Raw genomic sequence first — 57,531 nt, forward strand, 5'->3', positions numbered from 1 at the left:
AGATGGTCGTCACAGGCGACGTGACCCAGATCGACTTGCCGCGTGGCAAGCAATCCGGGTTGAACCACGCGCTTCGCGTGTTGCAAAATGTTGAGGACATCTCGCTGATCTTCCTCACCGAGCAAGACGTGGTCCGTCACCACCTCGTCCAGAAAATCATCCAGGCGTATGACTTGAACGCCGAAGCGTAACTACAGCCCTGAGTTTCAGGGGAGAGGCTGACTGTAAGGAGACGAACTAGTTATGAGGAGCAATCTGCTGAAACATATCCGCCAGATCACACTGAGTCCGGAACTGCGGCAGAGCCGTTCGCTCCGGCTCTCGATCTACGTCGTCCTCTCGGCCTTGCTCTATTTTCTCTTCCTCGGCAACGTGTTGCCTGAGCGTTTTAATTACGACGTCGGCTCTGTGGCGGAGAAAACGATCAAGGCCCCGACCGATGCGCTCGACACGCAGGTGACGAAACGGTTGCGCGATGAGGCCCGCAAGGAAGTGGGGCCTCAGTTCAACAAGGACTTCGAAGTCGAGGAAAAGGTCTACCAGAGCATCAACATCTTCCTCGACTACGTGAAAAAAGTCGCGGCCGATCCTGCGGCAAGCGACAAGTTGGCGGCATTTAAAGCGCTGCATCCACCGATCACCGTCTCTGATGAGACGTTGATCAAACTGCTGGAGCAAAGCCCCGACACGATCTCCTCCTACAAAAAAGAAGCGGCCCGCGTCACGCAGAAGCTCTACTCGGAGAACATCACCGATGACAACCTGCCGAACACCGGCTCCAAGCTCGACGCGCAATTGGCTTACTCAGATCTCGATCGCGAAGGCCGGCTGATCGTCAAGGAGTTCGTGCAACCGATCATCCGCCCGAACATGATCTACGACCAAGAAGCGACCTCCAAAAAGCGGGAGGATGCGGCGCAGAGCACGATGCCGGTGCAGATCAACAAAGGTGAGATCATCGTCAAGCAAGGCGAGCGCATCGACGAAGAGAAACTCTCCAAGCTAGAAGACTTGAAGCTGCTCTCGAAGCGTCCGAACTACCGGATGTACTTCGGGTTCGCTGGTTGCATCCTGCTCTGGATGCTCTGCTTCGCATCCTACCTGGAGATGACCCGTCACAAGTTGGCGCGCAACAACCTGTTGCTACTCTGTGGGAGCATCATCGTGTTGCTGACCGCCTTAGGTATCAAGACGATCACGCTGTTCCTCCCCTTGGGATTCCCGAACATCGGGTATCTGACTCCGATTGCGATGGGCACGATGTTAATAACGATTCTGTTCGACATGCAATTGGGCATCATGCTGTCGTTCCTGTTTGCGCTCTTGACGGGCGTGGCGTTTGACTTGGCGTTTCAGTATGTGTTTGCGTCGTTCATCGGCGGTTTGGTCGGGGCCTTTGCCGTATCGCGAGTCAAGCATCGTCTCGTGATCATGCGGGCGGGCTTCCTGATCGCCGGAATCAACCTCGTGACGATCTCCGCGATGCAGGCGCTAACCTCCTCGACGGGCAGTGAGTTGACGCAGTATCTGCAATCGTTGTTGTACGGGATCATCAACGGTGTCTTCTCCGCGGTCGTTACGATCGGCGTATTGCCGTTCCTCGAGAGCACATTTGGCATCCTCACTCCGATCTCGTTGCTGGAGCTGTCCAACCCGAACCACCCGCTGTTGAAAAAGCTGCTTATGGAGGCACCGGGCACGTACCATCACTCGCTTATCGTCGGCAACTTGGCGGAAGCAGCGGCGGAGCGGGTCGGAGCAGACGCCTTGATCTGCCGTGTCGGGGCCTACTTCCACGACGTTGGCAAGATGAAGCGTCCGCTGTTCTTCATCGAGAACCAGATGTCGAAGGACAACCCGCATGACAAGATCGCACCGACACTTTCACACCTGATCATCACTTCGCACGTGCGCGACGGGTTGGAGATGCAGGAGGAAGCCCGCTTGCCGAAGCCGATTCGCGACATCTGCGAACAGCATCACGGGACGACGATCCTCTGGTATTTCTACAACAAAGCGCTGGAGCAGGACAAAAGCGGCTCGATCTCGCCGGATGACTTCCGCTATCCAGGCCCGAAGCCGCAGTCGAAGGAAGCGGCGATCGTCATGCTCTGTGACGCGGTCGAAGCGGCGGTGCGCGCCATGAACCGCCCGACACCGAACCGCATCGAATCGGTGATCCACAAGATCGTCAAGGACCGTCTCAACGACGGGCAACTTGATGAGTGCAACTTGACGCTCAAGGACCTCGACAAAGTCAGCGATGCATTCCTGCGTACGCTCAACGGAGTCTATCACGCGCGTATCGAGTACCCGGAACTTCCGAAATCGAACTAACCTACCTTGAAGGAGACGACCCCATGTCCGAAGAGAACATCGAGAGAATCATCGTCGAAGTCGTCGACGAGCACGGCGAAGAGTTCGCTTTTCACGTGGAAGAACTGCTGACCCAAGCGATTCGCGCCGCAGCCCGCTACGAAGAAATTGCCGCTGGGGAAGTGGTGGTATCGCTGGTCGATGACGAAGCGATCCAGGAATTGAACAAAACGTACCGGGGCAAGGACGCTCCGACAGATGTCTTGTCATTTGCGATGCAAGAGGGCGAGGACGACGAGATGGAGATCCATTTCGACGAAGCGGATGAAGTCGAGGAAGACACCACGCTCGGCGATATCATCATCTCGATTCCGACTTGTAAGCGCCAAGCAGAGGAGTACGGGCACAGCTTCGAGCGCGAATTGGCGTTTCTCGCCGTGCACGGCTTCTTGCATCTGATCGGTTATGACCACATGACACCAGAGGATGAGAAGGAGATGTTCAGCCGCCAAGAGGCGATCCTCGAGACGGCAGGCTTCACGCGGGGGTGACCCAATTGTCTGGCATCCAGAAATTGCTGAAGAGCTTCTCCTACGCGATCGAAGGCATGATGCATACGCTGAACACCCAGCGCAACATGCGCATCCACTTCGGGGTAGCATTTCTCGCGATGATCTTGGCGCTGTTCCTCGATCTGTCCAAGACGGAGATCATCCTGTTGTTTTTCTCAATCGTACTCGTGGTGGCTGCCGAGTTGTTCAACACAGCGATCGAGGCTGTGGTCGACTTGGTCACCCGCGACTATCACCCGCTTGCCAAGACTGCCAAAGACGTGGCGGCGGCCGCCGTCCTCCTGACGGCAGGTCATGCGGTGATAGTCGGTTTTTTTGTCTTCGCAGACAAAATTGTTCCGCTACATCTACGGCATTGGGATGCGACAGGGGGGATGGCGGTCTACGTCGCTTTTATCCCGCTGGGGTTGCTGGTGTTGCTTCTGATCTCCTGGCGGGCCTACCTGCGCTTCAAGCGCAACCATACATAATGAGGTGAACCACATGGAACGACATCAATTGATCGACCGCGCACGCTCTGCTCGAGAGAACGCCTATGTTCCGTACTCGAAGTTCCCGGTCGGAGCGGCGTTGCTCCTCGACGACGGGCGCGTCATCAGCGGCTGCAACATCGAAAACGCTTCCTATGGCCTCTCCAACTGTGCAGAGCGCACCGCGATATTTAAAGCGGTCTCAGAAGGGAAGCCTACCATTAAGCACATCGCGGTCATCGCCGACACCGATGGCCCTGTCTCACCGTGCGGCATGTGCCGCCAAGTGATGGCGGAGTTCTGCTCACCAGAAACCCCGGTCACGTTGACCAATCTCAAAAACGATGTACTTGAAACCACTGTGGGCGAATTGCTGCCCTTTGCTTTTCTAAAGGAGGATCTCGATGAGTCAGTCAACAAAGCAAACGGATAATACCACCAGCCAACAAACACACTCAGGATTTGTCGCCATCATCGGCCGTCCGAACGTCGGTAAATCGACCCTGATGAACTTCATGATCGGCCAGAAAGTCGCGATCATGTCTGACAAGCCGCAGACCACCCGCAACCGGATTCATGGCGTGCTGACCCGCGAAGAGGGCCAGATCATCTTCATGGACACCCCTGGCATTCACAAGCCGAAGCACAAACTCGGTGAGCAGATGGTCAGAACGGCGATCGACACGCTCAATGGCGTCGAGGCGGTGCTGTTCATCGTCGACGCGACGATGCCCAAGGGCGCAGGTGATGAGTACATCATCGAAATCCTGAAAAAAGTCAAAGACACCCCGGTCTATCTGTTGATCAACAAGGTCGACATCGTGGAAAAAAACACCCTGCTCGGCATCATCTCGTCGTACAAAGACGACTACCCGTTTGCCGAAATCATTCCGATCTCGGCGAAGACGGGCGACAACGTCGACCGCCTCGTCGACAACCTGATGGACCGCTTGCCGGAAGGTCCATATTACTACCCGCCGGATATGGTCACCGACCATCCGGAGCGTTTTATCATCGCAGAATTGATCCGTGAGAAGTGCCTGCACCACACGCGTGAAGAAGTGCCGCACTCGATCGCTGTCGAGATCGAGCGCATGCAATTCCGCGAAGAGAAGGACATGCTGGTCGTCTATGCTGCCATCTACACGGAGCGCGAGACGCAGAAGGCGATCATCATCGGCAAGCAAGGGGCGCTGCTCAAGAAAATTGGACAACTCGCTCGCCATGACATCGAGCGTCTGATGGGCTCCAAGGTGTACCTTGAACTGTGGGTAAAAGTCAAGGAAGACTGGCGTAACCGCGAGCACATGTTGCGCAACTTTGGCTTCTCCGAAGAGTAAGCCACTGGCACGCATTCGGCGCAGAACTCCAAGCAATTCCATAGTATAGGGTAGGGACGGATTGCGAACTCTAGGGTTACACTGTTTGGCACCCTCACTTTGGAACGAAAGGGATGAGCTGCATGCGTGATTTCTCGTGGCGATATTTCGAAAGTACAGGTGAGATTGATGCCTACTTACTCTATAAAGAGCATCAAACGATTTGCAACTCCTGCAGCAGCTCCGAAGATGCAGAGCCGGTCCTCAACCATTCGGAAGGGGAACCGGTGGCGGAGTAAGGAGCGAACGGTGGCAACTCCATGAAAAAAGTAGATGCCCTCGTCTTGCGGACGATCGACTATGGAGAGAGCCACAAGATCCTAACGCTCCTCACTCCAACGTATGGGAAGATCGCCGTGATGGCACGCGGTGCCAAAAAGCCGTCCAGCCAACTTGGTTCGATCTCCCAGCCTTTTACATACGGCACCTACCTGCTCATGATCAGTGAGCGGGGGATGGGAACCGTGGCACAAGCTGATCTGATCGATTCCTTTCGCAAGATTCGCGAGGACTTGTTCAAGACCGCCTACGCATCGTATATGATGGAACTCATCGATCGATTTACAGAAGAACGCGAACCGTCGGCGGGGATCTTCCTGCTTGCGCTGACGTTGCTATCATACCTCGCGGACGACAAGGACCCGGAAGTCCTGATGCGGTTGACCGAAGTGAAGATGCTCGATTTTGCAGGAATTCGTCCCGACCTGTTCCATTGTGCGAACTGTGGACAACCTGTGGAGACGACGATTCGCTTTAGCATCATCAAGGGCGGCCCCTTGTGTAGCGATTGTCAAGCATCTGATGAGCGTGCGATCTGGATCAAGCCTGCGACGTTGCGGCTTTTGCAAACGTTTCAAGCGATGGACGTGCGCCGCTTAGGTGAGATCAATGTCGGAGAGGACGTCCGGCGTCAGATGAACAAAGTCTTGCGTCAGTACTACGACGAATACAGCGGCGTTCAATTGCGCACGCGAGCCTTTTTGGATCAGCTTCACAAATACGAACTCGATTTCTAGCCTTGTGAGGAGTGGTGAACAAAATGGCACAGCCGACGCTTGAGAAGATCGATATCCTGCGCCAGCGTTGCGACATCAGCTATGCGGCAGCCTGCGCTGTGCTGGAGCGCAACAACGGCAACGTGGTACAGGCGCTGATTGAGATGGAGAGCACCGATGGCAAGCCGGATCTGATGGAACAGGTCGAGGAGCGGATGACGGTGATGGGCCACGACTTGTGGGACAAGATCCAAGACCTTGTCCGCAGTGGACAGACCACCAAGATACGTGTGATGAAGGGGGGTCGCACGGTGTTGACGATCCCGACCGCAGTAGGCGCAGTCACCGCGATGTTGTTCCCCTACGTGACGTTAGCCGCCACGGTCGCAGCGATGGCTGGCAAGTACGTCCTCGTCTGGGACAAGCGCCAGCCGAGCAGCACCGGACGGGAAGTCAACACTGGCCACGCGCCCGGCGTGATGAACGTCCACCACGAAGAAGTGGTCGCGACCCCTTGCGAACTCCAGACGGTGCAGCACTAAGCACGAGGAAAAAGGAGCCACCCGCGATCTGCGGATGGCTCCTTTTTTTGCGTAGATGCTGCTTTAGACTGGGTTGGGTGTGGCTTTTTCCTCCGGCGGTTCACTTGATTGTACCGGACGAATGCGGAAGTACAGCATGAGCACCAGCGCGAGTGCGATGACGACGAACGAGGTCCACTGGGCGGCGGTGAGGCCGGCAAAGCGGTCGGTATCGCCGCGCAGGAATTCAAGCATCAAGCGGCCGAACGAATAGAGGATGTTGTAGAACAGGAACAAGTAGCCGGTCGGGAACTTGCGCATCTTGAGGATGAACAGCAAGGCAAGCACGACGAGGTCCCACTGGCCTTCCCAGACTTCGGCGGGCCAGAGCGGTTGGCTGCCGTACACGTCGTAGGCATACGTGCCGGGCGGATAGACCAGACCGAACCCGCTGTCGGTCGGAGAACCGAAGGCATCGCCGTTCATCAAGCAAGCGATCCGCCCGACAGCCTGTCCGAGGATGACGCCAGGGGCTGCGAGGTCAGCGAACTCCCAGAAGTTGATTTTGTTAAAGTAGGTATACAGCCCGCCGCCGACGAAGCCGCCGACTAAGCCGCCCTGAATCGACATGCCGCCGTTCCAGATCGCGAACATCTCGCTGAGATGTTGGGAGTAGTAGTGCCATTCGAAAAAGAGCACTTGCCAGAGTCGTGCGCCGATGATCGAACCAAGGATCGCCCAGACGACGAGGCTGAGCACGTGGTCTTCGTACTTGCCCGCTTGCTTGGCCATGTACATCGTCAGGCCCGCCGCGAGCAAGATTGCAAATGCTACGATCGTGCCGTATGAACGCACTTCAAAGCTGCCGATTTGAAACAAAATCTGATGCAATGTGATACCTCCCTGAGTCTAAGGTGATTGCTACCATTGTAGCGAACCTTGGACGAGAAGGAAAGGTGTCTCAGGCGCGCGCGATCAGGATCGACCCCGCAACGATCAACACACAACCTGCGACGATGCCGAAACTGATCTTTTCCTTTAAGAAGAGCGCGGCGAGGATCAGCGTGAACACCACGCTCAGGCGGTCGATCGGTGCGACTTTGGAAGCAGGTGCCAGTCGCAACGCGCCGAAGTAAAACATCCACGACGCCGCCCCGGCGAGCCCAGAGAAGAGAATGAACAGCAAGGCCTTGAAATCGACCGTCTTGATCTGGCCGAGCGACCCGGTGAACGCGACAAAAATCACCGATGCCCCTGCCATCACCACGGCGCGGATCGCCGTCGCCAAGTTGCTGTCCACCTCGCTCATGCCGATTTTGCCGAGGATGGCGACCAGCGAGGCGAAGGCAGCAGACAACAGGGCCATGACCAACCAACTCATGAGAAATCCCTCCCATTGCGATGTTTATTTCTTGGTATGCCCAAGCAAGCGCGGGGAAATGAATTTTTTTGTGAAAATGGCAGGGGTAGGCATGGCAGGATTGAGTGAACTGCGATATAGTATATACTATATAGCTCATTCGAACTTATCAGTATGTCACAATAAGTAGTAGGCAAAGGTGGTGTGCACCATCGAACTATCAAAACGACAACAGCAGATCTTGGCTATCGTCCGTGAGGAAGGCCCGATCACCGGGGAACACATCGCCGATCAACTCGGCCTGACGCGGGCGACGTTGCGCCCGGACCTCGCGATCCTCACGATGGCGGGCTTTCTCGAAGCACGACCGCGTGTAGGCTATTTTTACGCAGGGAAAAAGACGGGCCAGATCTTTGGCGACCAGTTCCGCAAGATGCTGGTGCGCGAATACAAGGCCGTGCCGATCGTCGTCACGGAGAACACGTCGGTGTACGACGCGATTGTGATGATGTTTATGGAAGACGTCGGCAGTATTTTCGTCGTGCGTGACAAAGGTCTGCTGACCGGCGTCGTCTCGCGCAAGGATTTGCTGAAAGTAGCGATTGGCAACCAAGACACCCGCGAAGTGCCCGTGTCGCTTGCGATGACCCGGATGCCGAACATCGTGACGGTGACCGGTGACGACAGCGTGTATGACGCCGCCAAGAAGCTGATCGATTTCCAGATCGACTCCTGTCCGGTGGTGCGTCCGCTTGATGAGACGGGGCGCAATTTTGAAGTGATCGGCCGCTTTACCAAGACGACCATCGCCAAAGTCTTTGTAGAACTTGGCGACAACCGAGAAGTGTAGGAGGAGGCGACAACCCATGACCGCACCGCTCCCGATTGTGTATGTAGTATCTGATTCCGTTGGTGAAACCGCCGAATTTGTTGTCCGAGCCGCAGCTAGTCAGTTCAACGGTGGACGCGTCGAGATTCGCCGGATCTCCTATGTCGATGACATCGAGCCGATTCGCGAAGTGATTCAAGCGGCCAAGGAAGCCAACGCACTCGTCGGCTTCACGCTGGTGTTGCCGGAGATGCGCGAGGCGTTGTTGCGCGAAGCTACGGAACAAGGCGTGATCGCCGTCGACATCCTCGGTCCGATGATCCAAGCGTTCTCCAAGATCAACAACCAGAGTCCGAAAAATCTGCCGGGCCTCGTCCACCAGTTGGACGACGAGTACTTCCGCCGCGTCGAAGCGATTGAATTCGCCGTCAAGTATGACGATGGCAAGGACCCGCGCGGTCTGCTGCGTGCGGATGTCGTGTTGATCGGGGTCTCGCGAACCTCGAAGACACCGCTCTCGATGTTCCTCGCCCACAAGCGATTGAAGGCAGCCAACGTCCCGCTCGTACCTGAAGTGACACCGCCGGAGGAGCTTTTTGAAGTCAACCCGCGCAAAGTGATCGGGCTGACGATCTCGCCGGACGAACTGAACCTGATCCGCACCGAACGCTTGAAAGCGCTTGGGTTGCGCTCACAAGCCAACTATGCGGCACATGAACGCATCCTCTCCGAACTTGAGTACGCCGAAAAGATCATGAAGAAAATCGGTTGCCCAGTGATAAACGTCTCGAATAAAGCGGTCGAAGAAACGGCCAGCATCATTATGGACATCATCAAACGGGGAGGTCGCGGGTAACGATGAGCAAATTTGTCTACCTTTTTGACGAAGGAAATGCAGGGATGAAGGAACTGTTAGGCGGCAAGGGTGCCAATCTCGCGGAGATGACGCGCGCAGGACTGCCGGTGCCGGAGGGCTTCACGATCTCCACAGAAGCTTGCAACCAGTACCACGTGAACGGCCGTGAACTGTCAGCCGACATGCTTGCTGAGATCGCCTCCGCGCTGACCGACCTGGAACAGCGCACGCAGAAAAAGTTTGGCGACCCGGCCAATCCTTTGCTGGTCTCGGTACGCTCTGGTTCCGTATTCTCGATGCCGGGCATGATGGACACCGTCCTCAACCTGGGCTTGAACGACCAGACGGTGGAAGGCTTGGCTGTTTTGACGGGCAACGCCCGTTTCGCCTACGACTGCTACCGCCGCTTCCTGCAGATGTTTGGGGATGTCGTACTGGGGATCGACCACTACTACTTCGAACAGATCCTCGAGGACGTCAAGCATGACCGTGGCGTCGAACACGATCCTGACCTGACCGCCGATGATTGGAAAGCGATCATCGAGCGCTACAAGAAACTCGTCATCAAGGAGACACGCTCTGAATTCCCGCAAGACCCGCAGGAGCAACTGCGACTCTCGATCCAAGCGGTATTCGCCTCTTGGAACAACCAGCGCGCCATCGTCTACCGCCGCATCAACAAGATCCCTGACCACCTCGGCACGGCTGTCAACGTGCAGTCGATGGTGTTTGGCAACTTGGGCGAGGATTCCGGCACTGGGGTTGCGTTCACGCGCAATCCGTCGACTGGTGAACGCGTACTTTACGGCGAGTTTCTGATCAACGCGCAAGGGGAGGATGTCGTGGCTGGCATTCGTACTCCACAGCCGATCAGCGCCTTGCAGAACGTCCTGCCAGAAGTTTATGGAGAGTTCGAGGCGATCTGCGAACGTCTGGAGCAGCACTATCAAGACTTGCAGGACATCGAATTCACGGTCGAGCGCGGCAAACTCTACATCCTGCAGACCCGCAATGGCAAGCGCACTGCACACGCCGCTGTCAAAGTGGCCGTCGATCTCTGTAGCGAGGGCGTCATCTCGCAACAGGAGGCCTTGATGCGCGTCGACCCGGAAGCGCTTGACCAACTGTTGCACCGTCGCATCGACGCCACGGCCAAGCTCAACGTCATCGCGACCGGTCTGCCGGCCTCGCCAGGGGCGGCGAGCGGTGTGATCGTATTTGACGCGGACCTTGCCGACAAGTGGGCGGGGGATGGGCGTCAGGTCATCCTCGTGCGCCCGGAGACCACCCCAGACGACATCCACGGCATCGTGGCGGCACAGGGCATCCTGACCACGCGTGGTGGGATGACTTCGCATGCGGCTGTCGTTGCACGGGGGATGGGCAAACCTTGCATCTGCGGCTGTGAAGATTTGCGCATCGACCTTGAGGGGAAAAAAGTCACCGTCCGCGACGTTACACTTCGCGAAGGTGACTTGCTCTCCATCGACGGCGGAACCGGTCGAGTGATCCTCGGCGATGTGCCGTTGATCGACCCGGAACTGTCGCCGGAATTCCAACAGTTGCTCGGGTGGGCGGATGAGGTGCGCCGTCTCGATGTGCGCGCCAACGCCGACAACCCAGAGGATGCTGCCAAAGCGCGTGAATTCGGTGCCCAAGGCGTCGGTCTCTGCCGCACGGAGCACATGTTCATGGCGGCGGAGCGCGTGCCGATCGTTCAGGAGATGATCCTCGCCGAGACGTTTGAGGAACGGATGGAAGCGCTTGACAAACTGTTGCCGATGCAACAGCAGGACTTCGAAGGCATCCTGCGCAGCATGGAAGGCCTGCCGGTGACGATTCGCCTGCTCGACCCGCCGCTGCATGAGTTTTTGCCGAATCTGGAAGACTTGGTCGTGGAACTGACCAAACTGCGCCTGCAAGAGGACGTCGAACGCCGCACGATCCGTGCCAAGGAATCGCTGATCCGCAAAGTCCGTGCCTTGCACGAGTTCAACCCGATGCTCGGACATCGCGGTTGCCGTCTCGGCATCACGTTCCCGGAGATCTACGCGATGCAGGTGCGGGCGATCTTCCAAGCGACCGCCCAGTTGAAGGCGGAAGGTGTCGATGCGATCCCGGAAGTGATGATTCCGCTGGTCGGTCACGTCAACGAGTTGAAGGAGATGCGCCACTTGGTGCTCCAGACCGCTGAGATGGTCATGGAAGAGACCGGGCACAAGTTTGAGTTCCTCGTCGGCACGATGATCGAGATTCCGCGTGCTGCGTTGACCGCCGATGAGATTGCACAGGAGGCGGACTTCTTCTCCTTTGGTACAAATGACTTGACGCAGACGACGTTTGGTTTCTCGCGCGACGATGCGGAAGGCAAGTTCCTGCAACACTACCTGCAAAGCAAACTGCTCGCCGACAATCCGTTCCAAGTCCTCGATCAGGACGGTGTCGGGCAGCTGGTGAAGCTGGCGACCGAGAAAGGCCGCACCGTGAAGCCCGGCCTGAAACTGGGCATCTGCGGCGAGCACGGCGGGGAGAAACACTCGATCGATTTCTGCTACCGTACAGGCTTGGACTATGTGTCCTGCTCACCGTTCCGCGTGCCGATCGCCCGATTGGCGGCCGCACAATCTACGATTCGACATGCCCACTAGGCATCTAGAAATCAGAAAAACCCCTGCGTTGCAAGCAGGGGTTTTTCCTAATTTGTGAACGTTATGTGCAAAGAAGGATTTTTTCCAAACAGGAGCGTACATATAAGGGAACACGGGTAAACGATCTTGACAAACAGAACCAAATGCGCTAGAGAACGGAATATTTGTGGACCCGAGGGTCTATACTAGGGACGTATTTGACACAGGAACGCAAATGCTATTTGTCGAATTATGTCCTAGTGTAAAATTTGTAGAAGGAATTCGGTAAGGATCGTAGAATATGTACGATGCTTGATCTGACGGGTGTATTGCCCTGCAAAAATGTGTCGCGGTTGCAGAAGGATATTGTAGAACGTTGGCGAATATCTACCGTACTCGGTTTGTGACCGATCTCGTTTAAAGGGTGATGACCAGTTGAGAAGGCGGATTCCGGATGAGATTGTGGAACGAGTACGCCAACACTTCGACATTGTGGACGTCATCGGGGAATATGTTGGACTGAAGAAATCGGGCCGGGGATCGTATGCAGGACTCTGTCCGTTTCACAACGAAAAGTCCCCGTCGTTTCATGTAACTCAAGACAAGCAACTGTACCATTGCTTCGGTTGCTCAGCGAGCGGCAACCTCTTCACTTTTCTGATTGAAAAGGAAGGGATCACGTTCCAAGAGGCAGTTGAGCGGTTGGCCCAACGGGCGAACATCGCGCTGCCAGCCGAAGAGATGGAGGATGTCGAATCTCCCGAGTACAAGCGGCGCAAGGAGATGCTACGCGCCCATGAACTTGCAGCTAAGTATTACAACCACATCCTGATGAACACCGAGCACGGCAAACTTGGGCTTCGCTATCTGGAAGAACGTGGGATCTCCCGCATCACCATCGAGGCGTTCCAACTTGGGTATGCGCCTGATGCTTGGGATGTGTTGCGCAAATTTCTGCTCAAGCGGGGATTTGCGGAAGAGTTATTGTTCGAAGCAGGGTTATTGTCAGAAGCGCAGAATGGTAAGGGGAGATACTTCGATAAATTTCGTCACCGTGTGATGTATCCCATCCACGACGCCCAGGGTCATGTGATCGGCTTTGGCGGACGGGTGCTCTCGAAGGACTCTGGACCGAAGTATCTGAACTCGCCGGAGACGCCGCTGTTCCACAAAGGTCGGCATCTTTACAACCTACACCGCGCGCGCTCCACGATGCGCTCCGAGGGTCGAGTCCTCGTCCTCGAAGGTTACATGGATGTGATCGCCGCGTACCAGGCGGGTGTGCAGAACGTGGTCGCCGTGCTCGGAACGGCGCTGACGAACGATCATGTGCGGCTCTTGCAACGCAACGTGCAGGAGATCGTGATGATGTTCGACGGTGACGCAGCGGGTCAGAAGGCCGCACTTCGCTCCGCAGAGGTGGTCAAGGACGCCGATGTGAAGACGCGGGTCGCCACACTGCCGGAAGGGCTCGACCCGGACGACTTTCTGAAAAAATATGGCAAGGACGCATTCGTCCGTGCGATACAAGACAATGCTTCTTCGATGACAACCTTCCGCATACTCTCGATGCGCAAGGATTACAACCTCTCCACCGATGTCGGACGGGAGGATTACCTCAAAGCGGTGATCCAAACGGTTCTCACAGATGTCTCCTCACCGATGGAGCTGGAAAAGCAACTCAAGGAGCTCTCCGATGAGTTTGGCGTGTCGGTTGACGCGCTCGATCAGGAGGTCAGGCTAGCGAAGAAAAGCGCCCCCGCTGGGGATAAACCTGACAGGAAGTGGAATACTAATAGAAATAATGCGGATGGAATGAGCGTTGCCAGATCTGGCAACAGAGCCTCTACACCATTGCCTGCAAACATCGTAGCTGAACGCATACTCCTTACTCATATGTTAATCGATGAAGGGGTAGCAAGACAAGTTCAAGACGAGCTTGCTGACGAATTTTCTGTGGATGAACACATGGTGCTCGCCGCCCACCTGTACGCGTTCTACGCGGAACATGAGCGAGCCCAACCTCAACTGTTCATTTCAGGACTCGAAGACCGCGAGCTGGTGAAGTTGACGACAACGCTCCTGCTCAAGGCTGACGAGCTGGACAGACGTCCTGAATTTGTTGAAGAATATATTCAGCGCATCCGGGTATTTCAGCTGGAGCGCGAGTTGAAGCGTTTCGAACACCAGTATATCGAATGTGGGAATCGAATGGACTGGGAAGGAATGAGGGTAGCAAGTGACGAAGTGAAACGTATACAGGCCCTCATCTCAGCCCTGAAGAACGCAACAACCCAATGAACAATAGCAGTCATTACTCCTTAGGGGAAGGAGGGGTCGGGATGGTGAAAAACGTGAAAGACGGAGAAGCACAAACTCTTACGCTTGAGGAAGTCAAGCAATCACTCGTGGAAGTTGGCAAAAAACGCGGCGTGATCACATACAGTGAGATCATGGACAAACTTTCGCCGTTCGATCAAGACTCCGATCAGATCGACGAATTCTTCGACCATGTGTCTGAACAGGGGATTGAAGTCATCAATGAAGCGGATGAAGATCCGTCGTTCCAAGAAGATGATGAAGAGGATGAAGAAGGTGGACCGAAGGGCCGTCTCGAGGAGGAAGAATTCGACCTCAGCGATTTGACCGTACCACCGGGCATCAAAATCAACGACCCTGTACGGATGTACTTGAAGGAAATTGGCCGTGTTCCGCTGCTTTCTGCTGAAGAAGAGATCAAGCTTGCGCAGCGCATCGAGGAGGGCGACGAGGAAGCGAAACGCCGTCTGGCGGAAGCGAACCTGCGTCTGGTCGTCTCGATTGCCAAGCGTTATGTCGGTCGTGGCATGTTGTTCCTCGACTTGATCCAAGAGGGCAACATGGGTCTGATCAAAGCAGTCGAAAAGTTCGACTACAACAAAGGCTACAAGTTCTCGACGTATGCGACTTGGTGGATTCGCCAAGCGATCACCCGTGCGATCGCTGACCAAGCCCGCACGATCCGAATTCCGGTGCACATGGTAGAAACGATCAACAAACTGATCCGTATCTCGCGCCAACTCCTGCAAGAACTTGGCCGTGAACCGGCTGCCGAGGAAATTGCAGCTGAGATGGACATGAGCCCAGATAAAGTCCGTGAGATTCTCAAGATCGCCCAAGAACCGGTCTCCCTCGAGACGCCGATCGGCGAAGAGGACGACTCGCACCTCGGCGACTTCATCGAGGACCAGGACGCACTGGCTCCAGCAGATGCTGCGGCTTACGAACTCCTGAAGGAACAGCTCGAAGACGTGCTGGATACGTTGACGGAGCGTGAGGAGAACGTGTTGCGCCTGCGCTTCGGCCTTGATGATGGACGTACTCGTACACTTGAGGAAGTCGGCAAAGTATTCGGCGTCACCCGCGAACGGATTCGCCAGATCGAAGCGAAAGCGCTCCGCAAGTTGCGCCATCCGAGCCGTAGTAAACGTCTCAAGGATTTCCTTGAATAAATTTTATCGGCACTCACTTTCGCAGTGAGTGCTTTTGTTTTACAATCAAGTAGAGAGGAGGGAAACTCCCAGTATGAATCCAGAGCAAAAGCGAGTCATTCTGCAAGAGATCCGACATTGGCGAGATAGTAAGCTGCTTCCGGCAGAATATTGCGACTTTTTGATGAACCTCTACGCGGAAGGTGAATCTTTTTCCGCTGAACAGAGCTATCCTGAGCGGGGGAGCGGCAATCGGATCAAGGGTTCTGTGAACCGTATCCTGCCTGGTCTCGGGGTGTTGTTGGTGTGCTTGGTTGTTGTCTTTAATTTTACATGGTTTCCAATGCCAATGCAAATCGCCATTCTAACAATCGCTTCGATCGTGCCCTATTTTTTGGCAAAGCGACAGGGCCGCACGCAACCATTCGCCCGCGTGGGCTGGCTGGCTGTCGGTGCATTGCTGTTGGTAGGGGATGGATATTATTCCCTATGGGTCAATGGAGTCGCCGAAGATACCCAAGCGTTGTTGGGTGTGATGACGGTGGTGTTTTTCCTGTGGGTCTTGATCGGGGGAATCGGTCGCTCGAGATTGATTGGCAGCGGAGGCTTGGCTGGCCTGTTGTTGATCTACGCCAAGCTCTTGGAGCTGTCTGCGATGACCAGCACAGCCACGTACAATCTCCTGCACTTATTCTGGATCTTGCCGGCTGCGTTGTTTGTGTTCGTCTCGTTTCTGCTAGGGAGGAATCGCGTCTATCTGGCACCGGTGTTTCTCCTCTTCGGGGTGGTCGCGATCTTCGGCCCAGAAGTGTGGATGCTCGTCAATAGCACACCGATGGACTTGTTTGTCCAAGGCATCATCTTCCTCAAATTGGCCCTGCTGATCTCGTTGCTGATCGTCTTCCGGCTCGACCTGCGATACTGGATGTCGCAACTGTCCGCCTAATTTGAAATGTCTTGCCACAACACAAGTTCTCTGTATATAATGAAAGTAGAAATAATGAATGCGTACTCATTCAGTCCCGTTCGTAAGTGAATGCGCTTACAGAACGGGCTTCATCATGTGCTAGCCCTACCAAATGGTTGGTACAGTTTGAACGATAAGGGAGGAATTACGATGAACTTTGACTTGACCCAAGATCAGATGATGATTAAAAATATGGTTCGCGATTTCGCGGAAGCAGAAATTTTGCCGGAAGCGGAACATGTGGACAAAACTGGCGAGTTCCCGCTGGATACCTTTAAGAAAATGGGCGAACTCGGCTTCCTCGGACTGCCGATCTCCGAAGAATACGGCGGTGCAGGTGGCGACACGATCTCCTATGCACTTGCAGTCGAAGAAGTGGGCCGGGCATCCGGTTCGCATGGTCTGTCCTACGCAGCAGCCGTCTCGCTCGGTTGCTCCCCGTTCTACTACTTCGGTACGGAAGAACAGAAGCAACAATGGCTGAAACCGCTGGCTGAAGGGAAAATCCTCGGCGCGTTCGGTCTGACCGAATCGAATGCGGGTTCTGACGCAGGCGGCACGCAAACCACCGCTGTCCTCGATGGCAACGAGTGGGTGATCAACGGTTCCAAGTGCTTCATCACCAACGTTACTTACGCAGGTGTGTGCGTCGTCACCGCTGTTACCGATAAATCCAAGGGCACGAAGGGCATCACCTCCTTTATCATCCCGACTGACACGCCTGGATTCCGCACGGCAACACCGTATGACAAACTGGGACTCAAAGGCTCCAACACCGCAGAGATCATCATGGAAGACGTGCGCGTTCCGAAGGAAAATATCCTCGGCTCGCTCGACAATGGCTTCAAGCAATTCATGATCACCCTCGACGGTGGCCGGATCTCGATCGGCGCTCTGTCTGTCGGGATCGCCCAAGCCGCATACGAAGCAGCACTCAAGTACTCCCAAGAGCGCATGCAGTTCGGTCAGTCGATCTCCAAGTTCCAAGCGATTCAGTTCAAGCTCGCTGATATGGCGATGAACATCGAACTGGCGCGCACCGCTGTTCACAAAGCAGCATGGCTAAAAGACCAAGGCCGCCCGTTCACCAAGGAAGGCGCGATCGCGAAATTGTTCGCATCGGAAATTTGCATGCGCGCTTGTGACCAAGCGGTGCAGATCCACGGCGGCTATGGCTATATGAAGGAATACCCGGTTGAACGATTCTTCCGCGACGCGAAACTGATGGAAATCGGGGAAGGTACCTCCGAGATCCAACGGATCGTCATCGCTCGACAAATTGGTTGCTAAGATTCGCCATCTTGTGTATAATTTATAGTGGCGAATAAACATTATCCATTTGTTCGGATAGGACGTTTAGCAAGCATCACCAACACACAACCTTTAGCCCCTGGCATTTTGCCTGGGGCGCTTTTTTTTGTTCCTATTTCTGCAAAAGGAATTGTCCTCTCTCGAAACGAATACACCAGTATCGAATATTCTGGATTCGTAGAGGCGAAGGAGAGATTACGCATGGCGGAACTCATGAACACCACCATCGGCAACTTGCTCGACGGAATCACAGCACAATACCCGGACAACGAAGCTCTCGTTTACCACGATCGCGGCTTGCGATACAGCTACCGCGAGTTTCACTCCGTGGTTTCCCAAGCAGCCAAAGGGCTGATGAAACTGGGCCTGCAACGTGGAGAGCACATCGCGATCTGGGCGACCAACTACCCGGAGTGGGTTGTGGCTCAATTTGCAACCGCCAAGATCGGCTCCGTGCTCGTCACCGTCAATACCAGTTACCGAGCACACGAACTGGAGTACTTGTTGCGCCAGTCCGAATCGACCACGCTGATCCTGATGGAAGAGTTCAAAGGGGCCAGCTATCTGGAGATGCTATACGACATCGCACCCGAACTTCGGGAGTGTGCACCTGGGCAGTTGCAGAGTGCACGCCTACCCTTTTTGAAAAACGTGATCTTCCTCGGTGCTGAAAAACACCCGGGTCTGTTCAACTGGTCTGACATCATGGAACTCGGCCGCGATGTCGCGGACGATGACTTGCTGGCACGCCAAGCGACCACGGAGCCAGACGATGTGATCAACATGCAGTACACCTCCGGGACGACCGGTTTCCCCAAAGGTGTCATGCTCACACATAACAACCTGATCAACAACTCGCGCAACGTCGTCTCGTGCTTGAACCTGACATCTGTTGACCGTGTGTGCATCCCGGTGCCATTTTTCCATTGCTTCGGCTGTTCGATGGGGACATTGGGCGCTGTGACGGTCGGGGCTACGATGGTGCCGTTGGTGGCATACAACCCGCTGGAAGTGCTGGAGACCGTGCAGGCGGAACGTTGTACCGCGCTGTATGGCGTGCCGACGATGTTCATCGGCGAGTTGAACCACCCGGACTTCAACAAGTTCGACCTCACCTCCTTGCGCACCGGGATCATGGCAGGATCGCCGTGCCCGATCGAAGTGATGAAAGCGGTCGTCGACAAAATGGGCATGGCAGAAGTCACGATCGCATACGGGCAGACCGAATCCTCGCCAGTCATCACCCAGACCCGCAGCGACAGTACAATTGAGCAACGCGTCTCCACCGTCGGATACGCACTGCCGAACGTCGAAGTCCGGATCGTCCTGCCCGGCACGTCGGAGGAAGTTCCACGCGGTGTACAGGGGGAACTGTGTACGCGTGGCTACCACGTGATGAAGGGCTATTACAAGAACCCGGGCGCGACAGCAGCTACGATTGACGAGGAAGGCTGGTTGCACACCGGCGACCTCGCCACGATGGACGAGGTTGGCTACGTCAAAGTCACCGGGCGGCTCAAGGACATGATCATCCGCGGCGGCGAGAACATCTACCCGCGTGAAGTCGAGGAATTCCTCTACACACATCCGGCGGTGCTCGACGTGCAAGTTGTCGGCGTGCCTGATGAGCGCCTTGGCGAGGAAGCTGCAGCCTTTGTGATCCTCAAGGAAGGGTCCACTCTGACCCCTGAGGAACTCCGCGCCTTCTGCGACGGCCAGATCTCCCGCTTCAAGATTCCGCGCTACATCGAGTTCGTCGACGCCTACCCGATGACCGCATCGGGCAAGATCCAAAAGTTCAAGCTGCGGGAACAAGCGATTGAAAAGCTAGAACAGAAACAAGCGTAACCGCTTTTGCAAAAAGAGACCTGACCTTTTTGAGGTCAGGTCTCTTTTTGGTCTATAATAGGAAAGCAACCATTCCATACATAAGGTGATAACAGTTGATCAATCTCTCAGAACGCTTGCAACGCATCGCCTCCAATGTCCCGCCGAACGTCAAGGTGGCCGACATCGGGAGCGACCATGCGTACCTACCTATTTATTTAGTCCAAAAAGGCGTCGCCACCGCTGCCGTCGCCGGTGAAGTCAACGAAGGCCCCTTCCGAGGTGCCGACCGCCATGTCCGCGAAAACGGCCTCGCAGACGTCATCTCCGTTCGCAAAGGCGATGGCCTCGCCGTGATCGCACCCGGTGAGGTCGATGTGATCACGATCGCCGGCATGGGCGGCTACAACATCCGCGAAATCCTCGAAGCGGGCAAGGACAAACTGCCCGGCGTCTCCCGCCTCGTGCTCTCCCCGCAGGGGGATAGCGACCGCGTCCGCAAGTGGTTGCAACTGCACGGCTGGATGATCATCGACGAGGATATCCTGACCGAGGATGAGCGGATCTATGAAATCATCGTCGCTGAGCGTGGCGAGATGAACATCACAGATGAGATGGAGCTGGAATTTGGCCCGTTCAATCTCGCCCGCAAGCACCCGAAAGTGGTTGATCGCGTCGAGTATGAACAAGGCAAGATCCGCCGTGCGCTCGCTGCGATTGAAAAGACGCCGACCGAGAACGGCCTCGCCCGCAAGCAAGAACTGCTCGCACGGCGCGCACAACTGGAGGAGGTTCGTAACCATGTCCAAACCAACGCCTAACCTCGCCACCGTCCGCCAAGTGACGGCAGCACTTGAAGAGATGGCTCCGCTGAGCCTCGCGGAATCGTGGGACAAAGTCGGCCTGCAAGTTGGCGACCCGACGCGCCCGGTCCGCAAAGTCCTGCTGTCGCTGGATTCCAACGTCGAGGGCGTTATCGACGAAGCGATTGCCCAAGGGGTTGATCTGATCATCGCTCACCATGCGATGATCTTCAAAGCGGTGCAAACCCTGCGCACCGACACGCCGTATGGTCGCAAACTGCAGAAATTGCTCGCCAACGGCATCGGCGTCTACGTGGCGCACACCAACCTCGACATCGCGGAGGGTGGCATCAACGACATCCTCGCCTCCCGCCTGCACTTGGAGAACGTCGACATCCTGACCCGCGTCCACAACACGCGTTTGAAAAAACTCGTGGTCTTCGTCCCCGAGACGCATCATGAACAAGTCCGCCAAGCGGTCAGTGCGGCTGGGGCGGGTTGGATCGGCAACTACAGCAATGTCAGCTTCAACACGCCGGGCGTGGGGATGTTTGTCCCCGAGCAAGGCACCAACCCCTACGTGGGTGAACAGGGGAAACTGGAGCGCGTCAACGAGATTCGCCTCGAAACGGTCGTCCCCGAACACATCCAAGATCGCGTGATCGCGGCGATGATCGCGGCCCACCCTTACGAGGAAGTCGCGTACGATCTCTACCCGTTGGAGATCATGGGCAAGGTCTTCGGCGTAGGGCGCGTCGGCGATCTGGTCGAGGAGATGACGCTTGCGCAGTTCGCGGAATTCGTGAAGCAGCAGTTTGAGGTGGAGCATGCCCGCGTTGTCGGTCCGCTCGATCGGAAAATCCGCCGCGTCGCCGTGCTGGGTGGCTCCGGCGAGGAGTACTTCCCGGACGCGCTGAAACAAGGCGCGGACGTTTTTGTCACCGGTGACATCCGCTACCACTATGCACAGGACGCAGAAGCAGAAGGACTGTGCATGGTCGATCCTGGACACAATACGGAGAAGGTTTGCCTGCCGTCGTTGCGCGCTTACTTGGAAGCCAAGATGCACGAATACGGCTTCGAGACGGAGATTCTCGTTTCACAGACCAACACGGAGCCGTTCCGTTTCGTGTAAGACATGTTTTACAGGACATCCCCATATGTATTGGATGTGGGGGTGAAGAAGCATGGCTTCAATTCTGGTAAGTGCCATTGCGATACTCGGAGCTTTCTTGGTCTTTATATACGCGTATTCGTTTCTCCAATTCATGCTGACCATCACCAAATGTCCTGACTGTGGCCGGATCATGCAGCGTGTGATCTACACGGAGTTGGCGGATGAAAAAAAGAAACAAGTTGTCACCGAGTGCCGCTTCTGCACGGCGAAGCGCATCCGCAAAGTCAGCGAAATTCCGTTGCGCCGCAAGGACACGCTGTATCCCTAAGCCATGAAATGGGACTTGCATGGCAACGTGCAGGGGTGATATAGTATCTTCTTGTGACGGATAGACACGTCTTCAACCGAAAAGTAGGCTAGGCAATCGCCGGTGGATGTTCGCAAGACGCCACGGGAGGAAAGTCCGAGCTTCATAGGGCAGGGTGCCGGCTAACGGCCGGTGGGAGCGATCCTAAGGAAAGTGCCACAGAAAGAAACCGCCAGCGGCCTCGTGCAAGCGGGGTGCGGGCAAGGATGCAACGGTGCGGTAAGAGCGCACCAGCAGTCTGGAGACAGGCTGGCTAGGTAAACCCCACCCGAAGCAAGACCGGATAGGAGTCCACATGCGTTTGCCCGACGCGGACTCGGGTTGGTCGCTTGAGCGTGTTGGCAACAGCACGCCTAGATAGATGGTTGCTGCTCCAGGTGCGAGGTTGACGACCGTTTGCAGCACCGGAGAACAAAACTCGGCTTATCGGCCCACTTTTCGGAGTCTCCTACAAAAATCAAGGCATTCGTACTGTGACGCAGGTTGCAGTATGGATGCCTTTTTTTGGTATACTAAAAAGGGTAAGCAAAGGAGGGCGTTACATAATGGCAATTCAACATCTGACCGATACGACCACCCTGAACAACGGAGTCAAAATGCCTTGGTTTGGCCTCGGCGTCTGGCGCGTCGAAGAAGGTGCGCAAGTCGAGGATGCAGTGAAAAGCGCACTGGCAACCGGCTACCGCAGCCTCGACACCGCCGCGATCTACGGCAATGAAGAAGGTGTCGGTCGCGCGATCAAGGAAAGCGGCGTGCCGCGTGAAGAGATCTTCATCACCACCAAAGTTTGGAATGCGAACCAAGGCTACGAGTCCACGCTTGCCGCTTTTGAAGAAAGCATGCAGAAGCTCGGCCTCGAATACCTCGACCTCTACCTGATCCACTGGCCAAAAGGGGAGAAGTCCAAAGACACCTGGCGTGCCATGGAGCAGCTCTACAAGGACGGCCGCGTCCGTGCGATCGGCGTCTCTAACTTCCATGTTCACCACCTGCAAGACTTGCTGGCAGATGCGACCGTCGTGCCGGCTGTGAACCAAGTCGAGTACCACCCGCTGCTGAACCAGACCGAACTGCGTGCCTTCTGCCGCGAGCACAAGATCCAGCTCGAAGCGTGGAGCCCGCTGATGCAAGGCAACCTCGACCTGCCGATCCTCACCGAACTGGCGCAGAAGTACGGCAAGTCGGCGGCGCAGATCGTCCTGCGTTGGGACCTGCAAAACGAAGTGGTCACGATCCCGAAATCGATCACCCCGTCCCGCATCGCGGAGAACGCGCAAGTGTTCGACTTCGAACTGTCTGCGGACGACATGGCGGCGCTGAGCGAACTGAACGAAAACCGTCGCTTCGGCCCGGACCCGGACAACTTCGACTTCTAAATCATTGTGAAAAAGGGAACCAGCCCGCTCCCAGCGGACAGGTTCCTTTTTTGCCAGAGGAGCCTGCAGATGCAGATCACGAAACAACAGGTTGTTCGATTGAATCTATGGAAGCAAGGCTTGTATCACCCACCGACTTCGAACACGCCAGCAGAGGCGTTGGAGATCTTGCGTAATCTCGGCTGTGTGCAACTCGACACGATGAGCGTGGTCACGCGCAGCCAACACTTGGTGTTCAGGTCGCGGATGCAGGAGTTTCGCGAGGAGTGGTTGTTGGAGTGGTATGAGCGAGGCGAGATCTTTGAGCATTACCTCCATGCGCTGTCGATCCTGCCGATGGAGGAGCACAAGTACTTCCAAGCCAAGCTGGACGCCCATCGTGCCGCGCTGGAACAGACCGATTTGCACGAGGTGATCCTGCAAACGTTGGACGAGCAAGGCACAGTACACGGCAAGCATGTGACCGAACAAGTCGGTGGCTCTGGTCGCAAGCTCGGGACGTGGGAGATGAGCCCGGTGCGCCGGGCCTTTGACCAACTGTGGCGCGCTGGACAGGTGGGGGTCACGCGCAACGACAAGTTTCACAAGCTCTACCGCCGACTCGACCTCCATGTTCCGCCTCATCTAGTAGGAGAGTCTGTGCCGCTAGAGGAGACCTATCGACGCTACACGCAACTCGCCCTGCACGCGATGGGTGCGGCGACGGTGAAGGACATCGCCGATTACTTCCGCTTCAAGGCTCGCACGGTGGAAGCGCATCTATCAGATGTAGGGGCTAGACCGGTCGAGGTGGAGGGGGCGACGTATTACGTGCTGGAGGAGGACTTGGAGCTTCTGCAGGGCTCTCAACTACAGGAGCCTCCGACACACAGCACGTTGCTCTCTCCGTTTGACAATCTGATCTGGTACCGACCGAGGGTGAAAGCCCTGTTCGGACTCGACTTCCGGTTGGAGAGCTACTTCCCGGAGGAGCAGCGCCAGTTCGGATACTTCGCGCTCCCGATCTTGCTCTGCGGGGAGATCGTCGGCACGGTCGATCTGAAGGCGGACCGCAAGCAGAAAACCTTGCAACTTCAACGCCTCGTCTGGCTGGGAGCATCGCATCAGGCGGAACTCGACGAACTCTTGCACCGCCTCCACAGCTACCTTTTTGTGTAAAAAAGAACCTGGCCGTCTGCGGCACAGGTTCTCTTTTTCATGTATGGGCATGTTAGATTGACAAGGGTTGTGGAGAGCTGGTATAGTTGCGTTATGGTAAGTAACTTACAAAAAGTAAGTTCATATAGACGAGAGGAGTTGTGGCAGCATGGCATTGCAACTGTACCCGCCGCATCTGCAAGCGGTCGGAATGTTTGATGGCGGCAAGATCGTGGAGCAAAAACCGATTGGTTTCCCCGGCGAAGGTTCAGCGGTGAAACGGGTCGGGCCGTTGTTCTACTGGGCTTGGTTTGAAGGCAAGGAGGATGGGTTCATCCCGTTTCATCCGCACAAGGGATTTGAGATCATCACCTACTTCCTCGCGGGCAAAGGCGGGCACAAGGACTCGCTGGGCACGGAGAGCACCGTCGAGGCGGGCGGCGCACAAGTGATGCAGACCGGGAGCGGCGCGTATCACGCGGAGACGATGTACAAGGGATCGTCTGGTTTTCAGATCTGGTTTGAACCGTACATGGGCGATGCGGTGCAACGCCAGCCGACCTATGTTCAGCATGAGCACGAGGAATTTCCGGCCGTTGTGGAGGCGGGTGTGACGGTGAAGACCGTCCTCGGTTCCACATCGCCGATCGAATTGGTAGCAGATGCGCAACTGTGGGATGTGACGCTGGAAGCGGGCGCCACTTTCACAACGCAAGTGCCCGCAGGTTACTCCCTAGCTGGCCTCGTGGTCGAAGGCGATACCGAGTGGAACGCCGCGGGCGCTTTGGAATCAACACGAGTGGAGCATCGCGTTTTCGCGGTATACCGTGCAGAGACGGCGACCGAAGTATCCGTGCAAGCGCCAGATGGCCAGTCGGCGCGTGTGATCTTCATCCAGACTCCGTCTGAACTGCCGTACCTCCCGTACAACCGTGTTCGTGAATTCTACACGAATTCCTGAAAAAACCCCTAATTTCGGCTGTTGTTTTCGGGCATCCTATCCCTTACACTTTACGTAACTAAACGTGTTGAGGGAGGTTGATTCCGTGAAGTTTGTGCAAGTGAAAGAACCGGTAAACGCATGGTCCCATCTGCTGACCTGCGCAGCGGCGGTCATCGGGTTGATCTATCTGGTGGTGACGTATTCGGAACAGACAGCGGGCAAGTTGTCCTCGCTGATCATCTACGGGGCGAGTATGATCGTCCTCTTCCTCGCGAGCGGCTTGTATCACGCGATCCGCACGACCCCGAAAAAGGAGCTGTGGCTCCGCAAGTTCGACCATGTCTCGATTTTTCTGCTGATCGCCGGGACGTACACGCCGATGTTTGCCTATGGTCTGCACGGGGCGTGGCAAGTGACGATGCTGTCGGTTGTCTGGGGTCTTGCTGGGATCGGGATGCTGCTTAAATTGTTCTTTATGGGCGTTCCGCGTTGGATCTCCACGCTCCTGTACCTCGGGCTCGGCTGGCTGGCGATCGTACCGCTGTACAAACTGTCGCAAGGCCTCCCGTCCGGCGCAATCCTGTTCATGTTCCTCGGTGGCATGGCGTACACGATCGGTGCTGTCATCTACGGAACCAAAAAACTCGACTTAATTCCCGGGAAATTTGGCTTCCACGAGGTCTGGCATATGTTCGTCTCGGCGGGCAGCGCACTGCATTTCGTGATGATCGCGTTTTTCGTGGCGACCGTGTAACTCATAGGTAGGAAAAAGCCCTCTGTGCGCTGGCACAGAGGGCTTTTTTAGACGATCCGCACCTTGTACTTCCGCATCCATGTGTCGACCTGCGCCAGATACGCGAACAGTTGCGGGCCAGCCATCAGTTGGCCGAACCACGGCTTCACGAAGTTCGGGTCGTTGGCTTTGGCGATCTCGCGGATCGTGTTGGCGTCGATGATCTGGAGCAGCGGCGAGGACTTGTCGTCCAGCACTTCCAACACCATGTCGCGCACGGCGGCGAAGTAGTTCGGGTTGTGCGTCTTCGGGTAGGGGCTTTTCTTGCGGTAGAGGATGTCGTCGGGGAGCACGCCTTCGAGGGCTTTGCGCAGCAAGCCTTTTTCACGTTGCTCGTAAAACTTCATCTCCCACGGCACATTCCACATGTACTCGACGATGCGGTGGTCGCAAAACGGCACGCGCACTTCCAAGGAAGCGGCCATCGTCATCCGGTCCTTGCGATCCAGCAGGGTCGGCATCCAGCGGAACAGGTTCAGATATGCCATCTCGCGCGCCCGGCGCTCGCCTGCTGTCTCACCGTCGAGGTGCGGAACTTCGGCCAGCGCTTGGTGGTAGCGATCTTGCACATACTCCTCGATGTTGAGGCGCTGGCTCCAGTCCTTGTTCAACCACGTTGCGCGGTCGGCTTTGTTGCGCGACCACGGAAATGTACCTGCATTGACCATCTCTTCACGGTAAAACCACGGGTAGCCGCCAAAAATTTCATCGGCACACTCGCCGGAGAGACCGACCGTCGCTTCCTGCTTGATCTCTTGTGAGAACAGCAGCAGCGAGGAATCGACGTCCGCCATGCCAGGCAGGTCGCGAGCGTACATCGCGTCGCGCAACGACTCCACCAACTGCGGGGTGTCGATCTGGATGTAGTGGTGCTCGGAGCCGAGGAATTCCTGCATCCGTTTGACAAATGGCGCATCGGGGTTCGGCTGGAAGTCGCTCGCTTGGAAATGCTGGTCATTGCCTACGTAGTCGATGGAGAAGGTGTGGAGTTTGCCGAGGTTGTCGCGTTCAAACTTTTGGGCGGCAAATGCGGAGATCATGCTGGAGTCGAGTCCGCCGGAGAGGAACGTGCAGATCGGGACATCGGAGACCAGTTGGCGTTCGACCGCGTCTTGGAGCAGGGCGCGGACGTTTGCTACGGTGGTGTTGAAATCGTCCTCGTGCTTGTAGCTGTCGAGTTTCCAATACTGCGTGATCTTCAACCCGTTGCGGCTAAATTGTAGGAAGTGACCGGGTTTCAGCTCGTGAACGCCGCGAAAAACGCCGTGGCCCGGAGTTTTGGCCGGTCCGATGGCGAATACTTCTGCGAGGCCTTCTGCGTCGACTTCCGGCTCGACAGATGGGTGGGCGAGCAAGGCTTTCAGTTCGGAGGCGAAAAGCAACCCGGCCCCGCGCTCTGTGTAAAACAGCGGTTTGACGCCGAGGCGGTCGCGAGCGATGAACAGAGTTTGTTGCTGGGGGTCCCAGATCGCGAAGGCAAAAATTCCGTTAAAACGCTCGACACAGGCGGGACCCCATTCGAGGTAGGAGGTCAGCAGGACTTCGGTGTCGGAGTGACCTTGAAACGTGTAGCCGCGTGCCAAGAGGTCGCGGCGGATGTCTTCGGTATTGTAGAGCTCGCCGTTGTAGACCATCGTGTACGTGTGATCCCCGCGTTGGCGGCTCATCGGTTGTTGACCGTTGTTCGGGTCGACGACGACCAGTCGTCGGTGGGCAAAGCCAGTATGTTGGGACAAAAAAATACCACCAGCATCCGGCCCCCGGTTGTACAGCGTTTCCGCCATATCCTCGAGGACGGCACTCTGTTGGGTGAGGTCCAGTTTCCAATCGGTCCAACCCGCAATTCCGCACATGGTATTCGTTCCCCTCCCTATGGATTCTCGTCGAGACTGTTCCATCGGTGTAGGGAACAGACACTCGCCTAGCATGAGATAACCTATGCGCAGAGGGTTGGCCATGTTGCAAAAAAAGCCACGATCGAGTGACGTGGCTTACGTTTCGCTGCCGTGGAATTGATTGGTAAACATTCTGTGACAAGGCAAGCAATCCGTTATCCACTATGGTACGATACAGGTATACCTTAGATTGGAAAGGATGTTACATACTATGTTCGTCTCCATGAACCGTCTGACCGTTCCGGCCGAATACCGCGAGCACCTCGAAGGCCGCTTCGCCACCGCTGGCGAGCGCATGAGCCAAGTTGCAGGCTGCCTCGAATACCAATTCCTCGTTCCGACCGAAGGCGACGAGCTCGTCGTCTACACCAAGTGGGAGGATGAGGCTGCGTACAAGGCGTGGGTTGAGTCCGACTCCTTCACGAAGGCGCATGCCAATGCGAACCCGAATTCCCCGGTAAAAGGCGATCTGCGTTTGTACAACGTGAAGTTTTCGTCGTAATCCTAAAAACATTCGCCTATGGGTGGTATTGACTGCTGGAAAAGTCCTCATGTGATTCGAACATGAGGGCTTTTTGTTTGCCATAAATTCGGCCAAGCGCAAAGGCGGCGAGTGGGATGGAAAAGGGCTGGGCTTTCGAATGTTCATATCATGATTATTGATTTTATTAGAAAAACTTGATAGAAATGGAAGTTATATGATATACTGTTTTTAGAATTAAAATATTATCGAAAAGGAGCAATACTCTGTGAATAAAATCGCAAAAATGACTGGTTCTATGTTACTTGCACTATCCATGCTTCAACTCCCCGCTGTTTCTTCGGCCTTTGCAGCGGACTATCTCACACCTGGCCAAACACTTTCTCATGACGGAATGATTACATCCGCTGATGGTCGATTTGCTTTCGACATGCAATGGGATGGGAATCTGGTGCTTTATAATCAAGGTACTAGTCTCTGGGGGTCAGGCACTAGAGGCGATCATGTCGACATTTATGATCCGTTCATCGGGATAACTTACCACAGATACGCCGAGGTATTAAGGCTCGACACCATCGGACGTCTTCGTGTAACAGATACGGCAGATCAATTTACGTTTTGGCAGGCGGATACCAATTCATGGATGAATTCCCATTACCAACCGCCAATGATTAAGCCAACAGGCCTCGTTGGTGACAGACTGGTCGTTCAAAGTGATGGGAATTGTGTTCTTTATGACACAACTGGAAACAGTGGCGGCAGCTGGCTACCTGTCTGGGCTACAAATACAGGCGGACGATAAGAACGAACCACGGTTGCTAGGCGGCCAAAAGATGACTTCTGAATTCATTCAGGAGTCATCTTTTTTACTGACCATTGATCAGTTAGGAAGGAAAAAGGGCAAGGCTTCCGAGTACTGAACATGACGAGATCAATTTGAGAATATCTTTTCTGAAGTAAAGAGCCACACATCCCAATACCTGAAACAATTTGATGGTGTAGATCATCAACCGAAGGCGACGATCTGGTCGTCTACACCAAGTGGGAGGATGAGGCTGCGTACAAGGAGTGGGTTGAATCCGACTCCTTCACAAAAGCGCATGCCAATGCGAACCCGAACTCGCCGGTGAAGGGCGAAATAATTGATAGTTAAATACATTTAGACTCTATTGAAACTCTCGTTCACCTGCGAATTCTTCGGTCATGGCCGACCTGAGTTTGTACAACGTGTAAGTGATCTCCGTCAGATAAGAAGTAAGAAAACTGCACTGTTTCAGACTGTGAGGTTTTTACTTTTTACCTGACTTTGAGAAAATCTATTGATAATACCTGCTTAATAGAAGACAATAGAGGCAAACACATGGACGGATGAAATAGAATAGGAGCGAAGCACATGTACAAAATCTTTGATGTGACACAATGGCAGCGTACGGAAGAAAGTGCTTCAGGCTCCAAGGACAAGGAATGGCGAATTTGTCCAGAAAGCCTTCGTTATGGTCTGATTAAAAAGCCTGTTTCTTGCCTTGAAGAAGATCGAGACCCAATAAAACCACATACGGGCGAGGCGTGGTCAGAGAAAATTGCATCCGAGATTGGTAAGAGTATTGGGATTCGAACGCACGATGTAGAAATTGCATATGTAGATGAAGTTTACTGCTCCCTATGCTGGAGATTTCTCGACCCACAAGTCGAAATTTTGGAAGAAGGAGCAGATTTAATTGACCCTTTTGACCGAACGTATGATCGTAAGAAGTTACGTGGTGAAGAAGTCAACTACAATATGAATCTTCTGTACCGTGTTTTTACGGAACTAGGCATGTTACACCATCTCTTTGATATGATAGTGTTCGATGCCTTGGTAGGCAATACGGACCGACATCAAGATAATTTCGGTATCATCACCCACCTTGAAACAGCGCAGATTGTTTTTGCGCCCTTATACGATAATGCGTCATGTTTAGGTAGAGAATTACTGATACCAGATGTTCAAGAGAAAATGACGAACCCCACCAGTTTTGAAGCCTATATTAGTCGCAGTCCGTCTCTCATACGAACGGGGACTGCTAAACGTGGTACAAAACATTTCAACTTGCTTGAGAGTATCTTGGAAGGGTCCTTTTCAAAAGAGATGCGTATCGCGATGGATAAAGTAGAGTTCCTAGCGAGCCGTGAGATCGAGCAGATTGTGCATTCTGTCCCGTCTGAAGTGATGCATGATGAATACAAAAGATTTGTCATCCGATTGTTAACAACACGTAGAGACCGCCTATTACAAATGAGGTGAATGGATAATGAGTACTTTAACAGATAGGTTAATTCTGATGTGGAGTAATCCAGTTACAAAGGCGAATTGTAAGATTGGTTTGCTAAGCAAGAAGCAGACTGGTTATCAATTCAGATACCTCAAGGATGAAGTCCGGAGCGCATACGACGATGGGTTTACCAATTTAGCCGGATTCCCTGACTTGGAAGCAATGTATCAATCGCCTAAATTGTTTTCAGTTTTTGAACGTCGAATTCCAAGCTCTAGCCGAAAAGAATTCAAAGAAGTTATCAATCGCTTTCAACTTACCGAATTTGATGATCTCGATTGGGAGTATCTGCGCGTATCCAAAGGGAAATTGGCAACTGATCGTCTGTTTTTTTTGGAACCGATCAAGATTCAAAAAAACGTTATTCATTTGGAGTTCGAAGCAGCAGGTTGGAAGCCTTTGAATCAAGAGCAAAATTTGATCGATAAAGTAACGCGTGGTCAACAGCTAGACTTACTGGTAGAGCCTGACAATCCGGTAGATCCGAAAGCTATTCAATTGATGACACGAGGTAATCCGCCATTACGAATCGGTTATGTGCCAAAACCTTATAATGAGGCCATTCATTTCTGGATTCAGATGAACATTGCATTTCATGTGGAAATTCGAGCCCTTCTAGATGAAAAACAATGTTTTAGACCCGTGGTTTCCTTAACAGGAACCCTCCCTACTGACCGTAATTTGAAAAACTTTCTGCCGCCTGTTGATGAGTTTATTCAAGAGTCGAACTAAAATTAGAATCAGCATCAACGTTAAAGTGAGCAAACCACTCGTTCAGGACGGGTGGTTTTTTACCCATCATTGTACGGATTGAATTTCACTTCAAGCACAACGCGATTGCCCTCCGACTTCCACAGATGTAAAATATAGAAATCGACAGGTGGAGGAGACAAATTTCAGCAGGTAATTCCTGTGCTCCTCTAAAAAACTCAACCAGCCTGTGGTCGATTGGTACTGACAAGTCCAAGTTCGTTGTACTATACTCCTCTAGTACGTATGTTGATTTTCTGATGTTCGTCAATCTAATAACAAAGGACTGTGAATGATGTCAGAACGACTTACATCGCTTCGGCTATTCGGGGTTTCCATGCTCTGGGGGATCAATTTCGTCGTCAGTTCGTACTTGTTGCACAGCTTTTCCCCGATTTTTCTGTCCTTTGTACGCATCTGTCTGACGTCTGTTTTCTTGATCATCGTCGGGGTCATGGGTGGCCAACTGCGCCGTCCGTCCAAAAAGGAATGGGGCCTGCTCGCCGGGGCCGGGATTTTCGGGACGCTGCTCAATCAGACGTTTTATTTCACCGGACTTCATCATTCGACAGCTGGGAACGCCGCACTGATCATCGCCTTGTCTCCGATCGCCACGTTGATCTTGGCACGGATCTTCCTGAAGGAACGCTTTACCGCATTTAAAATCATTGGGGCAATCGTTGGATTGGTCGGTGTGGTCACGATCGTCACCGTCGGTGGCGATGGGTCGTTCGGGATCACGATCGGTGATGTCTACCTGTTGTTTGCGATGTTGACCTTGTCGATCTCGCTGTTGTTCATCCGCAGGCTGACGGAAAGCATGTCCTCCTATATGATCACGATCTATTCCACCGTGGCCGGCAGTGTGTTGATGACATTGCCCGCAGGTGCGGAAGCGTTGCAAGGCGGGACGGTGGTCAGCCACAGCTTGTGGATGTGGCTGTTGATGATCTCCGCCGGAATTGTGGCCCAAGGCCTCGGCGGGTTCTGGTGGAACAAAGGGGTCGCGGAGATCGGGGCGAGCAAGGCCTCGATGTTCATGAACATCCCGCCGTTTATCGCGTTGATCGTGGCGCACTTTGTCTTGGGCGATCCGATTCACATGGCGCAAGTCATCGGTGGCATTCTCGTCCTGAGCGGGGTTGCGATCACCAACAAGAGATCGATCAGCAGCACGAAACCTACCGTTTCGATCTAAAAAAAGAGGAGTTGGCCGCATGGGCCAACTCCTCTTTTTGCTTACGAGATTGCTACTTGGTGATCTTGATCGTCGCGGTGCTGCGGTCTGCCGCTTCGGAGAGCACTTGGATTTTCAAGCCGTAGCTCGGGAGCTTGAGGCCGGAATCGGAGCTCGACGGGGACCAGTACGCGGTTTTGTCGTCAAAGATCGGGTTCGGGTTCTTCGCTGCATTGTAGAGGTGGAATCCTTTGTCATAGTAGACGTCAAGGTCCGAACCTTTTTTCAGCGAGAACGCTGCGTCGAAGATTTGGTAACGCGTGCCAGCGATTGCGCCGCTCGCGTCGTTGCCGCCCCAGTGGTGGACGTTTTGGTGCGAGTCAACCACGCCGAGGAAGCCTTTGCCTGGATGTGCAGCCGTCCAGTTGTCGTCATACGCTTCATTGACATACCAGATCAGCATGCCCGGATCGTAGCTCATCAAGGACGTGCCACGGCGGATGTGTGCCAGACCTTGGTCAACACCTTGATGGTTGCGCCATTCGACGAGGTAGTGGTGCTTGGTCGCATACTTGCCTTCGTGCTTGCTGAAGCCGTTGAGCGTGAACAGCGAAGTGCCTTCTGCGCCATCGCTGAGCAGGGTGGAGCCGTTTTTCGTCACCTTGACGTTATCCACAAAGAACCCGTCGAGGTTGGTGCCCCAGTCGGTCATGGAGCGGAATTGCAGCTGGATTTTCTGACCTGCATACGCACTCAGGTCGATCGTCTCATGCAACCAACCGCCAGAATCACCGGTGTAGCCCGGCAGATTCGGGATGATGGTCGGGTAACCGTCTGCTACGATGTCGGTCGTGGTGTGCGGAGTTGCGAGCGATTTCCAAGTCGTACCGTTGTCGGTCGAGACTTGGACCATCGAGTAATCCCAGCCCTGTTCCATTTTGTACCAGGTGTCATAGTCGAGCGAAGCAGAAGTTGCACCGGTCAGGTCGACCGTGGTGCTCATCTTGTTGTCCATCTCGTCTTTTCGGCCACCGTAGTATTCATAGGAACCGGTCGCCGGGGTGTTGATGGACGTGACGTTGTCCGGGAGGTCGATCCGCACGACGTCATCATTCGTGCCGTGGGTGGATGCTTGGTCCAGCGTGTAGGTCAGGCCAGCCGCCGGGATGTCCGAGACGCCGATGCGCTTACCTTGTTGCCAGTTGCCGCCGATGGTCTGTTGGTAGAACTCTTTGGCATACGGGGAGAAACCAGTCGGTTCGGAGCCCGGTACGTCGCCCGCCCAAGAACCAGCAGACATGATCGAGTAGTACTCGACCGGTTCGCCGTTGCCCGAGTAGATCGTGTCGTACTCATCCGGCAGGCCGAGATCGTGGCCGTACTCATGCGAGAACACGCCCGTTGCGCCGTCTTCCGGTTCGACGGTGTAGTCGAATGCGCCCATCGCGCCGCCCCAGTACGGAACGGTTGCTTTGGTGCCCGGGATCGCATACGGGGAACCGAGATCCCAACGGTGTGACCAGATCGCCGCATCGCCGAGCGATCCGCCGCCTGCTTCTTCACCAACACCTGCGTGGATGACCATCAGGTGGTCGACGAGGCCGTCCGGCTCACGGGTGTTGCCGTCGCCATCGAGGTCGTAGATATCCTCTTGGTCATAGGAGGACAGCGGGACGCCGTTTGCTGATGCTGCTGCCAGCGCATCGCGGATCAGACCGCGCGGGTTGTTGTCACTGTCATCGACGTTGCCGCCGTAAGCCGAAAAGCCTTTCGGAGCTTTCAGCCAGCCGTACACGTCTCCGTCCACGGTGTAAGAACCGCCGGATTGTTGCAGGTAGTATTGAACCATCGAGATCTTGTTCTTGCCATCCGGGCCGGTGTAGCCAGTTGGGGAGAACAGCATCTGACGGTAGTGTTCGGTGGAGTAGTCAGAGAAGTAGTTATCCGTTTCCGAAGAACTGATGTTGTTGTGTGCGTAGTCGTTGTACTCGACGAGCAGCACGAGGATTTTGTCCTTGCGCAGACTGCCGTTCCATGCTTGCGGTACCGCCGCAGACGGAGCGGTTGCCGAGACGGTTCCCGCTTTTGCGGTGGTGCGCATCGCGGCACGCTTGTCAGAGGAATTGTTTTTTTCGGTGCGCGTTTGGGCGGTGTTGACGCGGGTTTGCAAGTATTGGTTCATCGCTTGTGTCTGTTGTTCTGGAGTCAGGCCTTGCGGGATGACGCCGCGTTCGATCAACGACTGGATCATGCGGTCCTGATTGACGATGCCGAGATCGAGCGGTGCTGCATCGTGACCGATGCTGGTGTCAGGCGCTTGAGCCGCCGCTGGCAGCGTTGCGGGGGTGACGGTGAAGACCGTCCCTGCAACGAGAGCGGAGGTCAGGCCCAACGTGAACAATTTGCGGTTCATGAAAAGTCCCTCCCTTTTTATATATAGAAATTAACTAATACGCTATCCTTATTCAACATAAGACAGAAAACTCCTGTTCGACACCACAGAAATTTTTATATTTTCTGAAAGAAGAATTGAAAGGTGTCCACACTTGGCGGAATTCGGGGCTGTGGTACAATAGATAAGATTGAATGTATGCGATAGGAGAGAAGACATAGATGCATCGTAACCTACGAAGTTTTATCAATACATTGCGCCAAGAGCGGGACATTGTGGAGATCACAGCAGAGGTCGATCCGAACTTAGAACTCGCAGAAATTCACCGTCGCGTCATTGCAGAGGGCGGTCCGGCGTTGCTGTTCACCAACGTCAAAGGAAGCAGCTACCCGGTGTTCTCCAATATGTTCGGCACGATTCGCCGCGTGGATCTCGCGTTTGGACCCCGCCCGGAACAGTTGATGAAGGAGATCATCTCCCTGACTCATAAATTGGTGCCGCCGACGCTCGGCAAGTTGTGGGGAGAACGCAATCTCTTCCTTGAACTGGCGAAGGTCGGAACCAAAAACGTCGGGCGTGACAAAGCCCCGATCCTCGACTTGGTCGATTCACCTGCCAAGCTGTCCGAACTGCCCGTCTTGACCTCGTGGCATGAAGACGGCGGCCCCTTTGTCACGTTGCCGCTCGTCTACACCGAACACCCGGACCCGAACAAAAAAGACCACAATCTCGGCATGTACCGGGTTCAGGTCTATGATGACAACACGACGGGGATGCACTGGCAGATTCAAAAGGGTGGCGGCTTCCACCACTGGGAAGCGGAACAGCGCGGAGAAGACCTCGCCACCACCGTCTTCCTCGGCGGCCCGCCCGCTTTGATCGCATCGGCGATCGCTCCGGTCCCGGAGATGTTGCCTGAACTGCTGCTCACTTCTCTGATCCTCGGAGAAAAACTGCCGGTGATCGCCGATCCGGCAGGTGGACGCAACCCGTTGATCGCGGAAGCCGAGTTTGCTATCGTCGGGAAAGTCCCGCCGCACCAACGCCGTCTCGAAGGGCCGTTTGGCGACCATTTCGGCTATTACTCGCTGGCGCATGAGTTCCCGGTGTTCAACGTCGACCGCGTGTACCACCGTCGCGATGCGATCTATCCGGCGACCGTCGTCGGCAAGCCGGTACAGGAGGATTATTATCTTGGCGACTTCCTGCAACGCCTGCTGTCGCCGGCGTTTCCGTTGGCGATGCCAGGTGTGCGGGAACTGTGGACCTATGCAGAGACCGGCTTCCATGCGTTGGCAGCGGCAGTCGTGCGCGAGAGCTACAAGCGTGAGACGATTGCGCATGCCTTCCGCATCTTGGGCGAAGGCCAGTTGAGTCTGACCAAGTTCCTGATCCTGGCTGACAAGATGGTCGACCTGACCAACTTTGCCGCGACATTTGAACAAGTTCTGGAGCGTTTCGATCCAGCGACCGATCTCTTCGTGATCGGCAACACCTCGAACGACACGCTGGATTACACGGGCCGTCAGTTCAACAAAGGCTCGAAGGGCATCCTGCTCGGTACGGGCGATCCGATCCGCACGTTGCCCGGCCAGTACCAAGGCCCGGACCTAGCGCTCGTCAACCAGATCGAGCCGTATTGCAAAGGCTGCCTCTGCATCTCGGGTGCGTCGTATGAGCAAGACCCAGAGCTCGGTGCGCGCATCGTGCAGCAGCATGCCGATGCCTTGCGCGAGTGGCCGGTGGTGTTCCTCGTCGACGATGCCAAAGTCGCGAAGGCGCAGAGTTCGTTCCTGTGGACGACCTTCACGCGCTTCGACCCGTCGCATGATATCTATGCGGAAGCGGACTTGGTGCGTCACCATGTCGCGTACAAACTCCCGATCGTGATCGATGCACGGATGAAGCCGTGGTACCCGGATGAAGTGGAAACTCGCCCGGACATCGACCAGAAAGTATCTGCGCGATGGACGGAGTACTTCGGCAAGCAACAATTCTAGTACTTGGACACAAAAAATACCCCGGCGGGTGAAGGCCGCGGGGTATTTTTTCTGCTTAGAAGGGTTCCTTCCACTCCGACAACACGTCGATGCCTTGGGCTTGGACGGTTTTGCGCAGTTGGTTCAAGTTGGTGACATCATCCTCGAACTCCACTGCGATGCGGTTGGTGCTCATATCGACCACTGCGCGCTCCACGCCAGACAGTGCGTTCAACGCGGTCGAGACCTTGCGAACTTCATCTGGTGCGGCTTTGCGGATCAAGATGTTTGCGATGGACATGAAAAGCCACCCCCCTCGTGTAACAGTATGAGACAGCGAGGGGGATGCTATGCACCGGATTATCGAGTATCCTAAAAGGGACTCACTTGGAAAGGTCGTGCCCTCTTGTTTACGAAAGTTTTACATATGGTCGATGATCTCACCGATCGCTTGCTCACAGGACGGACTCTGGTGGCGCTAGGGATGGTGTTTTTTGCGTATCGTGATGTGGTGTCGGGGACGGTTGGGCAAGTGGTGATGAGCGCCGTCTTGCTCGTGCTGTACGGGTCGGTGTTTTGGTTTGCCGAGCGGTTGCAGAAACCGCGTGACTTGCTGTTCGTCACGTTCGTCCTCTCGGTCGTCACCGATTTAAATGTGTTCGTGTTCGATGCTGGTTGGTGGAGCGTCATGCTGTTCCTGTTTCTGATCGGGTTCTTCGCCCGCCGCGTGCCGGGGAATTTCGCCGCGGTCCTCTCGGTGATCATCGGTCTGCAAGTGCTGGCGTTGCAGGTGCGTTTTGGCGCGACGGTGCAGGACCGCTTGGGGCTGATCGTCGGGATCGCCTCGGTGTACATGGGGATGCGCGGCTATCGCTTGCGTTTTGAAGCAGGCGAAGTCAGCCGCAAACATCTGGAAGCGTTGCAAAAAGCCCACACCGATCTCCAAGACGCTACCGTCAAATCGATGCACCATGCTGTACTCGAGGAGCGCACCCGCATCGCGCGCGACATTCACGACTCGCTCGGGCACAGCCTGACGTCGCTGATCGTCCAGTTGCAAGCCCTCCAGTATCTCACCACCGACAGCAAGCCAGAAGTCAAAGAGATGGTATCCAACATGCTGCACGTCGCCCGCAGTTCACTGGGCGAGATCCGCACCTCCGTACACGCGCTCGCCGATGACAAGACGGTGGTCGGCGTGACCTCCCTGCGCGCTTTTGTGTCACAAGTCGAAGCGCATACGCACTTGACGTGCCGCTTTCTCGCAACAGATGACATTGATTTGACCCCGGAGACGACGGTGACCCTCTATCGGATTTTGCAGGAGGCCATCACCAACACCGTCCGCCACGCAGAAGCGACCCAGGTGACGGTGGAGATCCTTGAACCCGCACCGGATGTTGTGCAGATGTGCGTTCGGGATGACGGACGTTGGAAACCGGGCGACCCGGTCGTGCCCGGTTTTGGCATGAAGGGGATGCTGGAACGCGTGGCTGCAGCGGGCGGGACGCTGACTTTCACGCCTGTTTCCCCGCACGGCTTGGACGTCTGCTGCACCGTGCCGATGTTTACACAGCAAGGGAGTGACTGATGATGGAGAAAATTCGCGTCGTGCTCGTCGACGATCAAAAGATGATCCGCCAAGGCTTTGGCTATGTGATCAACGTACAACCGGACATGCAAGTCGTCGGGGAAGCGGAAAATGGGGAAGAGGCGGTGCGCGTCGTGCTGGAACAGCGCCCCGACGTGGTGCTGATGGATGTGCAGATGCCGAAAAAAACAGGCATCGAAGCCACCCGCGAGATCGTAGCCGAACTGCCACAGACCAAAGTGGTGATCCTGACGACGTTCGATGTCCACGAGTACGTATTTGAAGGCATCCGCGCAGGGGCGGTCGGGTATCTATTGAAGGATTCTGATGCACAGGAGATGCTCGATGTCGTCCGAGCGGCCAATCGTGGAGAAGCGATCTACCGCACGGCTACCGCTGCCCAAGCGCTCGGGCAGATGCTGGCGGCACAACCCGCCCAATCAGCACCAGCCGAACCTAGCGCCGGGTCGCCAACTGTCAATCCGCACCGGCTCGCTACCACAGACTTTCAACTGCTTGAACCGCTCACCGAGCGCGAGCGCGATGTGCTGCAACAGATGGCTTACGGATTGCGCAATGACGCGATCGCGCAGAAGCTCTCGATCTCCGAAGGCACCGTCAAAACCCACGTCCACCGCATCCTCCAGAAGTTCGCCGTCGAGGACCGCACCCAAGCGGTCGTGCAAGCGTTGCGCAATGGCATCGTCCAGTAGGAACAGCCGTACAGCGAGAGGGATAGAGAGATAGGTAGAGCGAACGGTAGAGCGCATGTACAAAAAAGGGTCGGCTCTATCTGTAGATAGACCGTCCCTTTTTGGATAAATCATCCGTGCGATAGATTCGGCACCCCCTCGTGCTCGCGTACAATAAAACCAAGAGATCAACCAACAACAAGGGGTGCTACCAAATGGATATGCAAAACGTTGTCATCGGCCTCGCCATTTTCATCATCGTCATCCGTGCGCAGCTGCGTTCTCGTCAACTCAGCAGCCGTCAATTTTTCCTCCCGCTACTCGTCCTGCTGTTCGGCATGTATTCGGCCGCCAGCATTTCTGGAATCGCCGTCGGTGACTGGATCGTGCTGTTCACAGCCACACTGCTCGGGGTCGCCGCTGGTTTGGTGCAAGGCAAGTACGTCCGCGTCTATCAAGAAGGCAACACATGGTTCGTCGCTGGATCGCTCGCTTCCATCGGGCTCTGGCTGCTGTCGATTCCGATTCGTTATGGTGTCAAATACGGCATGTCCGCGCTGATTGCCACACCGGAGCTGTTCTCTGGCGACCACTTCATGATTCCCTTCCTGTTCTCGATCGCCGGTCTCATGCTCGGTCGCATCGCGATGGTCTGCATCCGTTACCCGAAACAAGCGATGGGCTGGATCAACGGGTAAGGTATAGGACATGAACCTCCCGTTCTCCCCATATGCTTGTGGTGTGACAGGAAAAAGCCGACACGGCTAAGGGAGGCATGGCTGTGCAAACTAGAACCAGGGGTGTTCGAGCAATGACCAGAGGTGAGAAGAAACGTCTGGATTGGCTGACTGAGAAGTCTCGAGCAGGTCGATTGACCAAGCAAGAACAACTTGAGTTAGGCGAAGCACACCTGGAACCGATTCGGCACACGACCACCAAGCCTCACAAATAGGTATGGGAAAAATGATCTCTTTCTCCTCTGGAGGAAGGGATCTTTTCCATTCGAAACGAACAGGTGTAGCATGAAGAGGTGTTGTGCAGATGAAGAAGGTAGTTTGGGATGCAATGGAAATCAATGGCATCACCTACCACGTAGCGAAATCGTCCAAAGGGCTGGTGGCGATGTCGCTAGGTGGAGAGGACGAGGCGACTTTTGCCAAAAGCGTTCGCAAGCGCGTCCCGGACGCGGAGCTGGTGCATGATCCAGCTGCGCTGGCGGTGGAGTTCCAGCAAGTGCGCGAATACTTTGCTGGCGAGCGCCATACGTTTGACGTGGCGTTAGACGTGCGCGGTACGGCATTTCAAGAAGCGGTGTGGGCGGCGATGTGCGACATCCCATATGGGGAGACGCGCTCCTACCTCGACATCGCCCGCACGATCGGCAATGAAAAGTCGGTTCGCGCCGTCGGAGGAGCTTGTGGGGCGAACTCGATCCCGCTGATCATCCCTTGCCACCGCGTCGTCGGCAAGTCGGGCGCGATGACCGGTTTTTCCGCAGCCGGAGGGATTCAGACCAAGGAACATCTCCTGCGCTTCGAGGCGGAGCGCAGCCAAAAAGGGCTATTTTCGACCCAGTAAAACGTGAACGACGATCTGAGAGGAGCCATTCCTGATGAACACATCCCGTGAACAGTACGTCCGTGAGGTCTTCGTTCGCGAAGACGAAACGTTGCTGGCGGTTCGGCAGTCAATACGCGACGCCGACATGCCTTCGATCTCCGTAGCCTCTGAAGTCGGCAAACTTCTAAGTCTCGTCGTGCAAATGACCGGCGCCAAGCGCGCACTGGAAATTGGAGCCCTCGGCGGGTATAGCGGTATTGTACTCGCGCGTGCCTTGCCAGCAGACGGCGAACTGGTCTCGCTGGAACTGTTGCCGGAGTATGCAACGTTTGCACATGAGAACCTCAAAAAGGCCGGACTTGGCGACAAAGTCCAGTACCGCACCGGTGAAGCGCTGGACTCGTTGCAAAAGCTGCACGAGGAAGGCCAACGCTTCGATGTGTTTTTCATCGACGCTGACAAAGTCAATTACTCCAACTACCTCGACTGGGCGATTCGTCTGGCCAACCCAGGTGCTGTGATCACCGCGGACAACGTCCTACAGGGCGACCGGATTTTTGACGAGGGCGAGCAAGGGGAGAGCGTGGTCGCCATCCGTGCGTTCAACCAAAAAGTCGCCTCCGACGACCGCTTGGAATCGCTTCTGCTGCCCTTTGGCGATGGACTCGTCATCGCGCGCGTCAAATAGGACTGCTTGCCTTTTTCTGAAAAAGCACTCTTCCTGAAAACGGGTGGAGTGCTTTTTGACGATTCTGTGATAAAATGGTTTGGAACTTTATCGCCTTTTTTTCGTATATCTTTTTACAAACGATAAAACGGGGGGTGAATCTACAGGTGGCACGATTGGAGTACCGCTTGTTCGACGAGGGAAAGCAATTTCCCGTGCAATATTTCTACGATCGAATCGGCAAGCCGGAGATCGCGATGCGCATGACCTGCGATTACTTCGTGAAGGCAGGTCAGATTTTTGAAAAAACATCAGTCGCCATCGACGGCGGAACGTACGTGATCTACGTCCAACCAGCCGTCGAGGAGCATGTCGTCGACCCGAAGCAAAAAGCGGATGGGAAGACGATCCGCATTGAACTGCGTCAATTTCAGGAGGATGCCGCGTATTACCCGGTGATTCATAAGTACGAGTTCCGCGATGAGATGGAAGCGCTTTTGCACATGCAGAGCAATTTCCTGTATCTCTATGGCAAGGAATGGGAGAAAACCTCGGCGGAGATCGACGAGGACCGCAACGTGTATGTGTGGTACGCAAAAGCAACAGAACTGGGAGGATAACGGGATGGATACCAAAGAAAAGGGATTCACCAAGTCGGCGTTGCTCGTCGGAATGTTTGCCGCAACAGCGTTGGCGGTGGGTACCGGGTGCTCCAGCCAACCGACGTATTCGAGCCAAGACGTCTGCGAAGACGATAACGACGACGGATATTGCGATGACGACAACTCTGACGTGGATTCTGCGCACTTCATCTATATCGGCGGGCACAAAACGTACTATAAAAAAGGGCATTACAGCAGCAGTGGTGGCACATCCTACGGGTCTTCCGGGCGGACGAACGGCTCCACGACCTCTGGCCAGCCCGGAACGTCGACGAACGGTTCCGCCACCGATGGCAAAAATAGCTCCGTATCCCCGCCGTCCAGCAGTGGAGGCACAGGCAACGTCATCGGGCGTGGTAGCAATGGCAGCGTCTCCAGCGGCAAGTCGGGTGTCGGCAGTTCTAGCGGGTCGAGCAGCTCGTAAGCAGGAGACGAGAACACGGGTTGGATGTCGTATTGAACCTGTTCAGGCGAGGGGGACAGCAGATGCTGGACTACGCAAAGCGGCGGGATGCGATCTATGGCCCGCTGCGTGACGAGGGCGTCTTCACATGGGATTGGATGTATGGCGAGGAGTATGCGTTGGCTGCGCTGTATGAGATCACGCCAGAACAACGTCAGGAACTGACCGATGCGACAGAGTGGTTGGGGCGGATCTTCCACAAGGTCGTCGGCATCGTCCAACAGGCGCCTGATGAACTGTTGCTGGAGCTGGGCATTCCAGCGTCCGCGCTTGGCGCTGTGCGGGTGCTGGTGCAGGACGATGTGCCGACCTTGATCGGGCGATTTGATTTCGCCTCGACCCCAGACGGGCTCAAGATGCTGGAGTTCAACAGCGACACGCCGACCAGCATCGTCGAGGCGTTCCACGTCAACGGTCGCGTCTGTGCGCACTACGGCGTGTCAGACCCCAATGCAGGTATGGTGCAACAACTCCGGGCTGGCTTCCAACGGCTCGTGCAGCGCTATGCTGAACTGGGCTATCCCAGCGAGGAGATTTACTTTAGCGCGCTCGACTGGCATGAGGAGGATGCGGGCACGACGAAGTATCTCCTGCAGCAGTCTGGGCTCGAGGCGCAATTCGTGCCGCTCGCTGATCTGCGTCTCTACGAAGACAGCTTGGCGGCGCTGAAAACGGATGGCGAGGCGTGGGAACTGCATCGCATCGATGTGTTGTACCGCTTGCACGCCTTTGAAAAAATGGCGGAAGAGTGTGATGAGGAGGGCTTCCCGACGGGGGCGCACATCCTCGATCTGATCGCTCGCCGCCGTCTCGCGGTGGTCAATCCGCCGCAAGGGTTTCTCGCCCAGACCAAAGCGTTGCAAGCGCTGATCTGGAATTTGCACGAAGCCGGGGAGTTTTTCACGGAGGAGGAGCAGGCGGCGATTGCTCGTTACATGCTGCCGACCTACATGGAAAACCGCTTCCTCGGGCAGTCCGGCTATGTCACGAAGCCGATCTTCGGTCGCGAGGGCGGCGGGGTGGTGCTCTGTGACGCGTCAGGCGTGGCGGAGGAGCAGGATCGTGAGGCGTTTTATTGGGAACAACCGATGATCTACCAGCGTCGTGTGGAATTGCAACCGATCTCCGTGCAGACGTTGCGCGGCACGTATGAGGGGCATCTGCTGTGGGGCTCGTTTCTGATCGACGGGCAAGCGTCCGCACTTGTCGCGCGTGTCGGCGGACGGATCACCGGGAATCTGTCGTACTTTTTGCCGGTCGGAGTCAAACCAGACTAGACTGCGGGGAGGAACTGGAGGAATGGAATTGGAAATCAACGGATTTATCAACTTTTTACTGTACTTAGGTGTGACGTTGCCCTTGCTGGGGTTCGGGCTGTTGGTGTTTGCGTTCACCACGCCTTATAAGGAGTTCAAACTGATCGCGGACGGTGCCAACACCGACGATCAACAAAAAGTCAACGCCGCCAAAGCGGCCGCGCATGACCTCGGCGGCAAGATCATCGGTCTCGCCATCGTGCTGGCTTCGGCGATCTATCACTCGGTCAGCTTGGTCGATCTCGTGATCTGGGGCTTGATCGGGACGGTGTTCCAAGTGATTGTGTTCTACCTGTTCGAGCTGTTCACCCCGTTCAAAGTTGTTGCTGAGATTCCCAAGGGGAACGTGGCTGTCGGGGTGTTCGCCTCTCGCTTGAGCATCGCGACCGGTCTGTTGATGGCCGCGTTGATCAGCTACTAACGTTCGCCCGTGTGGAGAAAAAGGGACGTGCCCGTTGCGGGCGCGTCCCTTTTTTATCGGAGTTTCTGGAGGAGGTCAGCAAGCGACAGCTCCGCCATCGAGGAGATCTGCGCGTCGTAGGTGTCGAATTGCAGTTGAGCGGTCAGCGTGTTCGGGACGGTCACACAGTACATGCCCGCTGCTTTGGCGGCACGAGTGCCGTTCGGAGAGTCTTCGAAGGCGACCGCATGTTCCGGGGCGACACCGAGGAATTCGAGGGCGCTCAGGTACAGGGCAGGATCGGGCTTCACGCGTTCCACGTCATTGGAGGTGCGAATCACCTCGAAGTAGTCCAGCAATCCGTGATCGCGCAAGTGCTTTTCCACCCATTCGCGGTTGGAACTGGAGGCGAGGCCGATGCGCAGGCCGAGTTCCTGGGCTTGGCGCAAGTAGTCCTCGACGCCTGGCCGGATGCGTTCCTCTCGCATCAGTTCTTTATGGCGACGGTGCCACCGATCGCGTGTTTCGTCACGGTCAACCGGTTGGCCGCTCACTTCCTCGAGATGCGCATACAGATCAAACGCGCTGATGGACGTGCCGAGCACACGCGAATAGACTTCGAGCGATAACTGCACACCGCGCTCCTCGTACAATTCTGCCATCGCCCGGTACCACGGGGTCTCCGTGTCGATGATCAGCCCGTCGCAGTCGAACACAATAGCTTGGATCATATGGGGTTCCTCCTCTCACCTACTACGAGTCCATCTTACACCAAGTTGGTATGATATAGTAAGACAAGAGATCGTTCGGAAAGGGCGGTTTGAGATGACTGCTTTACAGATACTGGCGATTGTTGTCGCTTTCTATTGGGTGCCGATGTTGGGGATTCACATCTGGGGGCTGCCGAAAGTGCCCCGCTTGAAAAAAGTGCTGCCTCCGCTCGCGGACGAGCCCTTGGTCTCGATCATCGTGGCGGGCAAGGAAGAGGAAGCGTCGATTGTAGCCACGCTCGAAAGCCTGCTGGCGCTCCAATACGCCCAGCTCGAACTGATCGTCGTCAACGACCGCTCCGCCGACCGCACCGGCGAACGCATGGAAGCAGTGCGACGCCGCTGGGCGGAAGAGCGAACGCAAACGGAGCAGGAAGGCAGTTGCCCAGCAGATTCGCGAAGTGCGGGTGGCGCTGGTGTCGTCCGATTCGAGGTGGTACACATCGACGAGTTGCCTGCTGGATGGCTTGGCAAAAACCATGCGCTGTACCAAGGCTACCTGCGCGCGCGTGGAGACTACATCCTCTTCACCGATGCGGATGTGCATTTCACGCCGTTCGCCGTCCGTTCGGCGATGGCGTTTTTCCAAGCGTTGAAGTTGGACCATCTGACGGTCTCGCCATTTCTGGTGGCGAAGACATTTTGGCTGCGGGCGTTTGTGCAGTTTTTTCTCTACTCGCTGTGCTTGCTGAAATGGCCGTGGAAGCCCAACGATGACACGCAGCACAAGGACGGCTTCGGGATCGGCGCCTTTAATTTACTCACGCGCGATGCCTACGAGCAGGTCGGCACGCACCGCGTGATCGCCATGCGCCCAGACGACGACTTGATGCTGGGCACCAAGATCAAGCAAGCCCGTCTCAAACAACGCATGGGCATCTCGCCCGAATTGCTGCAAGTCGAGTGGTACCCAAGCGTTGGCGACGCGATGCGGGGTCTGGAGAAAAACATGTTCGCCGGGTTGAACTACTCACTCTGGATGGTGCTCGTGGCGACGATCGGGCAGCTGGTGTTTTTCTTCCTCCCGTTTCTGGCGATGTTCACGGGCGGTTGGCAGGGCTGGTTGTTCCTCGTAGCGGTCCTCTGCAACGTGGCGATCTACCTGCTCTACACGCGGAAGATGACGACCTACTCCGGGATCGAAGTGGTCGCGCTCCCACTGACCGTCCTGCTGTTTCTGTTCATCTTCCTGCGCTCCACCGTTCTCACCTTGAAGCGGGGCGGCATCTACTGGCGCGGGACGTTTTACTCGCTACAAGAACTAAAGCACCCACCGCAATAGCGGACGGGTGCTTTTTTCACGCAGGATGTACGTCTAACTCGGAGGTGCAGTGCCCACATCTCGTCGCCTTCAGCGGGATCGTGCTGTGGCAGTACTGGCATACCTTGGTCGTGACCGGCTTGTCTTCCTTGCGTTTGAATCGGTTGATCTGGCGCACGACGAGGAAGATCACAAAGGCGACGATCAGGAAGTCCAGCACGTTGTTGAGGAACATCCCGTAGTTGATCGTCGGAGCTCCAGCTTGTTTCGCTTCTGCAAGCGATGCGTAGTGACCGCGGTCGAGGGCGATGAACAGGTCGGAGAAATCGACTTTGCCGACCAGCATCCCGATCGGTGGCATGATGATGTCATTGACTACCGAGGTGACGATTTTCTGAAACGCACCGCCGATGATCACCCCGATCGCGAGGTCGATGATGTTGCCGCGAAGGGCAAACTCCTTAAACTCTTTGAGCATGGGTCTGAACATACTCGAGCCCCCCTTCCCTTATGTAGAGTTAGAATAGTATTCGGCAGGACGAGCCTTTTTAGTGCCGTAGCGAGAAAAAAGCACCGATGCCGCGTGGCATCGGTGCTTTTTGGTGAAGTAGATTTACAGAGCCGTTCTCGGTGCGGCCGATTTGATCGCCTCGGAGACGGAGCCGAATTTCTCGAAGTTTTTCACGAAGCGGCCTGCGAGTCCGAGCGCGGCTTGGTCGTAGGCCGCCTTGTCTTCCCAGGTGTTGCGCGGGTTGAGCACGTGCGCCGGAACGCCCTTCACAGCGGTCGGGATCGAGAGGCCGAAAATCGGATCGGTCACGAACTCGACTTCGCCGAGACGGCCTTCGATGGCTGCCGTAACCATTGCGCGGGTGTAGGACAGCTTCATGCGCGAGCCTGTGCCATACGCGCCGCCCGTCCAGCCGGTGTTGACGAGGTAGACTTTCGAGTTGTGCTCCTCGATTTTCTTGCCGAGCAATTCTGCGTACACGGTCGGTTGCAACGGCAGGAACGGAGCGCCGAAGCAGGTGGAGAAGGTCGCTTCCGGTTCGGTGACACCGCGCTCTGTACCTGCGAGTTTGGAGGTATAGCCAGACAGGAAGTAGTACATCGCTTGTTCCTTGGTCAGTTGTGCGATCGGCGGCAGGGTGCCGGTCGCGTCTGCGGTCAGGAAGACGATCACGTTCGGGTGACCCCCGACAGACGGGAAGACTGCGCCTGGGATGAAGTCAAGCGGGTAGGCAGCGCGGGTGTTTTCGGTCAGGGCGGCGGAGTCGTAGTCTGCAGCGCCCGTCTCTTGGTCGACGACGACGTTTTCCAGCACGGTGCCGAAGCGGATCGCGTTCCAGATCTCCGGTTCGCCTGCTGCGGACAGCTTGATGGTTTTCGCGTAGCAGCCGCCTTCGAAATTGAACACGCCGTTGTCCGACCAGCCGTGCTCATCATCGCCGATCAGTTGGCGGTTCGGGTCTGCGGACAGCGTGGTTTTGCCAGTGCCAGAGAGGCCAAAGAACAGGGCGACATCGCCTGCTTGCCCGATGTTCGCAGAGCAGTGCATCGGCATGACACCACGGCCAGGGAGCAGGAAGTTCATGACGGAGAAGATCGATTTTTTCATCTCGCCCGCGTAGTGCGTGCCGCCGATCAGGACGACGCGCTTTTCAAAGGAGATGAGGATGTAGGTTTCGGAGTTGGTGCCGTCTACGGCCGGGTCGGCCACGCAGTTCGGGACGCCGATGACGGTGAACTGCGGGAGATGGTCCTTCAGTTCCGCTTCGGTCGGACGGATGAAGAGTTGGTGGACGAACTGGTTCTGCCACGCGTACTCGTTCACGACGCGGATCGGCAGGCGATATTCCACATCTGCACCTGCAAAGCCGTCGAACACGAACAGCTCTTGCTTGGTTTTCAGGTACTCCAGCGCTTTATTGTAGAGGCGGTCGAATTTCGCCTGTTCAAACGGTGCGTTGACTGGCCCCCACGCCACTTGGTTCTCGGTGATCGCATCGCGCACGATGAATTTGTCCTTCGGCGAACGGCCGGTGTATTTGCCGGTGGTGACGCTCAGGGCACCTGTGTTGCTCAGGATTGCTTCACCGCGCTTGACGGCTTCTTCAACCAGCATCGGGACGGACAGGTTGTAGTGAACGGTGGTGTTGTCCAGAATGGTTTGCAGATCGGTGGTGGCAGTCTTGGTCGTCATGGTGGGGTAATTCCTTTCCATTGGGGAGTCGGTAAGTATGTTCTATAATAGGGTGGTCAAGGCGGGAATGTTCCACACTCAACCGTTATATGAGTTATACTAATTGCTCTGAGTATAGCACAATCAAGGGTTCGGGCAAATACTTTTTTCTTGAATTGGATGACTGAATCTTGACAGGTGTGTTCGGAAATGGAGTTATTTCGAAAGTAAATCCTATTCACAAAGTCGAATGGTATGTTATAATTGGAGTCCCTGTAAGCAGGGGAGTGGAGCAAGGGGGAGACGAGATGATTCGTGTGATTGCAGTCGATCTAGATGAGACGTTGCTGGCACCGGATAAGTCGATTCCGGACGCGAACAGAGCAGCGCTGCAACTGGCTCGTGAGCGAGGCGTACAGGTGGTGCTGGCGACGGCGCGCGGCTGGGGCCGCACAGAAGCTTTTTATCGAGAGCTCGGGCTGGATACGCCCGTGATCGTCTCGTCTGGCTCGCGATTGGTGGATGGCAGCACAGGGCAAGACTTGTGGTTGAGACGTTTGCCTATGGACTTCGCACGCGAGATCTGCGCGTTCTGCCAGGAGCAGGACATCTCGATTCGCGTCTATGTCGGGGCCGAAGTTTGGAACAACCATCAGCACGACCCGCTGTTGAATACGCCCGTGGCGCAGGCCCAAGTTCGAACCGACATTGCCGAGACTTTGATCGAAGCGCCCTACCAGATCTACACCAAGGGCGAGCGCAATGTATCGGAGTTGTTGACGCGCTTTGGCGGTCGAGGCGACGGCTGGATCTTGAATGTCACCAAGTATGCGGACGGCATCCCGGAGATGATGATCATGAATCCGCAGAGCACCAAGGGTGCGGCGTTGCAAGCGCTTTGTGAGAGCTGGGGCATCCCCTCCGAACAAGTGATGGCGCTCGGTGACAACTTCAATGACTTGTCGATGATCGAGTGGGCGGGCTTTGGTGTTGCGATGGGGTGGGCGGCTCCAGAAGTACAGGAACGAGCCGACTATGTCACGGCACCCGACGATGTTGCAGGTGTAGCAACGGCCATTCGTTATGCTTTGTTTGATCGCAAAACCTCATCCGCGTCTTAAATAACTTTATAGAACTCATTCGACCTATACATATTTATGTATAGGTTTTTCTAGTGAAGGAATAAATAGGTAGACATAGAATTCAATATTTGTCATAGAAATGCTGTGAAACTGTTTTTGCAAGACGTACATGTTGAATTGGGGCGAACAGGATGGTTCATACACATACATTGTTTGAATGGCACCCAGATCTGATCTGGACATTGGACGTAGAGGGACACATGCTTTCCGCCAATCGGGCCGCAAGCCAAATTGGCACCCAATCTTATGAGGAATTGCTGTTGCCAGCAGATCGCGCCAACGTCCGTGCGTGGCTGATGGGCGCGGTTGCTCAACAAGTTCCACACGGCGGTCAGTCCGCGCTGGCCCATCCCGTGCAAGGGCGGCTCCAGGCGGCTTGGACCGTTCTGCCGATCGTGGAGGCGCAACAGACGGTCGGCCTGTACCTGATCGCCCGCAATCTAGCTGTGGAGGAAAGCCCGCCACCAGATGATGAACTGCGCGAGGTCAAGGAACTGTTGGAATCGGTTTTCCGGTATACCAAGGACGCGATCGTGCTGTTCGATCCCAACGGTGTCGTGTTGCGCGTAAATGAAGCGTTCGAGCGGATTTTTGGCTACGAGCGCAGTGAGTTGATGGGGCGGTGGCTGCCGGTAACACCAGAATTTGAAGTGGTGGCTGTGCAGACGCAGTTCAATAAGTTGATTCAGGAGGGTCATTCCTATACGGAGCACGAAACGAGGAAGCTCTGCAAGGATGGACGTCTGCTCGATACGTTGGTCACGCTCTCTCCGATCAAAAACCGCGACGGTCAAGTCGTAGCCGTGACCGGGATCGTCCGCGACCTCACGGAGAGCAAGACTACGCAACAACTGCTCGTTCAAACGGAAAAACTCTCCGTCGCCGGACAGCTCGCAGCGGGCGTTGCCCACGAGATTCGCAACCCGCTGACGGCGCTAAAAGGCTTCGTGCAACTGATGGAGGGTGGGGCGGTGGCGAAGGAACCCTACTTGCGCGTGATGGCTTCGGAGTTGAACCGCATCGAATTGATCACCAACGAACTGCTCATGCTCGCCAAGCCGCAAGCCCACTCCGTGAAGGTGCAAGATGTGGGCGCGATCCTGCTCGAGGTGATCGCGCTCTTCGAAACACAGGCGATCCTGCGCGATGTGCAAGTCATCGCGGAGTTGGAGCGCGATCTGCCGCCCTTCGCCTGTGATGAGAACCAGCTCAAGCAAGTCTTCATCAATTTTTTGAAAAACGCCTTGGAGGCGATGCCAGCCGGCGGTCGTATCGACATCGCACTTTGGCACGACGGAGACCTCATACGCGTCTCGTTTGCTGACCAAGGAGGCGGGATTGCCCCGGAGTTGTTGACGCGGGTCGGCGAGCCTTTTTTCACAACCAAGGAAAAGGGCACAGGTCTAGGCTTCATGGTCTGCAAGCAGATCATCGAGAACCACCACGGCGAGATCCGCATCGAGAGCGTGGTGGGCGCGGGAACGACGATTGAAGTGCTGTTGCCGCTCTAGGGAGACAGACGCGCAGCCAAAAAAGAGGCGACCCTCGATGAGGGTCGCCTCTTTTTTATTCAAGCCTTATGCGAGTACATCGCGGCGGGTGAAGGTCAGGAAGCTGACGAGCAGACCGCCGAACGTCCACAGGGTCAGGATCGCCAGCGAGAATCCGAGCGTGACATCTGGAATCGGCAGCGGGGTGCCGTTCACATAGTCGGTCAGGCGCAAGTGCGAGGTGAACAGGTACTTGGCGAGCGGGAAGTCAGCAGCCAGTTGCACGAGGATGTTGCCACCGATCAAGATCGCCAGCATCACGCCCATCCCGGCTGCAGTGCTGCGAACCAGCACCGAGACCATGAAGGAGAGCGTGGCGACGACGATCACGGAGATCCAGCCGAGTCCGTAGTTCATCAACAGCAACCGCCAGTGTGGAATCACTTGCACGTGGCTGGCATCGAACGTGCCGTTGGCGATCTGGAACCCGGTGAACATCGGCGCGTCCCAACCTTGGTAGCCGAAAAACAAGCCAGAGATCAGATAGCAGGCGACCCCCGTGATCACGACGGTCAGCGTGGTGTAGATCAACAGCGTCAGGTACTTGGAGAGCAGGATCTTCCAGCGCTTGACCGGACGGGTCAACAGGAGCTTGATCGTGCCTTCGGAGTGTTCGCTGGAAACGATGTCTGTCGCGACGACGATCACGAGCAAGGGCAGGAACAGCGAGACGCCATACTGCATGAAAAAGCGCGTGAACGTGGTCGCCCCGGTCGATTTCGGGTTGATGCCCCGGTCGAGGTAGTATTTGTTTTGCTCGACTTGTAGGGCGAGGATTTTTTTCTGCTCGTCTGGCAGGTAGGACGATTGCATGCGGTGTTCAGTTTCGGTGATCTGCGTTTGCAATTGTGCCTTCCAGTCGGTGGTGCCGACTTTGGCGAGCAGGCGCTGTTCTGAGGTGTACTGCCCGTAGGTGAACAGCGGGATCAGGCAGAGCAGGATCAGCACGACGACAAAAAATCTGCGCTTGCGCAATACTTTCAACGTTTCGTTGCGCGTGAGGGCGAGGAGGTTACGCAATCGACTCACCTCCTGTGATCTGGAGGAACAGTTCTTCCAATTGGTTCTGAATCGTCACGCTGTAGAGGTGAACGCCAGCTGCAATCAGCTTTTCGTTGATCTGAGCGGTCTGGGCGCGCGTCACGGTGGCGACCAGTTTCGTGGTACCGACCTGTTCCAGCGGCTGGTTCCTCAGTTCCTGAGCGATCACGCGATGTGCGATGTCGAGCGGATCGACCGTCCATTCCACGCGGTTTTCACCGTGCTCGACGATGTCGTGAACAGACGTGACCTTGACGATCTCCCCGCCGGAGAGGATCGCGACGCGGTCGCACATCATCTGAACTTCAGCGAGCATGTGTGAGGAGACAAAGACAGCCAGCCCCTCCTCAGCGGCGAGCGTGCGGATGAATTCGCGCAGCTCGCGGATGCCGGCCGGGTCGAGACCGTTGGTGGGCTCGTCCAGAATCAAGAGCTTCGGACGACCGAGCAGGGCCTGGGCGATGCCGAGGCGTTGGCGCATACCGAGCGAGTAACTTTTCACCTTGTCATGGATGCGTGCGTCCATTTTGACGAGTTGGACGACTTCGTGGATGCGCTCCTCGGTGCAGTCGCCAAGCATCGTGGCGAAGTGTTCGAGGTTTTGCCAGCCGGTCATGTACTTGTACATCTCCGGGTTCTCGACGATGCAGCCGACTTTGTGCATGGCCGCGAGGAAATCGGTGCGCACATCATGCCCATCGATCAAGATACGACCCGCCGTCGGCGCGATCAAGCCGACGATCATGCGGATCGTCGTCGTCTTGCCGGCACCGTTCGGACCGAGAAAGCCGAACACTTCACCCGCCTGTACGTCGAAGGTGATGTTGCGAATGATTGTGCGTTTGCCAATGGTCTTCTGTAAGCCCTGCACGGAGAGGGCGATGGCAGCAGGTGTATGGGTCAACGGTCTCACCTCAATTCTAAGAGTAGGAAAAAACGCCTATGCTCCTATCATACCGAATCTGTGCTACACTAGATAGATCAAGGAGGTGTCTCGATCCCATGAAAAATACATCTTGGTCGTGGAGAATCGTCTCTACGCTCGCGATTACCAGTGCACTTGTCCTCGGTGCGGGGTTCGTCATGGCCCTACTCGGACCCAAAGGAACCACATCCGCAGCTGAGATGACCGATACGCTTCAAAAACAAACCGCCCCGGCGTCCGCCGCCACACAGACCGATCAGACCTACTCCGTTGTCGCACTTGGAGACTCGCTCACCAAAGGTGTCGGTGACAAAAACGGCAAAGGCTATGTCGGCTACCTAAAAGACAAGCTTGATGCAGACGGTCGCAAAGTCACGGTGAACAACCTCGGCGTCTCTGGCCTCGAATCGCCAGAATTGCTCAAGACCGTGCAAAGCGCAGGCACACAAGCGGTGCTCAAGGATGCCAAGCTGATCCTGATCTCGATTGGCGGCAATGACATCACACATTCGGTGGGGGATATCAGCACCATTCTGACCACCAACAAATTCGACGAGACCAAACTGCTCGCCGCCCAAGACCGCTACACCAAAAACCTCGACGAGATCCTCAAGCTCGTGCGCACCAGCAACCCGAACGCACCTGTGCTCGTCGTCGGCCTGTACAATCCGTTCGAAGGGATCGTCGAGGACGGGGCCAAATTGACCGCGCTGCTCGACGGTTGGAACGCCAACGCGATCTCCATCGTCCAGAAGTACGCCAATGCAAAAATCGTTCCGACCGCCGACATCTTCGAATGGAACACCGATCGTCTGCTCTCCGGCGACCACTTCCATCCCAACGAGTCTGGTTATGAAAAAATGGCCGAACGCATCAAACAAGCCTTACCAAAATCGATTCTCTAAGCCTGACTGTCACCTATGAAAAGACAAAGCGCTCTCCTTCGGGAGGGCGCTTTTTTGTGATCTGGTGCCGGATTAAAAATGAATACGGTTTCATTTATATTTCTCGTCCGATTAATCAAAAAAGCAATCGCTAGGCACTTGCACAGAACCCAGAAATGCGTTTATAATGTCCAACAAGAAAACACACAGGTACACTAAGAGTGTACACTGACAGTGAACACAGGGGGAGAGCAAGCCATGAATCGCAAAGTGGTCAAGGTCGGATTGTTAGGACTCGGCACGGTTGGGTCGGGTGTGGTGAAGATGTTGCGACAGAACGTGGAAGAACTGGCGCAAAAGTGCGGCTATGAAGTAGAGATTCAGCGTGTTCTCGTTCGCGACTTGGAAAAAATGCGGGCCGTCGACGTTGAGCGACACATGCTCACCCGAGATGTGCAAGACATTCTCGAAGATCCGGAAGTACGCATCGTGATTGAGGTGATGGGCGGCGAAGAGCAGACCAAGGAGATCGTCTTGCAAGCTTTGCAGGCTGGCAAGCACGTGATCACGGCGAACAAAGACTTGGTCGCACTGCATGGTGCGCTCTTGCACCGAGCTGCCGATGAGAACGGTGTGGAACTGCTCTACGAAGCGGCAGTCGCCGGCGCGATCCCGATCGTTCGCGTGCTCAAACAGTCGTTTGCGGCAGACAACGTCCGCGAAGTGATGGGCATCGTCAACGGGACCACGAACTATATTCTTTCCAAAATGACCGCCGAGGGTGCGGCCTATGAAGACGCGCTCGCCGAAGCCCAACAGCTCGGCTATGCAGAAGCCGACCCGCATGCAGATGTCTCCGGGCTCGATGCAGCGCGCAAGATGGCGATCCTCGCTTCGATCTCGTTCCGCCAAGCGGTAGAACTGGCAGACGTCAAACTCGAAGGGATTGAGAGCGTCACCCAGCAGGACGTGGAACGAGCCAAGGCAGGGGGTCAAGTGATCAAACTGATCGGCCGCGCTCGTCGGGAAGGGAGCGCCATCGAGGTATCCGTCGCCCCGATGTGGCTGGAAGCGGCGCACCCGCTGGCAAAAGTCGGTGATTGTTTCAACGCCGTGTATGTCTACGCCGATGCGCTCGGGGAAGCGATGTTGTATGGACGCGGGGCTGGCGAGATGCCGACGGCAAGTGCCGTGGTCGGTGACTTGCTTGCCGTGCTACGAGGGCGCAAGTTCGCAGCCGCTCAACCGCAACAGATGGCGAGGTGGGCGTAATGGCAGTCTGGAAAGGACTTCTCCACGCCTACCGCGACTGGCTCCCGATCAACGAACGGACGCCGCTTTTGTCGCTCTGTGAAGGCAATACACCGCTGATCCCGGCACCGAATCTGTCAGCCCAGCTCGGCGTAGAGATTTTTTTGAAATTCGAAGGGTTGAACCCGACGGGCTCGTTCAAGGACCGCGGCATGGTGCTCGCCGTCGCCAAAGCGGCAGAGGAGGGCAGTAGCACCGTGATCTGTGCCTCGACGGGCAATACCTCCGCCTCGGCAGCAGCCTATGCTGCACGACTCGGGTTGCGTTCCATCGTGTTGATCCCAGATGGCAAGATCGCGTATGGCAAGCTGGCGCAGGCGATGATGTACGGCGCGGAGATCGTGCCGGTGCAGGGGAATTTTGATCAGGCATTAGAACTCGTGCGGGACGTTTCTCGTGCGCATCCTGTGACCTTGGTCAACTCGGTCAACCCGTATCGCATCGAAGGGCAAAAGACAGCAGCGTTTGAAGTGTGTGAACAACTGGGTTCTGCCCCGGACTACTTGGCGCTGCCCGTCGGCAACGCGGGCAACATCACCGCTTACTACAAAGGATTCCGTGAGTATCACAAGGCAGGCATCGTGCAGAGTGTCCCCCGGATGCTCGGTTTCGAAGCGGAGGGGGCTGCGGCGATTGTGCGCGGGGAACCGATCAAGGAGCCGGAGACGATCGCCACGGCAATTCGCATCGGCAACCCGGCATCGTGGGACAGTGCGGTGCGTGCGGCGCAGGAGTCTGGTGGCGCGATCGACAGCGTGACCGACGAGGAGATTTTGGCTGCGTACAAACTGTTGGCGCGGGCGGAGGGCGTGTTCTGTGAGCCCGCTTCGGCTGCCTCGCTCGCCGGCGTGATCAAAAGCCGTGCCGCAGGTCAACTGCTGTCCGGTGCTCGTGTCGTCTGTGTCCTGACAGGCAATGGGTTAAAGGACTCCGACGTTGCGCTCCAAGTCAATGCGCTTGAACTGAAAAGCATCCCGGCCACGCAAGAGGCGGTTGTACAGACGATCTTGCAAACGAACTAATTTATAGGGAGTGTGAGCGGGTATGCAAACGCGATGGAGGGTTCCAGCGACGACGGCGAACCTCGGGCCGGGATTTGACGTGTTGGGCATGGCTTTGGATTTGTACAACGAGATCGAGATGGAGGAGATCGAACAAGGCTTAGAGATCACGGTGGAGGGGGAGGGAGCGGCAGACATCGCTCGCGATGAGAGCAATCTGGTGTACCAAGCCGCGCTCGCGGTGTTTGAGCGAGTCGGCTACGCACCTGCGGGACTGCGGATTCACCTCTGCAACCGCATCCCGGTCACGCGCGGTCTCGGCAGTTCATCTGCTGCGCTGGTCGGAGGTCTCGCGGCGGCCAATCGGATCTGTGGCGATGCGCTCAGCCGTGAGGAGTTGCTAGAGATTGCGACGGTGATGGAGGGCCACCCGGACAACGTCGCTCCGGTTCTGTACGGCGGATTCTCCGTCGCAGGCCATGTGCGCGACAAGTGGCGCGTCCAACGTCTGACGCCGCCCGCTGGACTCTGTGTCGTGGTGGCGATTCCAGACTTCGAACTGCACACGGAACAGGCGCGTGCTGTCGTGCCACAACAGGTCAGCTTGGCAGATGCGATATTCAGCGCATCGCACGTAGGTCTGATCGTGGCCGCGTTGCAAAAAAATGACCTCGAACTCTTCGGTCAATGCTTGGAAGACCGCCTCCACCAGTCCCATCGCGCCGAATTGATCCCCGGCATGAATGACGTGTTAAAAAGCGCCGAGGAGGCAGGCGCAGTCGGCGCCGCACTGTCTGGTGCAGGGCCGACCCTGATCGCGTTCACAGAGGGCCATCGCGATGAAGTCGGACACGCCATGCAGCAAGCGTTCGCCGCACATGGTGTGACCTGCCGAATCATGCATCTGTATCCGGATTTGAGTGGTGTGTGCGAGCACGTCGTCGTACCCACCATCGTATAAAAAAAGCGTATCGACTTCCCGAGCGGGAAGTCGATACGCTTTTTGGTTAGCCGAATACGTTCGCACCTGGCTTGATCTCTTCCAGCCCGTTCAAGTACTTGCGCAGCGCTTGCGGGATGTAGATCGAACC

Annotated in this window: 58 protein-coding genes, 1 other RNA gene and 1 pseudogene (2 of these 60 running past the window's edge); 49 read left to right on the plus strand and 11 right to left on the minus strand. The window is 55.7% G+C overall.

Annotated features, from left to right (window positions below; genetic code table 11):
* The 9 genes from C7459_RS16355 to C7459_RS16395 all read left to right on the plus strand — a co-directional run.
* Positions 1–191 carry the 3' portion of a PhoH family protein gene (locus tag C7459_RS16355; RefSeq protein ID WP_245884594.1) on the plus strand. It extends 775 nt beyond the left edge of the window, so only the last 191 of its 966 coding nucleotides appear in the window; the start codon falls outside the window, past its left edge; it ends in the stop codon at positions 189–191.
* A 52-nt stretch (positions 192–243) separates the two neighbouring features.
* Positions 244–2,337: an HD family phosphohydrolase gene (locus tag C7459_RS16360; RefSeq protein WP_109690369.1), complete on the plus strand. Its 2,094-nt coding sequence runs from the start codon at positions 244–246 to the stop codon at positions 2,335–2,337.
* A gap of 23 nt (positions 2,338–2,360) precedes the next feature.
* Positions 2,361–2,867, plus strand: a complete 507-nt coding sequence (gene ybeY / locus C7459_RS16365; RefSeq protein ID WP_109690370.1) for an rRNA maturation RNase YbeY — start codon at positions 2,361–2,363, stop codon at positions 2,865–2,867.
* Positions 2,864–3,358: a diacylglycerol kinase gene (locus C7459_RS16370; protein ID WP_109690371.1), complete on the plus strand. Its 495-nt coding sequence runs from the start codon at positions 2,864–2,866 to the stop codon at positions 3,356–3,358. The genes ybeY and C7459_RS16370 overlap by 4 nt, the downstream gene beginning before the upstream one ends.
* Complete coding sequence (locus C7459_RS16375) at positions 3,351–3,791, plus strand: cytidine deaminase (protein WP_484419086.1); 441 nt, start codon at positions 3,351–3,353, stop codon at positions 3,789–3,791. Before C7459_RS16370 ends, C7459_RS16375 begins: the two co-directional genes overlap by 8 nt.
* On the plus strand, positions 3,763–4,698 hold the full coding sequence (gene era / locus C7459_RS16380; protein ID WP_109690373.1) for a GTPase Era: 936 nt from the start codon (positions 3,763–3,765) through the stop codon (positions 4,696–4,698). The genes C7459_RS16375 and era overlap by 29 nt, the downstream gene beginning before the upstream one ends.
* Before the next feature lie 122 nt (positions 4,699–4,820).
* On the plus strand, positions 4,821–4,976 hold the full coding sequence (locus C7459_RS16385) for a YqzL family protein (protein ID WP_109690374.1): 156 nt from the start codon (positions 4,821–4,823) through the stop codon (positions 4,974–4,976).
* Positions 4,977–4,997: 21 nt separating this feature from the next.
* Positions 4,998–5,753: a DNA repair protein RecO gene (gene recO / locus C7459_RS16390; RefSeq protein ID WP_109690375.1), complete on the plus strand. Its 756-nt coding sequence runs from the start codon at positions 4,998–5,000 to the stop codon at positions 5,751–5,753.
* Positions 5,754–5,776: 23 nt separating this feature from the next.
* The gene (locus C7459_RS16395; protein WP_109690376.1) at positions 5,777–6,274 is read left to right on the plus strand and encodes a DUF4342 domain-containing protein; all 498 of its coding nucleotides are present in this window, start codon (positions 5,777–5,779) and stop codon (positions 6,272–6,274) included.
* Positions 6,275–6,337: 63 nt separating this feature from the next.
* Here the strand turns inward: C7459_RS16395 and lgt are convergent, their stop codons facing one another.
* A complete protein-coding gene (gene lgt, locus C7459_RS16400) occupies positions 6,338–7,144 on the minus strand; it encodes a prolipoprotein diacylglyceryl transferase (protein ID WP_109690377.1) in 807 nt (268 codons plus the stop codon).
* Positions 7,145–7,214: 70 nt separating this feature from the next.
* On the minus strand, positions 7,215–7,634 hold the full coding sequence (locus C7459_RS16405; protein WP_109690378.1) for an EamA family transporter: 420 nt from the start codon (positions 7,632–7,634) through the stop codon (positions 7,215–7,217).
* 181 nt (positions 7,635–7,815) lie between these two features.
* On the opposite strand from C7459_RS16405, the gene ccpN reads away from it, so the two are divergent.
* From ccpN to trhA, 16 genes are all read left to right on the plus strand, one after another.
* Entirely contained in the window at positions 7,816–8,463 is a 648-nt protein-coding gene (gene ccpN / locus C7459_RS16410; protein ID WP_170119506.1) for a transcriptional regulator CcpN, read from the plus strand.
* A 16-nt stretch (positions 8,464–8,479) separates the two neighbouring features.
* The gene (locus C7459_RS16415; RefSeq protein ID WP_109690379.1) at positions 8,480–9,298 is read left to right on the plus strand and encodes a pyruvate, water dikinase regulatory protein; all 819 of its coding nucleotides are present in this window, start codon (positions 8,480–8,482) and stop codon (positions 9,296–9,298) included.
* A 2-nt stretch (positions 9,299–9,300) separates the two neighbouring features.
* A complete protein-coding gene (gene ppdK, locus C7459_RS16420; protein WP_109690380.1) occupies positions 9,301–11,946 on the plus strand; it encodes a pyruvate, phosphate dikinase in 2,646 nt (881 codons plus the stop codon).
* A gap of 414 nt (positions 11,947–12,360) precedes the next feature.
* A complete protein-coding gene (gene dnaG, locus C7459_RS16425; RefSeq protein WP_109690381.1) occupies positions 12,361–14,226 on the plus strand; it encodes a DNA primase in 1,866 nt (621 codons plus the stop codon).
* Positions 14,227–14,267: 41 nt separating this feature from the next.
* On the plus strand, positions 14,268–15,416 hold the full coding sequence (gene rpoD / locus C7459_RS16430; protein ID WP_109690382.1) for an RNA polymerase sigma factor RpoD: 1,149 nt from the start codon (positions 14,268–14,270) through the stop codon (positions 15,414–15,416).
* 73 nt (positions 15,417–15,489) lie between these two features.
* Entirely contained in the window at positions 15,490–16,341 is an 852-nt protein-coding gene (locus C7459_RS16435) for a hypothetical protein (RefSeq protein ID WP_109690383.1), read from the plus strand.
* A 171-nt stretch (positions 16,342–16,512) separates the two neighbouring features.
* Entirely contained in the window at positions 16,513–17,652 is a 1,140-nt protein-coding gene (locus C7459_RS16440; protein ID WP_109690384.1) for an acyl-CoA dehydrogenase family protein, read from the plus strand.
* Positions 17,653–17,874: 222 nt separating this feature from the next.
* A complete protein-coding gene (locus C7459_RS16445) occupies positions 17,875–19,521 on the plus strand; it encodes an AMP-binding protein (protein ID WP_109690385.1) in 1,647 nt (548 codons plus the stop codon).
* 95 nt (positions 19,522–19,616) lie between these two features.
* The gene (locus tag C7459_RS16450) at positions 19,617–20,321 is read left to right on the plus strand and encodes a tRNA (adenine(22)-N(1))-methyltransferase (RefSeq protein WP_109690386.1); all 705 of its coding nucleotides are present in this window, start codon (positions 19,617–19,619) and stop codon (positions 20,319–20,321) included.
* Complete coding sequence (locus tag C7459_RS16455; RefSeq protein WP_109690387.1) at positions 20,302–21,438, plus strand: Nif3-like dinuclear metal center hexameric protein; 1,137 nt, start codon at positions 20,302–20,304, stop codon at positions 21,436–21,438. Before C7459_RS16450 ends, C7459_RS16455 begins: the two co-directional genes overlap by 20 nt.
* Positions 21,439–21,490: 52 nt before the next feature.
* On the plus strand, positions 21,491–21,748 hold the full coding sequence (locus C7459_RS16460) for a hypothetical protein (protein ID WP_109690388.1): 258 nt from the start codon (positions 21,491–21,493) through the stop codon (positions 21,746–21,748).
* Between the two features lie 80 nt (positions 21,749–21,828).
* An RNA gene (gene rnpB, locus C7459_RS16465) (RNase P RNA component class A) lies at positions 21,829–22,229 on the plus strand.
* 103 nt (positions 22,230–22,332) lie between these two features.
* Complete coding sequence (locus tag C7459_RS16470) at positions 22,333–23,163, plus strand: aldo/keto reductase (RefSeq protein ID WP_109690389.1); 831 nt, start codon at positions 22,333–22,335, stop codon at positions 23,161–23,163.
* Positions 23,164–23,232: 69 nt separating this feature from the next.
* A complete protein-coding gene (locus C7459_RS16475; RefSeq protein WP_109690390.1) occupies positions 23,233–24,321 on the plus strand; it encodes a DNA glycosylase AlkZ-like family protein in 1,089 nt (362 codons plus the stop codon).
* Positions 24,322–24,469: 148 nt separating this feature from the next.
* Entirely contained in the window at positions 24,470–25,261 is a 792-nt protein-coding gene (locus C7459_RS16480; protein WP_109690391.1) for a pirin family protein, read from the plus strand.
* An 85-nt stretch (positions 25,262–25,346) separates the two neighbouring features.
* On the plus strand, positions 25,347–25,997 hold the full coding sequence (gene trhA, locus C7459_RS16485; RefSeq protein WP_245884595.1) for a PAQR family membrane homeostasis protein TrhA: 651 nt from the start codon (positions 25,347–25,349) through the stop codon (positions 25,995–25,997).
* 47 nt (positions 25,998–26,044) lie between these two features.
* Here the strand turns inward: trhA and asnB are convergent, their stop codons facing one another.
* The gene (asnB, locus tag C7459_RS16490; RefSeq protein WP_109690392.1) at positions 26,045–27,889 is read right to left on the minus strand and encodes an asparagine synthase (glutamine-hydrolyzing); all 1,845 of its coding nucleotides are present in this window, start codon (positions 27,887–27,889) and stop codon (positions 26,045–26,047) included.
* Positions 27,890–28,142: 253 nt separating this feature from the next.
* Between asnB and C7459_RS16495 the strand changes: the two genes are divergently transcribed.
* The 6 genes and pseudogenes from C7459_RS16495 (at position 28,143) to C7459_RS16520 (ending at position 32,672) form a co-directional block, all read left to right on the plus strand.
* Positions 28,143–28,433 (plus strand): antibiotic biosynthesis monooxygenase family protein, encoded by a 291-nt coding sequence (locus tag C7459_RS16495; protein WP_109690393.1) that lies wholly within the window; start codon positions 28,143–28,145, stop codon positions 28,431–28,433.
* A 247-nt stretch (positions 28,434–28,680) separates the two neighbouring features.
* Positions 28,681–29,214 carry a hypothetical protein gene (locus C7459_RS23020; protein ID WP_146201027.1) on the plus strand — a complete coding sequence of 178 codons (534 nt, stop codon included), beginning with the start codon at positions 28,681–28,683 and terminating at the stop codon, positions 29,212–29,214.
* A 204-nt stretch (positions 29,215–29,418) separates the two neighbouring features.
* Positions 29,419–29,565 (plus strand): annotated as a pseudogene (locus C7459_RS24190) (antibiotic biosynthesis monooxygenase family protein); the annotation flags it as partial.
* A 240-nt stretch (positions 29,566–29,805) separates the two neighbouring features.
* Positions 29,806–30,696 (plus strand): HipA domain-containing protein, encoded by an 891-nt coding sequence (locus C7459_RS16510; protein WP_109690395.1) that lies wholly within the window; start codon positions 29,806–29,808, stop codon positions 30,694–30,696.
* A 7-nt stretch (positions 30,697–30,703) separates the two neighbouring features.
* Positions 30,704–31,456 (plus strand): HIRAN domain-containing protein, encoded by a 753-nt coding sequence (locus tag C7459_RS16515; RefSeq protein ID WP_109690396.1) that lies wholly within the window; start codon positions 30,704–30,706, stop codon positions 31,454–31,456.
* A gap of 313 nt (positions 31,457–31,769) precedes the next feature.
* Positions 31,770–32,672 carry a DMT family transporter gene (locus C7459_RS16520; protein ID WP_170119507.1) on the plus strand — a complete coding sequence of 301 codons (903 nt, stop codon included), beginning with the start codon at positions 31,770–31,772 and terminating at the stop codon, positions 32,670–32,672.
* Positions 32,673–32,724: 52 nt separating this feature from the next.
* Here C7459_RS16520 and C7459_RS16525 read toward each other — a convergent pair whose 3' ends face one another.
* Positions 32,725–35,064, minus strand: a complete 2,340-nt coding sequence (locus C7459_RS16525) for an immune inhibitor A domain-containing protein (protein ID WP_109690398.1) — start codon at positions 35,062–35,064, stop codon at positions 32,725–32,727.
* A gap of 200 nt (positions 35,065–35,264) precedes the next feature.
* Here C7459_RS16525 and C7459_RS16530 point away from each other — a divergent pair, with 200 nt between their 5' ends.
* Positions 35,265–37,043 (plus strand): UbiD family decarboxylase, encoded by a 1,779-nt coding sequence (locus C7459_RS16530; protein ID WP_109690399.1) that lies wholly within the window; start codon positions 35,265–35,267, stop codon positions 37,041–37,043.
* Between the two features lie 55 nt (positions 37,044–37,098).
* Here C7459_RS16530 and C7459_RS16535 read toward each other — a convergent pair whose 3' ends face one another.
* A complete protein-coding gene (locus tag C7459_RS16535) occupies positions 37,099–37,323 on the minus strand; it encodes a heavy-metal-associated domain-containing protein (protein WP_109690400.1) in 225 nt (74 codons plus the stop codon).
* Between the two features lie 105 nt (positions 37,324–37,428).
* On the opposite strand from C7459_RS16535, the gene C7459_RS16540 reads away from it, so the two are divergent.
* The 10 genes from C7459_RS16540 (at position 37,429) to C7459_RS16580 (ending at position 44,394) form a co-directional block, all read left to right on the plus strand.
* Positions 37,429–38,613, plus strand: coding sequence for a sensor histidine kinase (locus C7459_RS16540; protein WP_146201028.1), 1,185 nt, complete (start codon positions 37,429–37,431; stop codon positions 38,611–38,613).
* Between the two features lie 2 nt (positions 38,614–38,615).
* The gene (locus C7459_RS16545; protein ID WP_425450730.1) at positions 38,616–39,326 is read left to right on the plus strand and encodes a response regulator; all 711 of its coding nucleotides are present in this window, start codon (positions 38,616–38,618) and stop codon (positions 39,324–39,326) included.
* Positions 39,327–39,520: 194 nt separating this feature from the next.
* A complete protein-coding gene (locus C7459_RS16550; RefSeq protein ID WP_109690403.1) occupies positions 39,521–40,003 on the plus strand; it encodes a hypothetical protein in 483 nt (160 codons plus the stop codon).
* 113 nt (positions 40,004–40,116) lie between these two features.
* Positions 40,117–40,257, plus strand: a complete 141-nt coding sequence (locus C7459_RS23430; protein WP_170119508.1) for a hypothetical protein — start codon at positions 40,117–40,119, stop codon at positions 40,255–40,257.
* 89 nt (positions 40,258–40,346) lie between these two features.
* Positions 40,347–40,883, plus strand: coding sequence for a methylated-DNA--[protein]-cysteine S-methyltransferase (locus C7459_RS16555; RefSeq protein WP_211320414.1), 537 nt, complete (start codon positions 40,347–40,349; stop codon positions 40,881–40,883).
* Positions 40,884–40,917: 34 nt separating this feature from the next.
* Positions 40,918–41,553: an O-methyltransferase gene (locus tag C7459_RS16560; protein WP_109690404.1), complete on the plus strand. Its 636-nt coding sequence runs from the start codon at positions 40,918–40,920 to the stop codon at positions 41,551–41,553.
* A gap of 146 nt (positions 41,554–41,699) precedes the next feature.
* A complete protein-coding gene (locus tag C7459_RS16565; RefSeq protein WP_109690405.1) occupies positions 41,700–42,152 on the plus strand; it encodes a hypothetical protein in 453 nt (150 codons plus the stop codon).
* A 4-nt stretch (positions 42,153–42,156) separates the two neighbouring features.
* Entirely contained in the window at positions 42,157–42,618 is a 462-nt protein-coding gene (locus C7459_RS16570; RefSeq protein ID WP_109690406.1) for a hypothetical protein, read from the plus strand.
* Positions 42,619–42,680: 62 nt separating this feature from the next.
* Complete coding sequence (locus C7459_RS16575) at positions 42,681–43,934, plus strand: glutathionylspermidine synthase family protein (RefSeq protein ID WP_109690407.1); 1,254 nt, start codon at positions 42,681–42,683, stop codon at positions 43,932–43,934.
* 22 nt (positions 43,935–43,956) lie between these two features.
* Positions 43,957–44,394 (plus strand): DUF350 domain-containing protein, encoded by a 438-nt coding sequence (locus C7459_RS16580; protein ID WP_109690408.1) that lies wholly within the window; start codon positions 43,957–43,959, stop codon positions 44,392–44,394.
* Positions 44,395–44,447: 53 nt separating this feature from the next.
* Here the strand turns inward: C7459_RS16580 and C7459_RS16585 are convergent, their stop codons facing one another.
* A complete protein-coding gene (locus C7459_RS16585; RefSeq protein ID WP_109690409.1) occupies positions 44,448–45,104 on the minus strand; it encodes an HAD family hydrolase in 657 nt (218 codons plus the stop codon).
* A 94-nt stretch (positions 45,105–45,198) separates the two neighbouring features.
* On the opposite strand from C7459_RS16585, the gene C7459_RS16590 reads away from it, so the two are divergent.
* Positions 45,199–46,425 (plus strand): glycosyltransferase family 2 protein, encoded by a 1,227-nt coding sequence (locus tag C7459_RS16590; RefSeq protein ID WP_170119509.1) that lies wholly within the window; start codon positions 45,199–45,201, stop codon positions 46,423–46,425.
* A gap of 16 nt (positions 46,426–46,441) precedes the next feature.
* Here C7459_RS16590 and mscL read toward each other — a convergent pair whose 3' ends face one another.
* Positions 46,442–46,882, minus strand: coding sequence for a large conductance mechanosensitive channel protein MscL (mscL, locus tag C7459_RS16595; protein ID WP_109690451.1), 441 nt, complete (start codon positions 46,880–46,882; stop codon positions 46,442–46,444).
* Between the two features lie 135 nt (positions 46,883–47,017).
* A complete protein-coding gene (gene pckA, locus C7459_RS16600) occupies positions 47,018–48,607 on the minus strand; it encodes a phosphoenolpyruvate carboxykinase (ATP) (protein ID WP_109690411.1) in 1,590 nt (529 codons plus the stop codon).
* A 287-nt stretch (positions 48,608–48,894) separates the two neighbouring features.
* Here pckA and C7459_RS16605 point away from each other — a divergent pair, with 287 nt between their 5' ends.
* Both C7459_RS16605 and C7459_RS16610 read left to right on the plus strand, forming a co-directional pair.
* A complete protein-coding gene (locus C7459_RS16605) occupies positions 48,895–49,707 on the plus strand; it encodes an HAD family hydrolase (RefSeq protein WP_109690412.1) in 813 nt (270 codons plus the stop codon).
* Positions 49,708–49,859: 152 nt separating this feature from the next.
* Positions 49,860–51,239, plus strand: a complete 1,380-nt coding sequence (locus C7459_RS16610) for a PAS domain S-box protein (protein WP_109690413.1) — start codon at positions 49,860–49,862, stop codon at positions 51,237–51,239.
* 66 nt (positions 51,240–51,305) lie between these two features.
* Here C7459_RS16610 and C7459_RS16615 read toward each other — a convergent pair whose 3' ends face one another.
* Together C7459_RS16615 and C7459_RS16620 are read right to left on the minus strand one after the other, a co-directional pair.
* Positions 51,306–52,307 (minus strand): ABC transporter permease subunit, encoded by a 1,002-nt coding sequence (locus tag C7459_RS16615; protein WP_425450731.1) that lies wholly within the window; start codon positions 52,305–52,307, stop codon positions 51,306–51,308.
* Positions 52,291–53,223: an ABC transporter ATP-binding protein gene (locus C7459_RS16620; protein WP_245884597.1), complete on the minus strand. Its 933-nt coding sequence runs from the start codon at positions 53,221–53,223 to the stop codon at positions 52,291–52,293. Before C7459_RS16620 ends, C7459_RS16615 begins: the two co-directional genes overlap by 17 nt.
* 98 nt (positions 53,224–53,321) lie before the next feature.
* On the opposite strand from C7459_RS16620, the gene C7459_RS16625 reads away from it, so the two are divergent.
* The 4 genes from C7459_RS16625 to thrB all read left to right on the plus strand — a co-directional run bounded on the left by C7459_RS16625 (position 53,322) and on the right by thrB (position 57,401).
* Positions 53,322–54,149 (plus strand): GDSL-type esterase/lipase family protein, encoded by an 828-nt coding sequence (locus tag C7459_RS16625; RefSeq protein WP_170119510.1) that lies wholly within the window; start codon positions 53,322–53,324, stop codon positions 54,147–54,149.
* A 237-nt stretch (positions 54,150–54,386) separates the two neighbouring features.
* A complete protein-coding gene (locus tag C7459_RS16630) occupies positions 54,387–55,400 on the plus strand; it encodes a homoserine dehydrogenase (RefSeq protein WP_109690416.1) in 1,014 nt (337 codons plus the stop codon).
* Positions 55,400–56,461, plus strand: a complete 1,062-nt coding sequence (thrC, locus tag C7459_RS16635) for a threonine synthase (RefSeq protein WP_109690417.1) — start codon at positions 55,400–55,402, stop codon at positions 56,459–56,461. The genes C7459_RS16630 and thrC overlap by 1 nt, the downstream gene beginning before the upstream one ends.
* Positions 56,462–56,483: 22 nt before the next feature.
* Positions 56,484–57,401 (plus strand): homoserine kinase, encoded by a 918-nt coding sequence (gene thrB, locus C7459_RS16640; protein ID WP_109690418.1) that lies wholly within the window; start codon positions 56,484–56,486, stop codon positions 57,399–57,401.
* A gap of 46 nt (positions 57,402–57,447) precedes the next feature.
* On the opposite strand, the gene serS is transcribed toward thrB, so the two are convergent.
* Positions 57,448–57,531: the 3' end of a serine--tRNA ligase gene (serS, locus tag C7459_RS16645; protein WP_109690453.1), read on the minus strand. The gene runs 1,212 nt beyond the window's last position; the window shows 84 of its 1,296 coding nt (coding positions 1,213–1,296); its start codon lies off the right edge, out of view; it ends in the stop codon at positions 57,448–57,450.

Origin of the sequence: Tumebacillus permanentifrigoris (assembly GCF_003148565.1) — a bacterium.
Taxonomy (GTDB): domain Bacteria; phylum Bacillota; class Bacilli; order Tumebacillales; family Tumebacillaceae; genus Tumebacillus; species Tumebacillus permanentifrigoris.

What these genes read in the sequence shown, in the direction of transcription:
- thrC (WP_109690417.1), top strand. Translation starts at nt 55,400, where the DNA reads ATGGCAGTCTGGAAAGGACTTCTCCACGCCTACCGCGACTGGCTCCCG.
- C7459_RS16460 (WP_109690388.1), top strand. Translation starts at nt 21,491, where the DNA reads ATGGCTTCAATTCTGGTAAGTGCCATTGCGATACTCGGAGCTTTCTTG.
- C7459_RS16475 (WP_109690390.1), top strand. Translation starts at nt 23,233, where the DNA reads ATGCAGATCACGAAACAACAGGTTGTTCGATTGAATCTATGGAAGCAA.
- C7459_RS16585 (WP_109690409.1), bottom strand. Translation starts at nt 45,104, where the DNA reads ATGATCCAAGCTATTGTGTTCGACTGCGACGGGCTGATCATCGACACG.
- C7459_RS16530 (WP_109690399.1), top strand. Translation starts at nt 35,265, where the DNA reads ATGCATCGTAACCTACGAAGTTTTATCAATACATTGCGCCAAGAGCGG.
- C7459_RS16440 (WP_109690384.1), top strand. Translation starts at nt 16,513, where the DNA reads ATGAACTTTGACTTGACCCAAGATCAGATGATGATTAAAAATATGGTT.
- C7459_RS16575 (WP_109690407.1), top strand. Translation starts at nt 42,681, where the DNA reads ATGCTGGACTACGCAAAGCGGCGGGATGCGATCTATGGCCCGCTGCGT.
- C7459_RS16435 (WP_109690383.1), top strand. Translation starts at nt 15,490, where the DNA reads ATGAATCCAGAGCAAAAGCGAGTCATTCTGCAAGAGATCCGACATTGG.
- mscL (WP_109690451.1), bottom strand. Translation starts at nt 46,882, where the DNA reads ATGCTCAAAGAGTTTAAGGAGTTTGCCCTTCGCGGCAACATCATCGAC.
- era (WP_109690373.1), top strand. Translation starts at nt 3,763, where the DNA reads ATGAGTCAGTCAACAAAGCAAACGGATAATACCACCAGCCAACAAACA.
- C7459_RS16495 (WP_109690393.1), top strand. Translation starts at nt 28,143, where the DNA reads ATGTTCGTCTCCATGAACCGTCTGACCGTTCCGGCCGAATACCGCGAG.
- C7459_RS16625 (WP_170119510.1), top strand. Translation starts at nt 53,322, where the DNA reads ATGAAAAATACATCTTGGTCGTGGAGAATCGTCTCTACGCTCGCGATT.
- thrB (WP_109690418.1), top strand. Translation starts at nt 56,484, where the DNA reads ATGCAAACGCGATGGAGGGTTCCAGCGACGACGGCGAACCTCGGGCCG.
- rpoD (WP_109690382.1), top strand. Translation starts at nt 14,268, where the DNA reads ATGGTGAAAAACGTGAAAGACGGAGAAGCACAAACTCTTACGCTTGAG.
- C7459_RS16480 (WP_109690391.1), top strand. Translation starts at nt 24,470, where the DNA reads ATGGCATTGCAACTGTACCCGCCGCATCTGCAAGCGGTCGGAATGTTT.
- C7459_RS16445 (WP_109690385.1), top strand. Translation starts at nt 17,875, where the DNA reads ATGGCGGAACTCATGAACACCACCATCGGCAACTTGCTCGACGGAATC.
- C7459_RS16605 (WP_109690412.1), top strand. Translation starts at nt 48,895, where the DNA reads ATGATTCGTGTGATTGCAGTCGATCTAGATGAGACGTTGCTGGCACCG.
- C7459_RS16580 (WP_109690408.1), top strand. Translation starts at nt 43,957, where the DNA reads ATGGAATTGGAAATCAACGGATTTATCAACTTTTTACTGTACTTAGGT.
- C7459_RS16360 (WP_109690369.1), top strand. Translation starts at nt 244, where the DNA reads ATGAGGAGCAATCTGCTGAAACATATCCGCCAGATCACACTGAGTCCG.
- C7459_RS16535 (WP_109690400.1), bottom strand. Translation starts at nt 37,323, where the DNA reads ATGTCCATCGCAAACATCTTGATCCGCAAAGCCGCACCAGATGAAGTT.
- C7459_RS16395 (WP_109690376.1), top strand. Translation starts at nt 5,777, where the DNA reads ATGGCACAGCCGACGCTTGAGAAGATCGATATCCTGCGCCAGCGTTGC.
- C7459_RS16560 (WP_109690404.1), top strand. Translation starts at nt 40,918, where the DNA reads ATGAACACATCCCGTGAACAGTACGTCCGTGAGGTCTTCGTTCGCGAA.
- C7459_RS16515 (WP_109690396.1), top strand. Translation starts at nt 30,704, where the DNA reads ATGAGTACTTTAACAGATAGGTTAATTCTGATGTGGAGTAATCCAGTT.
- ppdK (WP_109690380.1), top strand. Translation starts at nt 9,301, where the DNA reads ATGAGCAAATTTGTCTACCTTTTTGACGAAGGAAATGCAGGGATGAAG.
- C7459_RS16630 (WP_109690416.1), top strand. Translation starts at nt 54,387, where the DNA reads ATGAATCGCAAAGTGGTCAAGGTCGGATTGTTAGGACTCGGCACGGTT.
- recO (WP_109690375.1), top strand. Translation starts at nt 4,998, where the DNA reads ATGAAAAAAGTAGATGCCCTCGTCTTGCGGACGATCGACTATGGAGAG.
- C7459_RS16545 (WP_425450730.1), top strand. Translation starts at nt 38,616, where the DNA reads ATGGAGAAAATTCGCGTCGTGCTCGTCGACGATCAAAAGATGATCCGC.
- C7459_RS23430 (WP_170119508.1), top strand. Translation starts at nt 40,117, where the DNA reads ATGACCAGAGGTGAGAAGAAACGTCTGGATTGGCTGACTGAGAAGTCT.
- asnB (WP_109690392.1), bottom strand. Translation starts at nt 27,889, where the DNA reads ATGTGCGGAATTGCGGGTTGGACCGATTGGAAACTGGACCTCACCCAA.
- C7459_RS16510 (WP_109690395.1), top strand. Translation starts at nt 29,806, where the DNA reads ATGTACAAAATCTTTGATGTGACACAATGGCAGCGTACGGAAGAAAGT.
- C7459_RS16405 (WP_109690378.1), bottom strand. Translation starts at nt 7,634, where the DNA reads ATGAGTTGGTTGGTCATGGCCCTGTTGTCTGCTGCCTTCGCCTCGCTG.
- C7459_RS16550 (WP_109690403.1), top strand. Translation starts at nt 39,521, where the DNA reads ATGGATATGCAAAACGTTGTCATCGGCCTCGCCATTTTCATCATCGTC.
- C7459_RS16470 (WP_109690389.1), top strand. Translation starts at nt 22,333, where the DNA reads ATGGCAATTCAACATCTGACCGATACGACCACCCTGAACAACGGAGTC.
- C7459_RS16525 (WP_109690398.1), bottom strand. Translation starts at nt 35,064, where the DNA reads ATGAACCGCAAATTGTTCACGTTGGGCCTGACCTCCGCTCTCGTTGCA.
- pckA (WP_109690411.1), bottom strand. Translation starts at nt 48,607, where the DNA reads ATGACGACCAAGACTGCCACCACCGATCTGCAAACCATTCTGGACAAC.
- C7459_RS16590 (WP_170119509.1), top strand. Translation starts at nt 45,199, where the DNA reads ATGACTGCTTTACAGATACTGGCGATTGTTGTCGCTTTCTATTGGGTG.
- C7459_RS16570 (WP_109690406.1), top strand. Translation starts at nt 42,157, where the DNA reads ATGGATACCAAAGAAAAGGGATTCACCAAGTCGGCGTTGCTCGTCGGA.
- C7459_RS16610 (WP_109690413.1), top strand. Translation starts at nt 49,860, where the DNA reads ATGGTTCATACACATACATTGTTTGAATGGCACCCAGATCTGATCTGG.
- C7459_RS16415 (WP_109690379.1), top strand. Translation starts at nt 8,480, where the DNA reads ATGACCGCACCGCTCCCGATTGTGTATGTAGTATCTGATTCCGTTGGT.
- C7459_RS16520 (WP_170119507.1), top strand. Translation starts at nt 31,770, where the DNA reads ATGTCAGAACGACTTACATCGCTTCGGCTATTCGGGGTTTCCATGCTC.
- C7459_RS16555 (WP_211320414.1), top strand. Translation starts at nt 40,347, where the DNA reads ATGAAGAAGGTAGTTTGGGATGCAATGGAAATCAATGGCATCACCTAC.
- ybeY (WP_109690370.1), top strand. Translation starts at nt 2,361, where the DNA reads ATGTCCGAAGAGAACATCGAGAGAATCATCGTCGAAGTCGTCGACGAG.
- C7459_RS16455 (WP_109690387.1), top strand. Translation starts at nt 20,302, where the DNA reads ATGTCCAAACCAACGCCTAACCTCGCCACCGTCCGCCAAGTGACGGCA.
- C7459_RS16385 (WP_109690374.1), top strand. Translation starts at nt 4,821, where the DNA reads ATGCGTGATTTCTCGTGGCGATATTTCGAAAGTACAGGTGAGATTGAT.